The sequence below is a fragment of the Nodosilinea nodulosa PCC 7104 genome (assembly GCF_000309385.1).
In the GTDB taxonomy this organism is placed as follows: domain Bacteria; phylum Cyanobacteriota; class Cyanobacteriia; order Phormidesmidales; family Phormidesmidaceae; genus Nodosilinea; species Nodosilinea nodulosa.
On the sequence record NZ_JH976538.1, the window covers coordinates 578,258 to 633,720 of the forward strand.

Here is a 55,463-nt window from a genome sequence, read left to right on the forward strand (position 1 = left end):
AAAGCGCTGTATTTCCCGGCCATCGCCTTCCTGCGCCATGCCCGAGAACTTCACCCTTGGTGTGAGCGCCTAACGGCGGCGGGCAAAACCAAAATGGCGATTATCGGCGCTGCTATGCACAAGCTCATTCGTATCGTCTACGGCGTGTTGTCCTCAGGTCAACTCTACGATCCTGAAAAGCTGAAACCCCAAAAATCGGCCTTGGCTGTCCCTTGACGATCTCGGGCCAACACAGTATCTACGCATAATTGAGCTTGTAGAGCGTTCGATGGGGCGAAACCACCCTATAGGCGTAGGGTGGGCATTGCCCACCACCCCACTGAGTTCAACCACCCAATCAGAGAAAAACAAAACCACCGCCCACTTCTATTGGGAGTAATCTCCTCCATCCGTAGGGTGCATTCTCGGCCCACAGATCCGCGCAAAGCCCCACAGGTTCTGCTCCTGGGCCGCAATGCACCGCTCACGATAGCAGGTTTCTCGCCTGACGCAAGCGGTGCGTTCCGGCCATAGCGTAGAGCATTGCGCTCTCGCCCGGTGGGCCTGAGGCCGGGAACACACCCTACGCATAATTGAGCTTTTAAAGCGCTCGATGGGGCGAAAACGAAGCCACCACCCATTTTTATCGTGAGTAATCTCCTCCGTCCGTAGGGTGCATTCCCGGCCCACAGATCCACGCAAAGCCCCACAGACTCTGCCCCTGGGCCGCAATGCACCGCTCACGATAGCGGGCTTCTCGCCTGACGTAAGCGGTGCGTTCCGTCCACAGCAAAGGGCATTGCACCCTTGCCGAGTGGGCCTGAGGCCGGGAACACACCCTACGCATAATCGAGCTTGTAGAGCGTTCGATGGGGCGAAACCACCCTACAGCGGTCTACGGGTCTAGCCTTGGCCTGTCGCGCCGCAGCAGACTAAACACCTCCCCCTGGGCTGGGGTAATCAAAATCCCCGATGAGGGAATCGTCACCAGCTGGCTCCAGGCGGCCTGTTCCGCATAGCCCAGCACATGCAGCGTGTGAATGGTCGACCTAACCCCCTCCGGCGAACCAATCACCAGATGGCGCAATCGCTCCCGCTCCGGCAGCAGGTCAGGATTTGCAAGCAGCAGCGGGGTCGCCGCGCCCGCACGGGCCGACGACGCCAAAAATGGCAAACACAACATTGGGGTTTCCTCCAAGAAACGGATGGGTAGGAAACCCAAAACTTGGCCGCTCCCAGACATAAGCGGTTCAGAGCGGCCAGAGTAACATAGTACTCAGCCTCCCAGACAGCTAGCCCTGTCGAAGGGGTCAGCTGGTGGTGGGTGTTGACGCACCTGCCATCAGCGTCCGACCAAATTTTGGGAATCGAGCTGTACGCTGACAACTCTAATTGAGGACTGTAGCGTATTGCGAACCCCACAGCAAGTCAAAATTGCTACAGACCGCAAGTCCGTTGTGAAGCTTAACACTAGCCTGTTCCAGGCTCTGATCTAGCGGCAGAGCCTGGGCACCAGAAACGCGAACCAAGTACGAGCGATCGCGAAGCAAGTACACCCCAGCGCGAAGCAATCACAGCCCAACGCGAACCAATCACAGCCCAACGCGAAGCAATCACAGGCGATCGCGAAGCAATCACAGCCCAACGCGAAGCAATCACAGGCGATCGCGAAGCAATCACAGGGGTGGTTATGCTTCACCATCATCGACGCTTCATTCAGCACCGCCTGCTGATATTTCTTCTGTAAAGCGGCGCCAAATTTTCCGGATTGGCAGGGGCAGCGGGCACATTGCCCTGAGCAAAGGGGGAGCCTCCCCAGCCCTGCCGCCAACCCGAGTTTCTAGCCACCTTTTGTACTGCCATTAAGGAGCACTACAGCCATGCCCAATACTGACACCAGCCGCCGTTTGCGGCCCGACTACATCGACCAAGATTTGGATTCCCTACGCGGCGCGCGCACCATTGTCGGCTACACATCCGGGCGTCCCGAGACCAGCCTCGAAGGGCTCCAGAGCGACTACGCCGAGATGATTGCCGCCCAGGATGCAGAAACTGAAATCATGGTGCGCGCCAGGGCCGCCGCCGACAGAGCTCGCCTGGCCGAGTGGCAGTTCCACAACAACGTGCTAGCTATGAAAGAACTCGTGCGGGGGATCTACGGCTCCGACAGCGACGAGGCCCAGGCCGTCGGCTACAAGAAAAAGTCTGATCGCAAGCGTCCCCGGCGATCGGCAGCCTAGGGCAGCAAACTGGCCACCGCTATTTCCAAAATCAAAACTTAAAGGCTCGTAGGTGATGCTTACGGGCCTTTTCCATAGGGAAAAATCCTCGTGCTGCATCGCTAGCGATCGCGGGCCTCAGCTCCCAGGCAGGCTCAGAAACCTTACAAACCCTTTATTCAATTTGGTCCGCTGACCCCAAAATTTGGCAGGATTTCGCGCCGAAACCGCTGAAAATAATCTGCGAACACCCCTGGGTGGTCAGCCCCGTTACCTGTGAGGAGTGATGATGAAAGGTAAGTTCGCTTTGCTGTCGACGTTGGCGATGCTATCGGTGGGCGCGATCGCCGCCGATGCCGCCGACGCTCAGTTGTCTCCTACTTACTCGCCCCCAGACTACTACGTTGGTGCCGGTATTCGAGCTGGGTTTAACGACAATACCTCGTTTGTGCTCGATTCCAAAGCCAAAATTACCGACCTGGGCGGTAGAACGACGCTCTCCGTGCGCCCGGAGGTCGTATTCGATAGCAATACCGAGCTGCGGCTGCCCATTTCTGTAGACTACGTCCTCGACCAGGCGCTTTACCCCTACGCCGGGGCCGGGGTCGCCTACAACGCCGATGGCCGATCCACCATCGACCCGATGATTACCGCCGGGCTCGACTGGGGCATTACCCGCAACGTGGTGGTCGACCTCAACGGCAGCGTGCTGTTTAAGCCCGGTGACACCGACACCGAATTTACCGCCACCATCAACTACGCGTTTTAGAAACGAGTTCCCAGACGCGCCTGACGCTAAGATCCCACCGAATTCCCTGGGCATGGGGCGGGGGGATCTTAGCTGGCGATCGGTTCAGCCTTGCCTAGCTCACCGCCATTTCAGGCTCGGCGGCTTTGCGGTGCCCTTCGGAGCTGCCCAGTTGAATCAGCTCTACCTTGTAGCCGTCGGGGTCTTGCACGAAGGCAATCACCGTCGAGCCGTGCTTCATGGGGCCGGGTTCGCGCACCACCTGGCCGCCCATGGTCTTAATTTTCTCGCAGGTGCCGTAGATGTCGTCTACGCCCAGGGCAATGTGGCCATAGGCGGTGCCCAAATCGTAGGACTCTACGCCCCAGTTGTAGGTCAGCTCAATGACGGCGGTGTCAGACTCCTCGCCGTAGCCGACAAAGGCCAGGGTAAACTCGCCGCCGGGGTAGTCTTTCTTGCGGAGCAGCGTCATGCCCAGCACGTCGCAGTAAAACTTGAGAGAACGATCCAGGTCGCCGACCCGCAGCATGGTGTGTAGTAGTCGCATGGTGAGTTCGATCTCGTAGATTTCGTCAATGACCTCTACCATTATGACCATGCCTCTAGTCAATGGGGAGCGAGGGGGCGAGGGCGCGTGAGGGGCAGGGGAGCATCTGGGGTAAGCAATCTGACAGTTGCCTAAGTGTCTGATATATCCGAACTGCCGCTAACCATCTCCCCCGTCTCCCCCACTCCCCTGCCCCCCGGCTCCCGCGCTCCCCCTGCTCTCATCCCCTAATGCTCCCGCTCTATTGCGCAGCACCTCCAGGGTCTTAGACATTTCCACCGGAAACAAAATTACCGTGTTCGACGGGCTGGCTCCCAACCCATCGATGCTTTGCAGGGTGCGCAGCTCCAGGGCGATGGGGTTGGATTCCATGATCTGGGCGGCGGCGGCGAGGCTTTGGGCGGCGAGGCGATCGCCGTCTGCCTTGGTAATGGTGGCCCGTTTCTCGCGCTCCGCCGAGGCCTGGCGCGACATCATTCGCTTCAGGTCTTCGGGTAGCTCAATGTCTTGCAGGCGAATGGAGTCGATGTGCATACCCCACTCCTGCACATGGTCTTCCACAATGGTGCCAATCTGGGCCTGAATTTGCTCCCGCTCCGACAGCAGTTCATCCAGCGACAGCCCGCCCACCACATCCCGCAGCGCCGCCTGGGCATACTGCGACACCGCAAAGCGAAAATCTTGAATCGAGACCACCGCCTTCTCGGCATCGCTGACCTTGAAAAACAGGGCGCTGTCAATTTCGGCGGGCACGTTGTCTTGGGTAATCACCTTCTGGCGCGGAATGTTGATCACCAGGGTGCGGGTGTCGATAAACTGCACCGACTCTATCACCGGCACCACGTACAGCAGCCCCGGCCCTCGCACATCCTGAATTTTGCCGAGCTGCAAGATCACCCCCCGCTCCCATTCGGCGGCCACCCGCACGCCGCCGACCACCCAGCCCCAGACTACCGCCACAATCACTCCAGCCGTCAGTCCCGCAGGCCGCTGACGGGGGGATAACCCAAAGACCAGTACGGCAAACAACAGCGCCATGGGCAAGAGAAACAACACCTGCCGCACCCCTCGCCCCAGGGAGATATGGCCTTCGGTGGGTTTTGCGTAAACGCGGTTAGTCTGCTCGGGAGATGATGCTGTCATGGCGGTGCCTGCCGGGGGGATGCTAACTAAGCTAGCTAAACCCAGACGGGGTAGAGGGTTGCGTCACAATTTTGTGCGCAACCGTAATATTTGATCACCGCGTTTTTAGGGCGTGTCATCAATTCTCGCTACAATCCTTACGCCACAGGCGTTGCCACGCCCGACCCAAAAGACAGGCTAGGGGCTGTAACCGCTGATTCTTAGGCCACTGGCGTTTAATTGATAGATAACAGCCCCTAGAACAAGGTTTTGATCCTGCTGGCGGTGCAGTCTAATTCCCCGGTGCAGACTGGTTCAGGAAAGGAAAAATGCTCCAGCACCTGGGGGTGAATTTCGCCAAATTCTCCCACCGCTCGGCCATCAACTAGCACCGTCGCCGCCCGCTCTGGAATGTAGTAGGTCGCGTCGCACACCGCCAGCTCGTAGCTGACTCCCAGGGCCTTGAGCATGGTCTGCATGTAGGCTTTGGCGGTGGTAAACGAGGCGCGGGCATCGAGGCTGGCAAAGCCCCAGCACTGGCTTTCGTGAATGTCTCCCGAGGCTGTAAACCGCAGCACTTCCCCCGTCTCGTAGATGTTGATGGGCTTGGGGGCGCTGATGTTGCGGGCCAAAATATCGAGCAGCCCGGCCTGGAGGGTGGTGCGGGCGGCGCTGTAGGTGCGGCTTTTGGCGTTGCCGGTCTGTACGTAGGCGGCGGCAAACAGGTCGAGCATGTCGGGGTCGGTGAGCACAAAGCTTTTCACCTCGGTCAGCTTCATGCGCTGGGCCAGGTCGCCCACCCTGAACATGACCTGCCGCAGAGGGTCGGCCTCCCCCAGGTGAAACTTGACGGCCAGCGGCTCGGCCTGGAGGTTGGCAATGCCGATCGCAACCAGCAGATCGCCCGCAATGTCCACCTGGCTAAAGATGTCGGTGCGGTAGGTGGGCACATGCACCACATCGGTGCCGCTCACGTCTAGATCCATGCGCGAGAGCACCTTGCCCAGGCCACCTTTGGGAATGGCGGTGCCCATGATTTCGTTCAGGTACTTGGCGGAGAACGGCACCGGGCGGCGGGCCAGGGTGGGCGTGGCGATCGCGCCCTCAGCCGCCACAATCTCCACAGTTTGCACTTCGGCCCCGGTGTCTAAAAAGTTGTGGGCCAAAATGTTGGCGGTCTCTTGCACGGTCTGCGCCAAAATGCCGGTGACATCAATGAGCAAGTTGCGGCTCTGGTCAGTGACCTCCCCCGCCCCCGCCGCGTTGATAATCGGCGGCATGGAGAGCACGGTGCCGCTGGCATCGCGCAGCACCGGGGCATGGCCGTTCTCCGGCAGCGTGTGGCCGTAGGTTTTGCCGGCGGGGTGTTCCTGTAGTATCTGCCGGGCGGTCATCGGTTCGCTGCCGTGCAGGGGCATAAAGGTCAGCGCGTCTAGGGGTTCTGCGCCGTAGGTTAAGTCACCGCTGATGCGATCGAGGTCGTAGACGCCGATCGCAATTTTCTTGCGCTGGCGGCCAAAGGTCTGGGTCACTTTTTCCTGAAACTGCACCAGTACCTCCAGGCCGCCGTTTTGCAGATCGGCCCCGCGCACCACCAGGGCGGCAATGTGGGGCCGCAGGGGCAGAACTTCGGGCCGCACGGTTATCTGGCGGCCCGAGGGCATAAGCTGATCGGGCACGGAACGGGCCAGACCGTTGTAGATGTTGATGGCGCGGGTAAAGCCTTCTGCCGCCAGCAGGTCGGGCCGTTCGGCGGTTACCTCAACCTCCAGGGTTTGTTCGCCCAGGGTGGCGTCGAGGCCGTAGTCGAAGGCCTGCTGGGCGAGGCGATCGGGGTTGGTGGTGGTGAGGCGCTGGAGGTAGGGGAGGGGGAAGGTGACGGTGGGCATGGGAGGGGGTGGGGGGCGTGGGGGCGTGGGGGCGTGGGGGCGTGGGAGCGTGGGGCGTGATGGGGTGGGGTAGGTGGGGGAGTGATGGAGTTGGAGCGTGGTGGCGTGGGGGCGTGGGAGCGTGGTGGCGTGGGGAGGTTGGGGTGTGGGGCAGGTGGGGGCGTGGGGGAGTGGGGGAGGTGGGGATGGTGGGGGGTGGATTGGGGCTGGATTAGCTCGATTTTGGGGTTGAGACTATAGTTAAGGGAAATTATCTATTGCTGGCGCGGGGCTTGGCTCGCGATCGCAGAAAAAGTTTTGTTTTTGAGGGCAATTTTTCAAAATGCGGTTCCTCCGCAGCTAAACCAGCATAGCTAGACCGGCACACGTAGACTTCAGTTTTCCAGGCTATGGCAATTCCCCAAGGGCGCATCGAGTTATATTAGTTTTTGCTCAATCTTCCTGGCCCTCAGTTTGAGGCGGTGGTGTTTGACCTCAACCCACCCAGGGGGAACCTGCCGCCGCCGAGTGCGGCCCAGGGGCAGCGGGTGCCTGCTCTGTTTGACTGGCTAGAAGGCCCACTTGGCCCTGGGTTGGCCGCGCTTAGAACCTCTCTGGCTACTGTGCTAAACCCTCTGCCGCCCCTTCAGCAAACACCGACTCAGGCTTGGAGGGGCGATCGCAGGAGTCAACCGCAGCAGCTAGACCGCCTGGCACCGAGGGCTCTGGTGCTATGACCGATGGCCAGCGAGACTTTTTCATTAGCTACGCCACCCCCGATGGGGTCTGGGCCGAGTGGATCGCCTGGATTTTGGAGGAGAGCGGCTACACGGTTCACCTGCAAGCGTGGGATTTTACGGCTGGAAAAAACTTTGTGCTGGAAATGAATGAGGGGGCGACCGGGTGCGATCGCACCATTGCCGTGCTCTCCGACAACTACCTCCAGGCCAACTTTACCCAGGCCGAGTGGGCCGCCGCCTTTCGCCAAGACCCGCGATCGCGTGACAGTCGGCTGATTTCAATTCGGATAGGGGAATGCAAGCCCACAGGGCTGCTGGGCCAGATTATCTACATCGATATTGTCGGTAAGGCGGAGGAAGATGCTGAGCGATCAATTTTGGAAGGAATTGCAGCAGCCCTAAAGAAACGGGGTAAGCCTGAGAATCGACCGATGTTTCCCCAGCGCCTTTTGGCGCAGGTATCGAAACTGAGACCAGCCCTAGGTAAAGGCGGCTTTCCAGGCCGAGTTCATACAGAGAATCCGTTTTTGCCTTTAACTGGGGCAGTGGATGAGGCGGCACAGTTTTTTGACTGCGATCGCATCCTCAACCGCATTTTTGAGGTCCTCAATAGCGGCAGCAATGTGGCACTAATTGGCGATCGCAATATGGGTAAGTCGTCGCTGTTGCGTGAGGTGGCCCGTCGCGCCGAGCAGCAGCTCACCACACCTCGACAGCCCGTCATCATCAACCTGGTGATGCTATTTAGCGAAGAAGAGTTCTATGAAGAGCTGTGCGCTCAGACCGGCATTGCCGAAGACACTCGTGGCAACAATCTCAACCGCGCTCTGCGAGACAAGCGCCTGCTGCTAATTTTGGATGAGGTCGAGCGCATTGTGCAGGACGAATTTTCACGCAGGGTGCGCGACCAACTGCGCGGTCTATCGGAAGGCAAAGACGCTCCTCTGCGTCTAGTACTGGCTGCCCGTGACTCGCTTGAAAATCTATTTCCTGATAGCTATGACGATGGGATGGTATCGCCCCTACATGGAATTTGTTGGGAAGAACAAGTGCAACCCTGGTCAGCAGAGATGGTGCATCAGTTTATTGATATCCGACTAGCCTCTACCCCCATTCGCTTCAGCAACAATGAAATTACTAACATTATCTCTATCTGCGAGGGCCGACCCAAGGACCTAATGCAGCTCTGCAATGCCCTCTTTCGCGAAAAACTCTCATAACTTTTAGGACGGGCACCGCCCACCACCTCCATCATGCCTAAAGATAATTTAGCTAACTTACGCCTAGACTTATCCCCCAAACTCAACCGCCCCCTCTCACTATGGAATCCTCTCGATTATCTGCGGCTGCTGTTTTGGGTATTTTATTTTCCTCAAGCCCTGCGGTGGTATGTAAATCGATTTGGGGAGAGGGAGGTTGCTAAAGACGACATAATATGGCGTAAAAGATTGGCATTCTTTCAGGCTGACCAAGTTCAACTGAATCTCTTACTTCAGGGAATTTTTCTGGCAACAATTCCCCTAATCTTCGTTCTCCAATTAGTAGATCAGCTATTCGATTCCGTCAACTGGTTTTTATCAATATTAAGCATCACATCCTTGATGGGATTGAGTATAGTTTCTGGAATACTTTTCGAAGTGGTTTCAGTTGTCGTACTAGATGTCACACTCAGCATATCTTTTTGCATATCAGCAAGTATCTTTGTAGGAGTCGCAAAATCTGGACTTCTGGATAGATGTTTGGCAGCTTTAGGGGAGATATTCCCAGAGATTATTGCATTAGGCCTCGTGAGTGGGGTGATAACTGGGGTTCTATTTGGAATGTTTCTAGGAATTGTATCGAACTCAATGGCCGCCTTACTAGGCAATGCAGCAATAGGCTCAGCAATTGGATGCGCGGCGGCAACAATAATTATTACTGCTGCAACAATATCTATGCTGAAGAAATATATTTTGGCATTTGGATTAACGTTCTCTCTCGTTTTTGGCATTTCTATAATTTTATCGTCAATTATTTTATTCTTGAGGCCTGATGGCTGGCTTCTGGCAGGTCTATTAAAGCTTTTCGGAACTCAAAGACATATACCTGAAATTGCATCAACCACTTTAATTCCCTTGCGATGTAATTTTAGACTGTTAAAACAGAATATGTGCAATGACTGGGAGATTGTTGGTAATAATGCGAATGAATTATTGAACTATACTTTTCAATTTAGCGTGGTTGCAAGTGCCATCTATGATGGCCTAAATCGTCTTCCACATGATGAATGCTTGGTGAGTTTGGCTCGATTAACACAGTCGGTAAGTGACTGGAAGCTTATTCGATTTACTTCAGCATCCCTCAATAATACGTTTAAGTTCGAGTTTTTAGAGATACTGTTTTTTTTGTTTCCATGGATCAGGAGAAAGCTAACATCAAGATTGAACACATCTTTGCGCCTAGGTAACCCTACCCGCGCTGCTGCTGCTGGCTTTTGGTACCTTCATGAAGATCAGCCCTCCGCAGCAGCCCAAGCATTTGCAGTCATTTGTGACATTCGTCACGGCGAAGAAATGCACGGCCTTGCTAGCCTCCTCGGCCTTTTTGACGCTGCCAAAACCACTGAACAAACTGCTGCTATCGATCTGCCAGAACTTCCTCTGAATCGCACCTTGCGCCCCCAAACCTGGGAAGTGATCCGTCGCTTTTATCATGTCATTTCAGACACTAAAACTGTTTACTTTAGCACCTCTCGATCGGCTCGTGCTTTTGCCAGCAACCGGGCATTGGGCGAGCTGCAACATATCCTTGAACACGAAGCCGACCTACCTGAGGCTGAGCGGGGCCTGGTCATCAAAATTGCCAAAACCTGGCAAGCGGCCCTGCTCGAAATCACCGCCGAAGTTGGCGAAGCGGCCATCACCCAGCCTGTACAAAACCCCTACGTCATCGGCGACCCGGTAGAGGGCGATCTGTTCGTGGGCCGCGACGACATCATGCGACAGCTCCAAGAACTTTGGCTGATGGGCAACCACCTGCAATCCGTCGTCATCTACGGCCACCGCCGCATGGGCAAAACCTCAATTCTCAAAAACGTGGCCCAGGTGCTGGGCTCAGGGTTGCGGGTTTCCTACGTCAACCTGCTCAAGTCTGCCGGGGCCGATAACCTCAGCGATGTGCTGCTAGCTATTAGCGACCAGGTGGCGGCAACTCTGGCTATTCCCCCGCCCCGCGATGCTGACATGACCAACAGCCCTGCCCGCAGCTTCGAACGCTTTTTGCGCCGCGCCACCAATTCCCTGGCCGACGGCGAAGGGTTGATTATTGCCCTGGATGAATTTGAAAAAATTGAGGAGTTAATCGAAGCAGGCAAGCTAGAGGCCAGCTTCATGGCCTATCTGCGGGGGCTGGTGCAAGACAGCCCCAAAGTCGGCTTTGCCTTCGCCGGGCTGCATACCCTGCAAGAAATGTCCGCCGATTATTTTCAACCCTTCTTTGCCAGCGTGATTCCCATCAAAGTCGATTTCTTTAAGCAGACCACCGTGCAGACTCTGCTGCCCAACCCCGGCGGCGACTTCCCCCTCGACTACGACTACGAGGCACTGGATTTAATTTATGCGCTTACCGCCGGGCAGCCCTACCTGACTCAGCTTTTGGGCTTTCAGCTGGTGCGCCGCTACAACGACCAGGTGTTTGAGCAGCGGCAAAAGCGCGAGGCCAAATTCTCCGTTGCAGATGTACAGGCTGTGGTTGAGCGGCCCGAGTTTTTTGCCCAGGGCAAACCCTACTTTGCTGGCGTGTGGGCTCAGGCCAGCCACGATGCGCCAGGGCAGCACGCTTTGCTCAAAGCTCTGGCTCCCCACGCCAAGGGGCTAACGGTAAACGACCTTCAGCTCAATGCTGGGATAGATCAAACCACCTTCGCGGCTGCTGCTTTAGCGACGCTGGAAAATCACGATGTGGTGCGGGTGTACGAGGGTACTGCCAGGATAATTGTGGAGGTGTTTCGTCGCTGGGTTGTGCATCAAGCGACCTAGGGGTTTGATATGCACAAATACCCCACCCCCAGGCTCTTGATGCCAAGAGGCCGGGGGTGGGGTAGATGGGAGGGTAAAGAGTGTGAAATTCAGCGCTGAGGGCATAGCCTTAAGCCTGGCATCTCAGACTTTTTACCCCCGTCGCCGCAGCGCTTTTCAAAAGAAGAAAGTTTGGACGACGGGAGGTAAAAGGGTTGGGCCAAACCGGGCCACCAGGGCCTGACTGTGCTTACTTGCTGACCAGCTCTTTGTCGCGCTTGCCGCTGGATTCAAAGGAGGCACCATCGATGAAGGAGCGCAGCATCCAGGCCATTTCTTCGTGGTCTTCCATCAGGCCGATGAGAAAGTCGGAGGTGCCTTCGTCGTGAAACTCTTCGGAGGTTTGATCGACGTACTGGCGCAGGTTGCGAATAACTTGCTCGTGGTCTGTAACCAACCGCTGAACCATTTCCTCGGCATTAGGCAAATCGCCGGGGTGCTCTTTGATAGAAGCATTCTTTAGGAAGCCGTCGGCAGTGCCCAAGGGGTAGCCGTTCAGCATGCGCACTCGCTCGGCGATGGAGTCAATGCTAATTGTGAGAGCTTCGTAGTGCTCTTCCCACAGCTCGTGGAGGGTGCGGAACTGAGGTCCAACTACATCCCAGTGATATTTCTTTGTTTTGATCAAAAGCAGGTAGGCGTCGGCTAAGACTTTGTTGAGAATGTCGACAACGCCCTGGCGCTGCTGCTCGGTTAGGCCAATGTTAATGCTCATAAATTCAATAATCTCGTTTCTGCGTTCCGTTTCATTTAAACGCAGTGCGCTAGAAGTCTCATCTATCCGCTGTGGGAAATGGCCTGGTTGCAGTCTCTCTCCTCCGATTGTTTCTGCCAGACAAGTCCCTCGCGGGTTAGATGTAGGGGGAAGTCAATAGTAATAGTTTGGGAGAAAGACGTCTCTAGATCGATTTTCTATGGCTAGTTCATCTCCGCTGACCGGTGTGATTTTGGTAGACTGCGCGCGGGCCAACGCCACTGAAGGGCTTGCGATCGCCACCGAGCGCTGCGGCTACGGCGATGATACGGCTAAATTTCAGGCGGCGCTCAGGTCTGCCTGTAGCGAAATGAATGTGGATATCGACGGGCTTGCGGATTTGGTCGATGATGAGCCGTCCATACTGCGCGCAGAGCGCGGCATGGAGGTTGCCCCCGACAGCCCCAGCGACCTGTAGGGGTGGCCCTTTCCGGCGATCGCAAAACGACAGCCCCCAACCCTACGACCGCTCGATTTCCTTGAGCAACTCGCCAGGCTCAGATTCTGGCAGCACCCGCCGCCACTCTCGCAGGCTCACCTGGGCGAAGACCCCGGCCCGGTTGTAGGGCTCTGCGTCAATAAAGGCCTCAGCGGCAGCGCGATCGGGGGCGGTCAGAATAATCAGCATCATTTCGGGCTGACCGTCTAACCCAACGGTTGGCCCGCCGCAGTAGATCTGATTCTTGTGGGCTTCCAGGTAGCGCAGGTGGGTAGGCCGGAGCGAGAGCCGCTGCGCCTCGACATCGCTGGCCAGCACGCACTGAATGGCAAACTGCATGGTTATTCTCCTAGGGTGAGTCCTGGCACGCCAACCTCTAGGCCCACGACCCTGGCCGCTTCGACCCCGGTGGGCAGCGGCAGGGACATGCCGCCGTTGGTGGTGACGTAGAGTCGGGTGCGATCGGCCCCGGTGCGGCCAAAGGCCAGGGCCGTGCTGCCAGCGACCCCCTCGGCGGCGGTGGCGATCGTGGTCACCTCCCCCGCTGGTGAAATTGATACCACGCTGTTGTAGACGTGGGTGGTGGCGTACAGGGTGCCGTTGACATCGAAGGCAAAGTCATCGAGATTGACGTTGGTGAGCCAGCGTTCGGGGGTTCCGGCGGTGTGGTCGCCCTGGATGGGGATGCGGAGGAGCTGCTGCCGCTGGGTATTGGTGGCATACAGCATGTCGCCATAGCGCTTGATGCCGTTGACGGCGGGGAAGGGATGGTTGGCATCCGATCGCGCCAGCCGCTCGTGCTGCACCCAGATTTTGGCGGTTTGGGCGGCCACATCTACCTCCCAAATTGCCCCTTTGTAGGAGTCGGCAATCAGGTAGCGATCGCCCGTCAGGTAGGTCATGCCGTTGAGGAAGATGGCGCCCGCGATCGCCACCACGGGTTCTGCGATCCCGTCCTTGATGCGATACAGGGTGGGAATTTTGTCCTCCGCCACCCCCGCCACCAGCAGATTGCCCTGGCGATCGAACGCTAACCCCGCCGCGCTGCTGGGGATGGTGGCGTAGTCGCTGACCGCCCCCGCTGGGGTAATGCGATAGATTTTGCCTTCCTCGTAGCTGGTGACGAACAGATCGCCGCTGGCCGCCACGGCAATATTTTCTAAAAAGGTGTTGACGGGGAACTCGGCGAGGGTTTGGGCGGGGGCAACGGCGACGGGCGCCTTGGCAAAAATGGGCGGCAGCTGGTTGCTCAGCGCGGCGACCATGGCCTGGGCAATGCTGGCGCTGGAGTTCGGGTTCTGGCCGGTAATTAATTTTCCCTGCTTGCCGCCGTACTCCACGTGGTCGGCCCTGTTGGGGTGGGCGATGAAGTCAGCCCCCAGCTCCCGCAGGCGGTGCTCCAAAATGAAGGGCACCGACTGATCCAGCTGGGCCGCCACCTCTTCTGAGTAGGTGTAGGCGGTGAGAATTTTGCCGCTCACCAGGGGGGTGCCATCGGCCAGGGTGGCCCCCACCAGCCCGGCGGGGCCGTGGCAGACCGCCGCAATCAGCTTGTCGGCCTCATAAAACTCGCGCAGCAGCCGCTGCAAGTCGGGGTTGTCGGGCAGGTCAAACATGGGGCCATGGCCGCCGGGCAGAAAGATACCGTCAAAATCGGCGGACTGCACCTCGGCCAGCTTGACCGTGTGCTGGCCCGCCGCGATCGCCCCTTGCCACGCCTGCGCCTGCTCATCCGTGGGGGCGCTGCGCGGGTCAATGGGAATTGGCCCTCCTTTGGGGCTGGCGATGGTCATATCGATGCCGCTATGGAGAAATTCCATGTAGGGGACGGCGAACTCTTCGAGCCAGACCCCGGTGGGCAGGGGATCTTCGTCGCCAAAGCGATCGTGGCTGGTGGTCACAATTAAGATGTGGGTCATCGATTTTTCTCGTTATCTAGAGGGGCGTTTAGGGGCACGAGTCGCAAACAGCCAGCGGGCCAGCAGTTTGGTCAGGCGGGGCAAAATCACGTAGGTCAGCAGCACCACCTGGACGGCCACCCCCAGCAGCTTGGCCAGCAGCGGCGGCAGGCCGCTCAGTACGACCTTAACCAGGGGCGTAAAGACTAGAGAGAGCAGAAAAATCACCAGCGTCAGCACGATCGCCATCTTGTAGCGCGGTGGGGTGGGCGGCGCGGCGCGATCGCGCGGCGTAAACCAGAACTCCAGCCCCGGCAGACGCTGCACCTGGCTCTCGCTCTCGGCCATGTCGTCGGCCAGCGCCAGCCAGCGCTGCCGCACGCTCGAATTCTCCCACTGCATCAGGTGGCTGTAGGAATCAAACCGAAAGATGGTGACAAATTCAGGCTGGGCAGCACTGCTGGGCTGGATCACATTGGCTCCCAGGTAGCCCGGAAAGCCGTGGGCGGCCTGGGTAATGCCCGCCAGCCAGGTTTCAAAATCGGCTTTTCGATCGGGCTTAATTCGCCGTGAGATCATAACGGTGACGGGGCCTTCGGCATCGCTCAGGGGCGTCATAGGGCGGTCAAAAACTCAACCAGCTGCTGGGGATTGGCGGCAAAGGGGGAATGGCTGGTCGCCATGGTCATCACCGCTTTGACCGGCATGGCGGTATACATTTTCTGCTGAATAGCGTTGGGAACGGTTTGGTCCTCGGTGGTCTCGATGTAGAACCGCTTTTCCGCATACTGGTTCACGTCGGGGCTGACGGTCAGCGGGGTGCCAAAGGGGGCGATCGCCTGGGGCCGCATTTTAGCTTTAATTCGCGCCACCTCTGCATCGCTACAGTCGGCGCAAAATACCTCTTTAACCCCACCGGGGTTAATGCTGGCCACCTCCGGAGAGGTCTGTACCCAGTTGGCAAACAGTTTAGAGCTGGCGTGTTCTGGCTCCTGGGTTTTGCCGTAGAGCGACTCCCCCGCCTGCAAAAGGTAGGCGCTCACATAGACCATTGCCCGCACCCGGTCGGGAACGACCTCATTGACCTGGGAGATCACAATCCCGCCCATGCTGTGGCCGACCAGAATAACCGGCTGTCCCTGGGCCTGGACAGTCTTCACCACAGTGTCGGTGTAGCTTTGCAGAGTCACCTGGTCGATGGGGGTCTGATCGGCACCGCTGCCGGGCAGATCTGGCGCCACAACGGTGTGCCCGGCGGCACTCAGCAGGTCACTCACCCGATCCCAGCACCACCCGCCCAGCCAGGCACCGTGCACCAGTACATAGATTTCCTTTGACATCAGTTCTAACCTCCTAATAGATAATCAGAATGCTCATCCATCAGCAAAGCTCGCCAAACCCTATCACGGGCCACAGATGGTTACCTAATGGATACTAATTGCCATGGCCAGCGCCCCCGACGCCCGCTACGGTTGCCCCATTGAAGTGACGATCGCCGTCCTGGGCGGCAAATGGAAGTGCGTCATTTTGTGGTGGCTGCGGCGAGATGCCAAAACCTTTGGCGAACTGCGCCAGGTGGTGCTTGGCATTACCTCCAAGGTGCTCACCCAGCAGCTCCGCGAACTGGTAGAGGCGGGGCTTGTCGATCGGCAGTCCTACCGGGAGAAACCGCGCCGGGTTGAATACTCCCTCACCCCCTACGGAGCCACCCTGATTCCGATTACCGATTTGATGTGTGAATGGGGCAAAAACCATCTCCACAGCGCTCAATTTAGCTGGTTAAATGTCACGGCATCACGGCTCCTTCTGGTGAGCCGCGATGTCGATTTGGCCAATGCCCTCCAGACCGCCCTGGCGCCCTATCGATCGCAGGTATTCGTCGCCGCCGCCCCGGAGGCCCTGGCGCAGTTTCAGCAGCAGCAGCCAGAAATTTTGGTGATTGACGTAACCGACAGTACCGAGGAGGGCTTTGGGCTGATGCAGCATATCCGAGGGCTAGAGCAGCCGGGCGATCGCTCCATTCCAGCGATCGCCCTGATCCACCAACACAGCCTGGAGCAGCGGCAGGCCCTCCGGGCTGGTTTTCAAATTCGCATGGGCAAACCGATCGATCTGACCGAATTTATCGCCACCCTGGCCAGCCTGACCTACGGACTGTAGCAGACCTGATTGACTGATAAAAGTTCTGATGTAGGTTGGTGTTGAGCGAAGCGTTCGCGTAGCGTCTCCAGGGGAGAAAACCCAACGCCAGTAACGGTTTTGTTGGGTTACACTAACGCTAACCCAACCTACGGCAGTATAAGGGTTTCAAAGGTTTTGTCAGTCAACCAGGTAGCAGACTGGGGCACAAGTGTGACGACTATTGTCAATCGCGAGGGAGCAGGGGAGCTAGGGAGCCAAGCGAGCTGGCATAGTCGGCATAGTTCAGTTTTTGAATAGTAGGCGTATCACGACAGAAGCCAGGGCAAATTGAGGGGCAGAATAACCAACGTTTCAAAACTGTTTATAGCGCCGCAGAAATGACGACCGCTGTAGTATCAGACCCCAGACTGAGTTCACTTAGCACCTTTGATAGATATGGCAAACCCAATCCCAGATTAGGATTTCGGTGTTGTTTACCGAGAACACCGATGCTGGATCTTTGGTACAAAAACGCCGTTATCTACTGCATCGATGTTGAAACCTTTATGGACGGTAACAACGACGGCATTGGTGACTTTGAAGGACTGATCAGCCGCCTGGACTATATTGCCGGGCTGGGCATTAACTGCATCTGGCTGATGCCATTTTACCCTACGCCGAACCGAGACAACGGGTACGATATTACCGACTACTACAGCGTCGATCCAAGGCTGGGATCGCTGGGAGATTTTGCTGAATTTATTCGTCAGGCCAGCGATCGCGGCATCCGCGTCATTGTCGATCTAGTTATTAACCATACATCGATTGATCACCCCTGGTTTCAGGCGGCCTGTAAAGACAAAAATTCTAAATACAAAAACTTTTACGTGTGGTCAAAGGAAAAACCGGCCGATGCGGAAGACGGCATCGTTTTTCCCGGCTATCAAGACAGCACCTGGACCTACAACGAAGAGGCAGGAGAATACTATTTCCATCGATTTTTTAAGTATCAGGCCGACCTGAATGTCGGCAACCCTGAGGTTTGGGAGGAACTCTATAAGGTGATGGGGTTCTGGCTAGAGCTTGGTATTTCTGGCTTTCGAGTTGACGCAGTGCCATTTTTAATCGAGCTGAAGGGAATCGAGGCTCGGACTGACGTAGACGATCCGTACGATTACCTCAGGCAGATGAGAGATTTTCTCTCCTGGCGACGGGGCGATGCCATCATCCTGGCCGAGGCCAACGTGTCAATGGACATTATCCCAAAGTACTTTGGCGACGGTGACAAGATGCAGCTGCTTTTCGGCTTCCTGGTGAACCAGTACCTGATGCTGGCGATCGCCCGAGAAGAGGCAGAGCCGCTGGCAAAAGGGCTTAAGGCTCTGCCAGAAATTCCGGCCATCGGCCAATGGGCAAACTTTATTCGCAACCACGACGAGCTGTCCCTCGACAAACTCTCGGACCAGGAACAAGACGAAATCCTCCAAAAATTCCATCAAAATAAAGACGAGGTCTGGATCTACGATCGCGGCCTGCGTCGCCGTTTTCCGCCCTTAGTCGATGGCGATCGGCGGCGCGTTCAGCTCGCCTACAGTCTGATGTTTACTCTGCCGGGAACCCCCGTCTTAAACTCAGGCGAAGAGATTGGCATGGGCGACGATCTATCGCTTGAGCAACGAGCCGCCAGCCGCACGCCAATGCAGTGGTCAGCCGCCGCGAACGGTGGGTTTTCAAAGGCTCCTGCCAGCGACCTGATTCGCCCTGTGATCTCAGACGGAAAGTACGGCTATCCCGAGGTGAACGTGATCGGCCAGCGGCAAGATCCAAACTCGCTTTTGAACTGGATGGAGCGGGCCATTCGCATGCGCAAAGAATGTCCCGAGATTGGCTGGGGCGATTGGGAGCAGATTGAGACCGATAACCCCAGCGTATTTGCCCACCGCTGCTGCTGGCGAGGGGGAGAGTTTGTGGCCGTTCACAACTTTTCAAAAGAGGCGTGCAGCGTTTGTTTGCGGCTAGACAGCCGCAGCGAGCAGAAGCAGTGGTTCGATCTGCTGGCCGATCGCGCCTACGAACCGATCGCGGCGCCCGATACCAAAATTGATCTTGAAAGCTACGGCTATCGCTGGTTTCGCGTCGGCGGAGAGCGCCTTTAAAGGCCTTTAAAGGCCTTTTAAAGACGAGGTGGTCGGTGGATTAGAACCTCGTTGACGGCAACTGCAAAAAACAATGTGTTATGGCCTTGATTGACTACTGCACGACCACGTGGCGCTGGGTGAGGCGATCGAGCTGCTTCACCAGCAGGCTGAGGAAGAGGCCCACATCGGTGACTACCCCGGTGGACTCTAGCGAGCCGCGATCGGCCAGCTTGGTTACCACGGCGGGGTTGATGTCTACGCAGACCATCTTTACCCCGGCGGGGGTCATATTGCCGACGCCGATCGCGTGCAGCATCGTCGACAGCATCAGAATCAGGTCGCAGCCTTCGATCAGGCGGGCGTAGTCGGCCTGGGCTTCGAGCAGGTCCATTTTGGTGTCGGGCAGGGGGCCGTCATCGCGAATGGAGCCAGCCAGGGAGAAGGGCACGTCGTTTTTGACGCACTCGTAGAGCACGCCGCGCGTCAGCACGCCCTGGTCAACGGCGTTGGCGATGCTGCCGCAGCGGCGGATGCTGTTGATCGCCCGCAGGTGGTGGCGGTGGCCGCCCCGCACCGAGGTGCCCTGCTTCATGTCAACGCCCAGGGAGGTGCCGAGCATGGCCTGCTCGATGTCGTGAACCGCGATCGCATTGCCCCCCAGCAGCGCCTGCACATAGCCCTCGCGAATCAGCCGCGACAGGTGGTCGCCGCCGCCGGTATGAATCACCACCGGGCCAGCCACCACAGCCACCTTGCCGCCCTGGTCGCGCAGGCGGCGCAGATCCCACGCCACCTGCTCCACAATTAGCTCCACCCGGCGCTCGCTGGAGACCCCAGAGCCCATAAAGCTAAACTCTTCGGTGGCGGCGGCAGCGCGGCTGCGGTCCTTGGTGCTGCGCACGCTGCGAATGCCGTCGTAGCCGACAATTACCTGGTCGCCCACGGCCAGGTCGCGCAGCAGCTTGCAGGTGGCCACGGGTTCAGATTCGGAGACCACAATCACGCCGTCCATGCGCTGGCCCTGCACCCGCACCCACTCGCCCCGCACCCGCACCTCGGTGGGGTAAATCGTCGAGCTGTAGAAGTCGTCGGGGGCCACCCCGGCCTGGGTAATAGTGACCAGATGGGCATCCTGCTGCTCGGCGGGCAGCGCCACCGCGCCCAGGTCAATCAGCTGAGCCATGATCTCATCCATGATTTCCTGGCTGGGGGCCGACACCCGAATGTCTGCCGAAGAGGTGCTCTGGCGCTGCTCGCCCAGGTCAAAGTTGAGCACCTGGAAGCTGCCGCCCCCCTCCATTACCAGATCCAGCGCCCGGCTGACCAGGCCGGAGTCGAGCAGGTGGCCGGTCATGGTGACGGTGCGCGACAGCAGGCCAGTTTTGGCGGGCTCGGGGTGCAGCGGCTCGGTCACCCGCAGGGTCAGGCACTTGGCCGCCCCCCCGGCTTTGAGGAACTCGGTCAACGGCGTTTCGACCACCTCAAAACCCGCCTCGGCCAGCCGCGCCTTGAGCTCGTCGCTGGCCTTATTCATAATCACAAGGCTGTCAATATTGACCGAGTTGCAGGCAAAGTTAATCGCGTCGGCCTCTTCAATGGCAATGCGCTTTTCGGGAGGTACCCGCAGCTCAATCAGCCGATTCGAGTAGGCGTCAAAGGCGGGCGGGTAGTAGAGCAGATAGCCGTTGGTCAGCGGGCAAAAGCAGGTGTCTAGGTGGTAAAAGCGCTCGTCCATCAGGTGCAGCGACAGCACTTCGATGTTCAGCCACTCGGCCACCAGGCCGTGGGAATCTAGCTCGGTGCGGAAGCCGTAGCCCGCCCACAGCCAGCGCCCCTCGCGATCGAGCAGGGCGTCCCCGGCCCCCTCAAAGGGTAGTTCGGGGGGCAGGGTAAACACCTGGTGCCCCTGGGCCTCAAACCACTCCTTAAAGAAAGGCTCTTCGCCCTGGCGCTCGGGGTGCAGAAAGCGGCTCAGCACCACCTGGTTGCCCAAAATCAGCCCGGCGTTGGCGGTAAACACCATATCGGGCCAGCCCTGCTGGGGCTTGACCAGGTCGACATCGGCGCGATCGGCAATGATTTGGTAGAGGTTTTGCCACTGCTCCTGGGCCGTCTCCAGCGACGAGCGGTGAATGTTGCCCTCCATCCAGGGGTTGATCACATAGTCCACCTCGTAGTGGTGGGGAGCGCACATGAGAAATCGAATGGAGGAGGTCATAGGAGAATGCCGACTTTAGAGGGACTAGAACAAAAAAGAGACTAAAACAGCCGGGGCAGCTAAGGGGACTTTGGCCAGAGACTATCCCCGCTGAATCAGGAATCATCTCGGAGGGGCGCACTGGTTGCTCGTCAGGGCGAGGATGATCTTGGCGAAACCTGCCCTAGGGCAGCCTCGCCCATCGCCTCGGAGGCCGCTGACATAAAACAGCGCTGAGGGCCAACTGTATATTTTAGGCCCTCAGCGCCGTCAGGTGATTCAGTTGTCAGGAGTTCTGGAGATTACCGGCAGGGGTAGTTTTTGCTACGGTTCGGCGGGCAAGTCGGTAAAAAAGTGGGCATCCGTGAGCCGATTGCTGGTGATGATGGCGCTGGTCAGGGTGCCGTGGCGCAGGCGCAGGGAGGCGGCTTGCCGGGCGTCGTCGATCGCGGCGAGGGGCTCCATTGCGCTGTCGACCGCACTACCGCCAGAAACCGCCGTCGGGGCCGATACCCTGGTGGGCACCAGAGCCGCCTGGGTCACAAGATCTGCGGCCTTGGCCGGATTGCCCGCTGAGTCAAACCCCACCGCCAGCATAAACGCCGCCAGGCCCATCAGCAGCGCCAGGCGCAGGTCCAGCACCTGAAGCACCGCCAGGGCGATCGCCTGTAGAGTGGCCCAAAGGGCCGGGGACGAGTTGGAATCCTGAGGCAAGGTAAAGCTCCTATGGCGCAGCGAGTGAAACAGCTGACCCTATGCCCAGATTCGCCAGCGTCGTTCGCCGCATCCTCAAGGATTCCACTGAGGCGCTGCACTCTGCGGCAGAAACGGCTCAATAGATTTACTTAGGGTTGTTATCCACATAACGTCACAGAGTTACAAATTGTCAAGCCCTGCCGGGTGCGATCGCAGGCCGCTGCAAAGGGGCTAGGCCAAACAGCCCAGGGGCGGGCGGGTTTCTTTGAATTAATCTATGGGTCCTGGCCACTAACACCAGTCTGTACCCTGCCCGGCGACAGGCTTGGCCAGGGCGTGATTTGGCTAAATTGGCTCCAGCCAGAGGGAGAAAATCCAGTTGCCGTCGCTCAGCTCTGACCAGTTGCCGGAGGTGCGCCCGGTGACGGTGACAATGGAACCATTGGGCACGGTTCTGACGAGGCTAAACTCGGTGCCGGGGCCGTTAAACACCGGGGTCGATTCGCCGTCGGTCACCACGCGCATCTGGCGGCTGCCCCCGGGGGGTGGGGTGGTGGGGTCGGGGCTGGGGTTGGGGGATGGCGAGGGCAGGGGGGTGGGGGTAGTCGCCCGGTAGAGCGCCTGCCAGGTGGCGGCATCGACGGTGCCGGTGACCGGCAGCCCGTTGACCCGCTGAAACTCGCGCACGGCGGCCTGGGTGGTGGCGTCGTAGATGCCGGTAACGATGAAGTTAGAGGGCAAGAAACCGGCCTGGCGCAGCAGCCGCTGGAGTTCCATCACGTCGGCATTGGGGGTGGGGCCGGGCGGGGTAATCGGCGGCCGGGTAATATTTTCGATCGGGCCGCTGTAGCGAAGGTACTTGCTGTCGACCCAGTTGCCGTTGAGGAGCTGCGCCCAGCCCACGTTGAACCGCCCCGTCAGCGGTATCTGGCTGCCGTTGAGATACTGGGCCACCACCCCATAATTGATGCCGGGGCCGTTGCGCACGTTGAGGGCAAACCCCTGGGGCGTCACCACCGTCGCCAGATTGCGGTTGTCGACGGGGGGCGGGGCCGTGCCTACTGGGTAGGTACTGACCAAATTGCCCGCCACCCAGGTGGCATCGACCAGCTGCACCCAGCCGTTGCGGCGCACCCCAGACACCTGGAGAGCCGTGCCCCGCGCCACCCGGCGGTAGACGCCGTTGCGGGTGCTTGGCCCCCAGCGCACGTTGAGGGCGTAGCCCTCGGGGGTGGCCACGTAGATGGTGTTGCCAAAGCGATCGCTGGCGGCCAGGGCCGGTGCCCCAAAGCTGTTGCCCAGCACGATCGCCCCCGCCGCGATCGCCAGAGACCGCCGCCCCAGGGCGATCGCGGCACCGTCAGAGACCCTGGGGTCTGTCACCGCAGGGAAAGCCACCAGGGTCTCTGGGCTAGATTTAGCCTCTAGGCTGGTTTCCCAGACCAACCACAGCAGGTTTTGGGCCACGCTATCCATAGGTCAGTGGCGGAAAGATTGGGCAAAACTACCCTAATCATATCGGTTTTTGCTGAATACCTGAGGATTATTACAGAAAATGCCGGGATGCTGGGATCGATGGCCCCAGGCATAGCCGTTCCGGCGAAGCTAGCCCGATCCAGCCAGACCATCCCCCAGCCTTCCTGCAACAGCTTCCGGTCATAGCTCCCTCCAGCAGATAATAGGACTCTAGAGGCTGTCATCAATTGGTTGCTGATGGCCCAAGCATCAACAGTTACAGCCCCTAGCCTGTTGCTTGGGTCGGGCGTGGCAATGCTGGTGGAATCAGGGTTTTAGCCAGAACTGATGGCAGGCTCTAGGCCGCCGCCAGAGTCGGCACAATTAGCAGAGTGAGCCCGTAGCGGCCCACCACCGTCACCCAGCTAGACGGAGCCAGGGCAATGCCCGCATCGATCACGCCTTCGTAGACCCGCGCGGGCCAGGTGGTGCCCTGGTAATACACCCGCCCCTCCCTCTGGGCGGTAATTGGACGTTCTACCCGCGCGGTTTTGGGGGTATCAAACAGTTCCAGAGTGTGGGTCAGATTCATCGCTATCCTCCCAATGGTTTCGTAGGGTGTGTTTTGTGCTTACTCGTAAGTGCTGTTCGGGCGCAGCGTGTGACAGCCCAATCGGTGTAGCGGTACTCCAGGGCGGTGCTCCGATCAACCCTTTTGGCGAAAAGGGTTGGCCTATGGTTTCGCGTCCCGGCTCTAACGGGTGTTCTGAGCCAGGGCCGCTCTAAACCAGTAATGATGGACGATAGAGGGTAAAAGAACGGCCTGGCGTCATCCCTATGACAGATGCTGAAGCGTTTGCTGCCGCAGGCCTGTGAGGGGCTGCTGCCGCTACCCTGGTCAGCTTTTCCGAGTCGGAATATTGGTATTATTCACTAAAATAAATAGGCGTTTTAGCCGAGATTCATCTACTGAGGGGTATGCATTCCGTGGTTGCATGGGTATAGTTATGGTATAAACAACTAAAAAGTCGCGTTTCTCAATGACCTACCCAGCGCTTTTGGCCAATCCCAAAGACTACGGTCTGCTCACCGATCTCTACCAGCTCACGATGACGAGCTGCTACATGGGCGAAGGCCTGGCCGATCGCCGGGCTAGCTTTGAGCTGTTTACCCGCCGTCTGCCCAGCGGCTACGGCTACCTGATCGCCATGGGGCTGGCCCAGGCGATCGACTACCTGGCCAACCTGCGGTTCTCAGAGCGCCACCTGGATGCCCTGCGGCAGACGGGACTGTTTGACCACGCCCCCGACGAGTTTTGGCAGCGGTTGGGGGATGGGGCCTTTACCGGCGACCTGTGGGCGGTGCCGGAGGGTACGGCGGTGTTTGCCAATCAGCCGCTGCTGCGAGTAGAAGCGCCCCTGTGGCAGGCCCAAATTGCTGAGACCTACCTGCTCAACACGCTCAACTACCAAACCCTGGTGGCTACCCGCGCGGCCCGCCTGCGGGACGTGGCCGGGCCAGCGGCTACTCTGCTGGAGTTTGGCACTCGCCGGGCCTTTAGCCCCCAGGGTGCGCTGTGGGCGGCGCGGGCGGCCCTGGCGGCGGGGCTAGATGGCACCTCCAACGTGCTGGCGGCGGTGGAGCTGGGGCGTAAACCGGCGGGCACCATGGCCCACGCCCTGGTGATGGTCTTTGCCGCCCTGGAGGGCAGCGAAGACGACGCCTTTGAAGCCTTTCAGCGCTATTTTCCGGGGGCGGCGCTGCTGATCGACACCTACGACACGGTGGCGGCAGCGGCGCGGCTGGCCGACCAGGGCAGGCCCGTGGCCGCTGTGCGGCTCGATTCGGGGGATCTGGTGGAGCTGTCGAAGGCGGTGCGATCGCGCCTGCCCGACACCAAAATCTTTGCCAGCGGCGATTTGGACGAGTACGAAATCGCTCGGCTGCAGCGGGCGGGGGCAGAAATCGATGGCTACGGCCTGGGCACCAAACTGGTCACGGGCGACCCGGTCAACGGCGTGTACAAACTGGTCGATATCGACGGCGTGGCGGTGATGAAAGAGTCGAGCAGCAAGGCCACCCTGCCCGGGCGCAAGCAAATTTTTCGCCGCTATGAGGGCGGGCAGGCGGCGGGCGATCGCCTCGGCCTGGTGGATGACACCGCCGCCCCCGACGAGCAGCCGCTCCTGCAGCTGGTGGTGAAGCAGGGCCAGGTGGTGCAGGATGTAGAATCACTGGATGCGATCGCGGCCCGCACTGCCGCCGCCGTGGCCAGCCTGCCCATGGCCGTGCGGCAGCTGGAAAATCCGGCCCCCTACGGAGTGGAGATCTCCGAGGCGCTGGCCGCTCTGACCGCCCGCACCCGCCGCCACCCGGCTAGCCTCCGCTGAAGACAGCCCTATGACCTCAAGCGATCGTCCTCGTCCTATGGATCACCCTGCGGCTCTCCACATTGCCCTGTTTGGCACCAGCGCCGACCCGCCCCACCAGGGGCACAGCGCCATTCTGGCCTGGCTGGCCACCCAGTTTGACCACGTTGCCGTGTGGACGGCAAACAACCCCTTTAAAGCTCACCAGAGCGATCTAGGCGATCGCTTTCGCATGCTGGAGCTGATGATCGACGAGCTAAAAACGCCCCCCCAGCGGGTGCAGGTGCACCCCGAGCTGAGCCACATGCGCACCGTCGTCACCCTGGAGCGGGCGCGGCAGATCTGGCCCCAGGCTCACTTTTCCTTAGTAATTGGGGCCGATTTGGTCGAGCAGCTGCCCACCTGGCACCGGGCCGAAGATATCTTCGCGGCGGCGAGCATTCTGGTGATTCCGCGCCCCGGCTACGAGCTCACCGAGGCGAGCCTGGCCAACCTGCGGCAGCGCACGCGGGTCAGCGTGGCGGCCATGCCTGCGATCGACGTCTCCTCCTCCCGCTACCGCCACTGTGACGATGCCCCCGCCCTCGCCCCCGAACTCACCCCCGCCGTGCAGGCCTACATTGCCCAACACCATCTCTACCCATGTCCGCAAAACTCCACCGAACCTCTGACCACCCCCTAAGCCCGGTGCCCCTGGCCGACTTTAAGGTGGGGGTCGACAACGTGATTTTTTCCGTCGATACCCAGCAAAACCGGCTGCTGGTGCTGGTGGTGATGCGCCCCGACGCCCCCTTCGCGGGCTACTGGAGCCTGCCCGGCACCCTGGTGCGCCAGGGCGAATCGCTGGAAGATGCCGCCTACCGGGTGCTGGCCGAAAAAATTCGCGTCAACACCCTCTACCTGGAGCAGCTCTACACCTTTGGCGGCCCCGATCGCGATCCCCGCGAGTCGCCTGTGGCCTTTGACGTGCGCTACCTGTCGGTCAGCCACTTTGCCCTGGTGCGCTTCGAAGACGCCGAGCTAATTGCCGACGGCGTCAGCGGCATTGCCTGGTACCCCCTGGCCCAGGTGCCCCAGCTGGCCTTCGACCACAACGAAATTCTTACCTACGGCTACCGCCGCCTGCGCAACAAGCTGGAGTACAGCCCGATTGCCTTCGACGTGCTGCCCGAGGTGTTTACCCTGGGCGATCTCTATCAGCTCTACGTCACCGTGCTGGGGGAGGGCTTTTCCGACTATTCCAACTTCCGCGCCCGCCTGCTCAAGCTGGGCTTTTTGCAGGATACCGGCCAGAAAACCTCGCGCGGGGCCGGGCGTCCCGCCAGCCTGTACCGCTTCGATGCCGCCGCCTTTGAACCCTGTAAAGACAAACCGATGGTGTTTATTTGAGGGAGATTTAAGGGAGATGGGAGGTAGGGGGATGGGGAAGATGGGGAGATAGGGAGATGGGGGAGATGGGGGAGATGGGGGAGATGGGGGAGATGGGGGAGATGGGGGAGATGGGGGAGATGGGGGAGATGGGGAAGATGGGGAGGCGGTAGAAACTTAGCATATGGGGATTAGGGGATGAAAGCCAGGGCACCTCAAAACCGAACGATCGATCTCACGGCTGAAGAGCGCGCTGTGTTTTTGCAGCGGTTGCTTAGCCTGGACTGTGAGACAACCCCTGGCGAAATTCTCAACCGAACAATTTGCCAGGATGTATTCGGGGCGCTGCCTTACTTACCCAAAAACTTTGTGGACCTGCTGATTGTCGATCCGCCCTACAACCTCACCAAAGCCTTTAATGGCAGGACGTTTAGGCAGCGCGATCGCACCGCCTACGCCGCCTGGCTAGAGCGCTGGATAGCCCAGCTTAAGCCCCTGCTCAAGCCCAGTGCCTCCGCCTACTTTTGCGCCGACTGGGCCACCTCAACGGCGATGTATCCGGTGCTAGAACAACATTTCACTGTCAGATCTAGAATCACCTGGGAGCGCGAAAAGGGCCGGGGTGCCCAGGCCAACTGGAAGAACGCCAGCGAAGATATCTGGTTTTGCACCGTGGCTGACCACTACACCTTTAATGTGGACGCCGTGAAGCTAAAGCGCCAGGTGATGGCCCCCTATCGCACCGCCGCTGGGCAGCCCAAGGACTGGGACGATGCCGGGGCCGAAAAGTACCGTCTCACCCATCCCTCTAACCTCTGGACCGACATTACTGTGCCCTTCTGGTCGATGCCCGAAAACACCGACCACCCTACCCAAAAACCGGAGAAACTCATCGCCAAGCTTATTTTGGCTAGCTCCAACCGCAACGATGTGGTGTTCGATCCCTTTTTGGGCAGCGGCACGACTTCGGTGGTGGCCAAAAAATTAGGGCGGCAGTACATCGGCATTGAGCAGGAGCCTGACTACTGCTGTCTGGCCGAGAAACGTTTAGCTTTGGCAGATATTGACCCCGCTATTCAGGGATACTCCGATGGTGTCTTTTGGGAACGCAACACCCTGGCCGCCCAGCGCAGCCACCCGCAGAAATCTGTCATCTCGGGAGCTTGACGGCCCCTCACAAGCGCCCCGCTGGCGGAGCAACGGGAACCGCCGCCCCCGCCCCTGACCGTAAACGTTTTGGTTGACTACTGCTTTTTAGCCAATTAATTCCTATGAAAATTGCGATCGCCCAGCTTAACCCCACCATTGGCGACCTGGCCCACAACGCCCAGCAGGTGCTCGACGCGGCCCACCAGGCCGACCGCCTGGGGGCGCAGGTGCTGGTCACCACCGAGCTTGTGCTGTGCGGCTACCCGCCCCGCGACCTGCTGCTGCGGCCCGGCTTCATTCAGGCCATGGCCCAAACCCTAGATCGCCTCGCCCAAGACTTGCCGCCGCACCTGGCCGTGCTGGTGGGCTATGCCGCCGCCAATCCCAAAGCCCGCTACTCCGGCGAAAAACCGCTCTTCAACAGCACCGCTCTGCTCCAGGGTGGGACGGTGCAGCAGGTGTTTCACAAACAGCTGCTGCCCACCTACGACGTGTTCGACGAAGACCGCTACTTTGCCCCCGGCCACGGACCGAGCAGTTTCATCCTGCCCTGCGGCGACTGGGGCATTCGCGTGGGCGTCACCATCTGCGAAGACCTGTGGAACGACGAAGAGTTTTGGGGCGGTCGCAGCTATCCCCGCAACCCGATCGCCGATCTGGCCCGGGAGGGGGTCGACCTGGTGATCAACCTCTCCGCCTCGCCCTACACGGTGAACAAAGTCCAGCTGCGGGCGGCGATGCTGACCCACAGCGCCGCCCGGTTTCGCTGCCCCATTCTCTACGTCAACCAGGTGGGGGCCAACGACGATCTCATCTTTGACGGCGCCAGTATGGCCTTCAACCGCCAGGGCGACCTGGTGGCCCGCCTGCCCGCCTTTCAGGCCGGGCTGGCGGTGGTGGAGTACGACCCCATCCTGCGCGACCTGGCCCCTGGCCCCCTGGCCTCCCTACCCGACGACGAAAACGAGGCCCTGTGGTCGGCCCTGGTGCTGGGGGTGCGTGACTACACCCACAAGTGCGGTTTTACCCGGGCGGTGATTGGCCTCAGCGGCGGCGTTGACTCGGCCCTGGTGGCCGCGATCGCCGCCGCCGCCCTCGGCCCCGACCATGTGCTGGGCGTGCTCATGCCCTCCCCCTACAGCTCAGACCACTCCCTCAGCGATGCCCTGGCCCTGGCCCAAACCCTGGGCATTGATCACCAAACCCTGGCCATTGGCCCGCTGATGGCCGACTACGACCAGGTGCTTGCCTCCCTGTTCGCGGGTACGAGTTCCGGCGTCGCTGAAGAGAATATCCAGTCGCGCATTCGCGGCAACCTGCTGATGGCGATTTCAAACAAATTTGGCCACCTGCTGCTGTCTACCGGCAACAAGTCAGAGATGGCGGTGGGCTACTGCACCCTCTACGGCGACATGAACGGCGGCCTGGCGGTGATTGCCGATTTGCCCAAAACGCGGGTCTATGCCCTCTGCCGGTGGCTCAACCAGCAGGTCGGCCACGCTGGCAACGGCGCGATCGCCCCCGCCGCCCTGGGCGAACTGGCCGATCGCGCCCGCAACCTCCCCGAGGGCCTGATTCCCCAGCACATTCTCGATAAGCCCCCCAGCGCCGAACTCAAGCCCGGCCAGGTCGATCAGGACTCGCTGCCCCCCTACGAGGTGCTCGACGACATTCTCGATCGCCTGGTGCAGCGCCACGAGTCGGTGGCCGAGATGGTTGCCGCGGGCCACGATGCCGCCGTGGTCGATAAGGTGCTGCGGCTGGTGGCGCGGGCCGAGTTCAAGCGGCGGCAGGCCCCGCCCGTGCTCAAGGTCACCGATCGCGCCTTTGGCATGGGCTGGCGCATGCCCATTGCCAACCGCTGGACCAGCGAGGTCAAAGCCGCTGCCCAGCCGATCGCCTCTGAGCCGCTTTTGCAAACCTAGATTGCCTATGGTTAGGATTGCAGGATTTTCGTGGGGCGGGGGCAAAAGCCGGGGGCGATTCGCGACGCGACCCGTTCCGGAATCGCGCTAGGCTGAAAGGGTGCCGTTACCCGGGTTTCCATGCCTACGCCAGAGTCTGCCGCCCCGTCTGCCGCCTTCTCCGCCAGTGCCACCAGAGGTTTCGACCCCCAGCATCCCCCCAGCCCCCAGCTGATCGATGCCTGCGTCCACTGCGGGTTTTGCCTCACCACCTGCCCCAGCTACCGGGTGCTGGGCACCGAGATGGACTCACCCCGGGGCCGCATCTATTTAATGGATGCGATCAATACTGGCGAAGCGCCCTTGTCGGCCACCTCGGCCCAGCACTTCGACTCGTGCCTGGGCTGTTTGGCCTGCACCACCGCCTGCCCCTCGGGGGTGCAGTACGACCAGCTGATTGCGGCGGTGCGGCCCCAGGTCGAGCGCAACCACCAGCGATCGCTGCCGGAGCGGCTGGTGCGATCGCTGATCTTCAGCCTGTTCCCCTACCCCACCCGGCTGCGGGCGGTGGCGGGGCCGCTGTACCTATACCAAAAGCTGGGCATCTCTAAGCTGGTGCAAAAAACCGGGCTGCTGGCCAAACTCTCCCCCAGCCTGGCGGCCATGGAGTCGCTGCTGCCCCCCATCACCGCCGAGAGCTTCCAGGATGACCTGCCCGAACTCGTCCCCGCCGTTGGCCCCAGGCGCTATCGGGTGGGCATGGTGCTGGGCTGCGTGCAGCGGGTGTTTTTCTCCGATGTGAATGCCGCCACGGCGCGGGTGCTCGCCGCCAACGGCTGCGAGGTGGTAATTCCCCACGGGCAGGGGTGCTGCTCGGCCCTGCCCGCCCACCAGGGGCAAACGGCCCAGGCCCAGGGGCTGGCCCGCCGCATGATCGACTGCTTTGAGGCCGCCAATGTCGATTTTGTGGTGATCAACGCGGCGGGCTGCGGCCACACCCTGAAGGAGTACCACCACATTTTGCAGGATGACCCGGAGTACCGCGATCGCGCCAAAGCCTTTGTCGCCAAGGTCCGCGACGTACAGGAATTTCTCGCCCAGGTGGGCCTGACCACGCCCCTGCACCCCATCACCGAGGGCGCGTTACCCATCGTCTACCAGGACGCCTGCCACCTGCTCCACGGCCAAAAAATCAGCCTTCAGCCCAGGCAGCTGCTGCGCCAAATCCCCGGCGTTACCCTGCGGGAGCCCATCGATGCGGCCCTGTGCTGCGGCAGCGCCGGAGTTTACAACATGCTGCACCCCGAGGTCGCCACCGAGCTGGGCCAGATGAAGGTCAAGAATCTGCTGAATACCGGCGCCACGCTGGTGGCTTCCCCCAACCCCGGCTGCTCGCTGCAAATTCAGCAGCACATGGCTGGGCAAGCGCAAACCATTCCCCTATTTCACCCGATCGAGCTGCTCGATTGCTCCATTCGCGGGGTGCCGTTGCCCCTGGCGAAGACTGTTTGACTGGGCAGGGGTATCCTAAAGCTTTAGGCCCAATCAGGCCCTTCCCTTCATTTTTCTACCGCAATGACTCCCGTTCACAATCGCCGCCTTCAGCTTAAAACCCAGCTGCTCCAGCAGATCGAAACCCTAGAACCCGAGGATGCCATTCTGCCCGCCGAGCACCCCGCGATCGATCAAATTATCTGTGAATTAGAAGCCCTAAACCCCATCGACCGCCCCCTGCGGCCCGAGCACTGGCCCATGCTGCTGGGCTCCTGGGCTCTGGTCTACGCCTCGCGGGGCACAGTGGTTACCCGCCGCCTGGGCCGCCAGCTTCCCCTGCCGGTGGGCATTAAGCGAGTTTGGCAGCGATTGACTGACCCCACAGCTGTGGGTGCTGGAATTGGCACCGAAAATGGCGCGGTGCTCTCGCTGCCGCTTTTGGGTGAACTGACCGCCACCATCCAGGGCACTTGGCAGCCCTTCGAAGAAGGCGAAAGCGCCCGCGTCAGCTTCGGTGCTATCAGCGTGCAGGCGACTCGCCTGCTGGGCATTACCGGGCTCAACCTGCCCCAGGTTACGGTGCCAATACTCGAGTTTCTTCGCCAGGAGGCTCTGTGGATTACCTCATACCTGGATGAAGATCTGCGGTTTGGGCGCGGGGCCACGGGCAATTTGTTCGTGTTTCGGCGGTAGCGGCAATTTTCTTTGCGTTCTACAGCCGCCGTAGCAGGCTGGGGCCGTGGGTGTCGGTGCCGCAGGTGGTCAGCAAACCAAAGTCTTGGGCCAGCTGCTTTACCGTCGGCGTGTGGCGGGGGCAGGGGGTCCAGTCTTCGGGGTTGGCGTAGGCGTAGTAGGTTTCAGCGCCGTCAATACCGAGGGCGGCGGCAACGGGAATTAGCGTCTTGGCCGACACCCGGTAGCGGGCCGGGTGCGCCAGCACGGCAATGCCCCCAGCAGCCTGGATGGCAGGGATGACCGCCGCCGCCAGCTTGGCGTCGCCCCGAGGCGCATAGCCCCGCAGGTAAGGCTCGATCGCATCGTGGCCGGGCGCAAAGCCGTAGCCCAAAATGTGTACTTCGGTTTCGGCCAAAATGGCGGTGATCTCTACGCCGGTAAACAACCGGGGTACCGCGCTGCCCTTGCCCCCCGGGCGACTGCGCAGGGAGGTGGGGTTGCGCCACTGCCAGTCTTCTAGCCAGGCTTTGGCCTGGTGGTAGCCCCTGACCGTGTGGTGATCGGTAATGGCAAAGGCGCTGAGGCCAATGTCGACCACCTGCTCCATTAGTCCGGCGGGGGTGAGCTTGCCGTCGGAGCAGGCGGTGTGCATGTGAAAGTTGTAGGTATAGGGGCAGCTGGTGGCATCAATGGCGGCAAAAATTTCTCTCAGCATTTCAGCCTCCCCGGTGCGAGGGCGCTGACTGAGGATGCTGAAATGCTGTATGGCAACCATGAATTTTGACGAGGAGTGCTGCTTTTTACCAAACGTTCTTTATTAAATATATAACTTTGAACCGTTGGCTGAGGAAAAAGTTGTGCTTTGAAAGGCTAATAGAGACAATTTCGCCGTTTAATTTGGTTTTGAGTCTGGGTCAAAGATCCTGAGGAGCGTTCGATCGCAACCATAAAGCTATCTTTACACTATCGAAAATAGCCCTGGCAAAGTGTTCGTTGCTGACCAATTGCTAGATACTGTGGGAAAATTTTGCCTACGGTAACGGTTTCCCCAGCATTTGACCCATGACCTGCGATCGCACCTCTGCTTCAGCCTCCGATCAGAATGCCCATCTGAGGGCCGACCATTGGCAGCAGGCTCCAGATCTGGGGGCTGATATCGCGGTGCGGGCGACGCAGTATTTGGGCATGTTGCGAGATTTGGCCGTGCAGCCCAGCTGGGTTAGCCTCGACCACATTGCCGACCCGCCGGGGGAGGCGCTGACATGGATTGGGCACCACATTCACCAGGTCAACCGGCAGCTGAACCGTATTTTGAGCGACCTGCTGACCTGTTTTGAGCTGGCCCAGCAGCCCAGGGTGCAGATTTTTGCCGCCCCCATTGCGCCCCAGGCGGGGGTAGACGGATTTTGCAGCACGACCCCGAAGATCGCCTTTTCCACCACCCTGATGGTTGATCCGGGCCGGATTGTGCCCGCTGACTGGCCCAGGCTGGTGGCCCACGAGCTGGCCCATAGCGTGGCCGGGGCTAACGGCCACGAGGCAGAATTTAGCCGCGCGATCGCCCACCTGTGCCTGGCCCAAGACCTGCCGGTGCCGCCCCCCCACCTCAGTGCCGAGGCGCTGAGCCACTGGCCTCCCTGCCGCCGCAACCCCCGGCCCGAGCAGTTTTGGCTGGGGCAAATGGCCTGGCAGCGGTAGCGATCGCCTCCCCTGGTGGGGCTACTCGGCTTACCCCATTGAATGGGAGAATACCCATGACCCGCCCTACAGGATTTTTGCAGACTATGAAACGCCTACTGGCCATGCTGGCACTCGTTCTGATGTTTTGGAGTTCAGGCTTGGCCACCGCCGCAGCCGCCATCCCCGACGATGTGCAAAAGCTGCTCGACACTAAAAAGTGCCAGGTGTGCATTCTCAACGAGGCCGACCTCAGCCACGCCGACCTGAACGGAGCCAACCTTAAAATTGCCGTCCTCACTGGAGCCAACCTGGTTGGTGCTGACCTGGGCCATGCCAACCTCATGCTCACCGAAATGGAAGGGGCCAACCTCAGCGGTGCCAGCCTGACTGGCGCTCAGATGAATGGGGCCAACCTGCCCAACGCCAACCTCTCGGGGGCTGATCTCTCCAATGTCGAAATGACCCAGGCCAACCTGTCCGACGCCAATCTGTCCGACGCCGACCTCAGCGGAGCGGTAATGCTCAGCGTTATTCTGGGCAGCGCCAATCTGAACGGGGCCAACCTCAAAGGCGCCAACCTGCGCGGCGTCAACCGCAGTATGGTGCTGTTTTGCAACACCACCATGCCCGACGGCAGTATCGAAAACCGCGACTGCTAGGGGCTGTCATCCCCTAGCGGCAGAGGGCCTAAACGCCAACTGCTGCGGCCCTCAGCCTGGCTTTTGAGTCGGGTGCGGCAAGGCTTTGGCCAGCAGGGTTTTGGCCAAAATTGACGGCACGTCCTCAGGACGTGCGCGGCGGCGGCCCGCTAGGGATTCTCCTTACCGTAGGCCTGCCAGGCCAGATCGACCAGCCCGTTGACAATGGCTGCCGCCACCACGGCGCTACCCTTGCGGCCTTTAATGCTGACGTGGGGCACCATGGTATCTTGCAGGCGGTCTTTAATGACGGCGGTGTCGACAAACCCGGCTGGGGTGGCCACCACTAGAGCCGGGCGCACCTTCTCGGCATCAATTAAATCCACCAGGGTAGTCAGAGCTGCTTCGGAAGCACCGATCACAAAAATGCCTTCGGGGTAGCGCTGGGCCAGGGTTTCCACGCCCCAAGAGGCCTGGCTTTTGCCCTTTTGAGGCCGAGTCAGGGCATCCATGCTGCAATACACCGGGTTGGCGAAGGTTTGCTGAATGCCGGGGGTAATGCCCACCTGCACCATGGGCACATCCACAATAATGGTGGTGCGGGCCGCCAGGGCTGCGGCCCCAGACTGTAGCGCCTGGTCAGAAAAATGAATCTGGTCTTTAAAGTCGAAGTCGGCGGTGGCGTAAATTACCCGGCGCACGATTTCGTACTCCGACGGCGAAAAACTGTGGTCGCCAATTTCGGAGTCAATAACTCGCAGGCTGTGGGCATCGGTCACATGCCATTCCATAAAAGCTGGGAAGATGGGGTCAGATTGCTGGGCTAAGTGTAGCCAGGTCTGGGGAGCAGCGCAATGGGTTAGGGGGGAATGGGGGAGGTGGGGAGGGGGGGAATGTGGGGAGGGTGGGGAGGGTGGGGAGGGTGGGGAGGGTGGGGAATTCAAAATTCAAAAGGCAAAGTTCAAAGGCATCCCCTCATCCCCCCATCCCCTCATCCCCCCATTTCCCCATCCCCTCATCCCCTCACGCCGCCCCTGTGAGGATAGTGCGGATAGCCTCGACCAGGCGCTCTACCTGGGGCTGCTCAATCCAGTAGTGGGTGACGGCGCGCAGGGTGCGATCGCCGTAGCCGCCCATATACAGCCCGTAGTCGGTGCGCAGTGCTTTAATCAGTTCCTCAGGGGCGATCGCGACTTCCGGTGCCAGGTCAAAAAACACCATGTTGGTTTCTACGACGCTGGGATCGATGGCAATGCCGGGAATGGTGGCTAGCCCCTGGGCCAGGGTCTGGGCGTTGTCGTGATCGATTTGCAAGCGCTGGCTCATGGTTTTGAGGGCAATAATGCCCGCCGCCGCCAGCACCCCGGCCTGGCGCATGCCGCCGCCGAGCAGCTTGCGGTGGCGGCGGGCCTGGTGAATAAACGCCTCGCTGCCCACCAGCACGGAGCCGACCGGGGCGCACAGCCCCTTGCTCAGGCAGACGCTGACCGAGTCAACATGGGCTGTGATCATAGTTGGGTCGAGCCGCAGGGCGGTGGCGGCGTTGAACAGCCGCGCCCCGTCCAGATGAACGGCAAGGTCGTGTTGCTTCGCCAACGCGCCAATGGATTCAAAGTAGCTGGGTTCGATCGCCGCGCCGTTGTTGCCGCCGGAGCTGTTCTCCAGCAGAATCAGGCGGCTGTGGGGCAGATGGGGGTTGTCAACGCGGAGGGAAGCTTTAATCCGATCCACATCCATACGGCCCCGGCTGTCGGTGGGCAGCGGGCGAGTGGTAATGCTGCCCAGCACGGCAATGCCGCCCGCCTCCCAGCAAAAAGTGTGGGCATCTTCGCCAAGAATGGCTTCGTCGCCGCGCTGGGCATGGGTGAGAGCGGCGATCAAATTGCCCTGGGTGCCGCTGGTGACAAACAGCCCGGCTGCTTTACCCAGCAGGCTGGCGGCTAAGGACTCCAGTTCATTGACGGTGGGGTCTTCGCCGTAGACATCATCGCCCACCTCGGCAGTGGCCATGGCCTCGACCATGGCGGGGGTGGGCCAGGTGACGGTGTCGGAGCGAAAGTCAGCGGAGGGGTGGATAGTGGCCATAGCGGGGGAATGGGCTAGAGGATGGAGAGGTTCAGGCAGGATGGCAACGAGTTATGGCAATTCTGACGACGAAAATATCCGAGGAGGTTGATTCCTTTCAAGGGGCAGGCGCTGCGCCCTTACCTGGAGGTAGCTTCGTTTCCAGAATTGTCCTTGGCAGCCAACATCATGTGGATTAAACCATCAATCATCCGTTCTTGCTGTAGCGGCAGAATATCGCTGCCGTGCAGGACATTTTGAATGATCAGATAGTGCAGTAAAGAACCGACAAAAATCCGTGCGGAGACCTCCGCATCGGGCAAATTTAGCTGAGCTTGAGAGGCCAGGTACAGGGTGAGCTGTTCTAGCAAAGGCTTTTCGACGGTGCGAATGAAGGTTTTGGCCAACTCTGGAAATTTCTCAGACTCGGCAATCATCAATCGCATCAAGGCTTGCAGCGATTTATTGTCAGCAAAGTCGGTGAGCGCTGAGTTTGCAATCTGGCGGAGCACCCGATCGGGAGGCGTTTGCAGGTCAAGATCCGCACGCAAATTGAAGATGATCTGATTGGTGTTTTGGGTGAGCCATTGAATCAGCGCGATAAATAGCCCTTCCTTGTCGTGAAAGTAGGTGTACAAGGTGGATTTAGAGACCCCTGCCACCGTGGCAATCCGATCCATGCTGGCCGCTGAATAGCCATTGGTCGTAAAGACCTCCAGGGCACCCGCCAGGATCATCCCGGCCTTATTCGTCGGGTCGCCGCTGGATGGGTGAAAGGGCCTGGGCTGATCTGAAGCATTCACGCTGGGGAGCTCCGCAAAGGTTGTTTGCAGCATAACAAGGCTGCCTAACTCTGGCCTATCACCGGACTTTACTAAACCGTTTAGTTGACAATACCGAACGGTTTAGTATGATTGCTGATAGAGCTTTTCTTTTTGCTGGGAGAGTGTTCATGAATTTAGGTGCTCTGAGCCATCGGGCCGGACTGGCCAATTCGTCTCGTCGGTGGCCGTTACTGGCTGGTGTTGTGGTCTTGGGGTTGGGAGGAGGCGCAGCCTGGAAGATCTGGCAGGGGCAGGTTGCCCAGCAGGCTGAGGTCGAAACGGTGCCCCCGGCGATCGCAACGGTGACGGCTCTGGGGCGGCTAGAACCCGAGGGCGAAACGATTGACCTAATCGCGCCGACGGCTTCCCAGGAAAGCCGGGTAGATCAGCTGCTGGTTAAGGAGGGCGATCGCGTGGAGGCCGGACAGGCGATCGCCATTTTGGACAACCGCGATCGCCTCCAGGCGGCACTTCAGCAGGCTAAAGAGCAGGTGCAGATTGCTCGCACCCAGCTGGCTCAGGTCAAGGCCGGAGCCAAATCGGGAGAAATTGCCGCCCAGCGGGCCGAAATCGCTCGACTAGAAGCGGCTCAGGCGGGGGATGTCAGCGGCCAGCGGGCGGCGGTCGCGCGCCTGGAAGCCGAAGTCGAAAATGCCCGTGTGGAGTACGAGCGCTACGCATCGCTGTATCAGCGGGGCGGGGTTTCAGCCTCGGAGCGCGATGCCAGGCAGCTCACCTACACCACGGCCCAGCGCCAGCTTCAAGAGGCCCAGGCCTCCCTGGATCGGATTCAGACCACCAGCCGTAGGCAGATTGAGCAGGCCCGCGCCACGCTGGATCAAATCGCCGAGGTGCGGCCTGTGGATGTGGCGGCGGCGGCAGCCGAGGTGGAGTCCGCGATCGCCGCCGTAGCCGAAGCCGAGGCCAATCTGGCCCAGGCGACAGTGCGATCGCCCCAGGCTGGGCAAATTCTCAAAATTCACACCCGCCCCGGCGAAAAAATTGCCGACGAAGGCATCGCCACCCTGGGTCAGACCCAGCAAATGCAGGTGGTGGCCGAAGTCTACCAGAGCGACATCAATCAGGTGGCGGTGGGCCAACCCGCCGAGATTACCTCCACCGTATTTCCTGAAGCCATCCAGGGCACCGTCGATCGCATTGGCCTCCAGGTACAGCAGCAGCAGGTGGTCAACGAAGACCCCGCCGCCAACATCGATGCCAAGGTGATTGAGGTGTTCATCGACCTGGATCAGGCCGCCAGTCAAACGGTGGCGGGGCTCACGAATCTACAGGTCACTGCCACGATTGAAACCAAATAATTCTCGCTCAATCGCCAGTTCAAAATCTCTCCTTCAAAGACGCTGTGCGTTAGTGGAACCAGTCCGGATAACTAACAAAGGTCAAAGTTTCCCTTTTAGAGACGCCACACGTCCAAAATCCAAAATCGCCAACCCAAAATCGGTTCAGGAGCCACCGCCATGCTTGGCCTGATCAAAACCCTCAAAACGCTGGGCGATCGCACCCCCCTCGGCCTGAAACAGCTCAACCATGACCGCATGCGGCTGCTGACCGCGATCGCGGGCATCACCTTCGCCGACATTTTAATCTTTATGCAGCTGGGGTTTGCCGATGCCCTCTACAAAAGCAATACCCAGTATCCCCGCGCTCTGCAATCGGATCTAGTCATTATCAGCACCCAGGCAAAGAACTTTGGGCAGCTGCGCACCTTTGCCCGACGGCGATTTTTACAGGCTCAGGACATACCTGGTGTCGCCTCTGCGGAGCCCCTGTACCTGGGTTCTGTCAATTGGCGCAATCCCCAGACTCGCAAACAAACCTCGATGCTGTTGATTGGCCAAAACCCCAGTCAGCCTGCCTTTAACCTGCCCGATGTGAACGCGAAGCTCGATGCCATTCAGCTGCCCGACCGTGTCTTATTCGACCAGGCCTCGCGGGGCAGTTATGACGAGATGATTGAGCAATTTAAACAGGGTGAGCGGGTGACCAGCGAAATAGGCTTGCGCACCGTAGAAGTGGCTGGGCTGTTCGAAGTGGGCGCGTCCTTTTCCGAAGATGGCGCGTTGATCACCAGCGACCAGAACTTTTTGCGGCTGTTTCCCAAGCGAGAGGCTGGAGCCGTCAGCCTGGGACTGATTAACCTGGAGCCGGGAGCCGACCCCGAACAGGTCAGAGCGGAGCTAGCCGCCCGCCTGCCCGACGATGTGCAGGTGTTGACCAAAGATGGCTATGTCGATTTTGAACTCAACGACATCCAGTCTGAGTCGCCGATTGGCTTTGTGTTTGGCCTGGGGTCGGCGATGGGGTTCATTGTTGGTGTGGTGATTGTCTACCAGGTGCTTTCGACGGATGTAAACAGTCACCTGGGCGAGTACGCCACTTTCCGGGCCATGGGCTTCCGTAACTCCTACCTGCTGGGCATTGTGGTTGAGGAGGCGATCGTGCTGTCGGTGCTGGGGTTTGTACCCGGTTTGGTGATTGCCCTGGGAGCCTATCAACTGACGGCGGCGGCCACGGCGCTGCCCCTGGCTATGCCCGTGAGCCGAGCCATTACGGTGCTGGCGTTGACCTTTGTTATGTGTGGGGCTTCGGGGGCGATCGCCACGCGCCGTCTTCAGGCCGCCGACCCGGCAGATATTTTCTAAATTTTGGATTTTAGATTGGCAATTTTGGATTGCCGCAGGCCGCAGAGCCTATGTAAATCAATGAATTTAATGCTGGTGGGCAGTGCCCACCCTACGGCTCAAAACTGCCCACCCTACAGCTGGATCCGCTGTTTAAAATTCAAGATTCAAAACGCCCTCTCCTAATCCTGTAGCCATGACTCAAAACCATTCCATTGTTGTTCATCAGCTCAACCACTCCTTTGGCTCTGGCAACCTGCAAAAGCAGGTGTTGTTCGACATCAACCTGGAGATTTCGGCGGGGGAGATTGTGATTATGACCGGGCCATCGGGTTCGGGCAAAACCACCCTGCTGACTCTGATTGGCGGCCTGCGATCGGCGCAGACGGGCAGCCTCAAGGTGGTGGGCCATGAGATCACCGGGGCCAGCGAAAATGACCTGGTCAAGGCCCGGCGCAACAATGGCTATATTTTTCAGGCCCACAATTTACACGGCAGTTTGACTGCTTTAGAAAATGTGCAGATGGGGCTAGAGGTACAAGGCAATTTAGCCAAGCCCGAACGCCATCGCCGCGCTGCTGAGATGCTGGCCCAGGTCGGGTTAGAAGAAAGGGTAAATTACTACCCGGCGGATCTGTCGGGGGGCCAAAAGCAGCGGGTGGCGATCGCCCGCGCCCTGGTCAGCCGCCCTAAAATTGTGCTGGCCGATGAGCCCACCGCCGCCCTCGATAAAAAATCGGGCCGCGACGTGGTCGATATCATGCACGATCTGGCCAAGCAGCAGGGATGCACTATCCTACTGGTAACCCACGACAACCGCATTCTCGACATTGCCGATCGCATTGTGTATATGGAAGATGGACGCCTCTTGAAGCAGCCAGAACTGGCGGCGATCGCCCAGTAGTCCAGGTTGCCAGCGGCCCGATTGTTTCCGACCAGTTACGTTTTTTTGGAGCCAGCCCCAGGTTTTTCTATGGCCATTAAATTTTGGACAACCCGCCGATTGAAATACATGGCCCTGCTGCTGGGGGCCGCTCTATTGCAGTCTCTCTGGCTGGCCCTGCCGGGCTGGAGCACCGACCGAATCTTGATCAACTATGGCCCCCTGGAGCGATCCGTTGCCGTCGCCGATTTAGAAACCTACGCCCGCACCGGCAAACTCAGCAACGAGCTAAAAGGGTTTAGCCGCTACTTTAGCCCCAAGCAGCTCGAGCAGTTTCGCGAAGGGCTGACCCTCAGCGCCGATATCGATGTGGTGACGGTTTCCCAGTTTCTCTACACGCCGCAGGGTGAAGCCATCCTCCAGAGCTTGGGTGAGGTGGTGCAGACGGCGGGGCGGCTAAACGGGGCGCGAGCCATTCGCGGGGCGCTGATCTTAGCGGCGGCTGACACCGACGGCGGCTTTAACCTGCTCAACATCCTCAAGCATTTCCCTACGGTGGAGGCAAGGGTTGATTTGCAGCAGCTTTCCTCCATTGCCCAGCAGGTGGTGAGCACCATTAACCAAACTCAGCAGGCGGTGGCCCAAATTCGTCAGCAGGCCGCTGCCGCTCCAGGGCCAGAGGGCGGGGTCGCAGCGGCGGGAAACCCCGCCGCCCCAGGACCTTACCGCTGGCAAAAGCGGGTGCTCGATCAGCTCACCCTGCCCACCGATCTCTATTTACCTGAGGGGCTAGCCGAAGGGCAGAAGGCGCCGCTAGTGGTTATTTCCCACGGCTTGGGGGGCGATCGCACCTCCTTTGCCTACCTGGCCGAGCATTTGGCCTCCCACGGTTTGGCGGTGGCGGTGGTAGAGCACCCCGGCAGCAACGCCGATCAGATTGAGGCCCTGCTGGCGGGTCAATCTAACGACGTCATTGAGCCAGAGGAGATGGTGCGTCGGGCCACCTCAATTCAGGAGGTGCTAGATGAGTTGGAAACCGCCGCCCAGGATCCGGCTATCGGCAGTCGCGTCGATTTAGAGCGCACTGGCATTTTTGGGCAGTCTTTTGGGGCGTACACGAGCCTGGCCCTGGCGGGGGCTACCGTTGACCTAACCACCCTGGGGCAGAACTGCCCGCCGCAGCTCTCCAGCCAGCTCGATCTGTCGCTGCTGTTGCAGTGCTCGGTGCTGAAGCTGCCCCAGCCGCTGCCAACATTGCAGGACAGGCGCATCCAGGCGGCGATCGCGGTCAACCCCCTTGACAGCGCCGTCTTTGGCCAGGCCGGTATGGCCAACATCGCGGTGCCGCTGATGATCGTCTCCGGCAGCGCCGATACGGTGACACCAGCGATCGCCGAGCAAATTCGCCCCTTTACCTGGCTCAAGACGGCGGAGCGCTATCTGCTGCTGATCGAAAACGGCACCCACTTTTCCACCATTGCCGAGCAGCCCAATGGCGAGGAGGGCGCCGTGCCCGTGCCCGCCGAGGCGATCGGCCCCAGCCCCAGGACGGCGCAGGGCTATGTCAAAGCCATGGGCGTCGCTTTCTTTAAGGTCTATCTGGCCGGGGAAGACGGCTATCGCCAGTATCTCGATCAGAGCTACGTGGCAGGGCTCAGCCAGCCCGCCCTGCCCCTCTACCTGGTGCGCGATCTGACCCTGGAGAACTAGCCGATGCGCGGCCTCCAGTGCATCGGCTCTGGCTGGGGGCAGCGATGTCCCCCTAGGGCCGCAGCTCATCGATGACGCGCCCGGGGCTGACAAACGACATGCCCTGCTGGGAGGCGGTGCTAATCATCACCGCCTCGACCACCGGATCGCTGACCGGGGCCTTGGCCTGCCACTGGACGATGAAGTTAGCCCCCGCCCCGCCGGCTACATTCGTGCGATCGACCACGACTTCGGTGGACGCCAGGGGGCCAAGCTGAATCGGCTGATCCAGGTAGCTGAAGACGCGATCGCCCCCGGAGTTGTAGTAATCCACCGTATCGATGACGATGGGCTGGCTGCGATCGGTATTGCGCAGGCTGAGGGTTGCCGTGAGCTGGAAGGCCCGCTCCTGGTCGGAGTCGAAAATTTCGGAGTAGACCGGCACGTAGAGCGTTTGCCCCTGGGCTGGAGCATCGAGTTCAGCGGTCAGCACCGTAACGCCAGGGCGATCGCCAAACCGCTGCTGAGCTGAGAGGCGGGCAGCGGGGCTATGGGCCGGAGACTGGGCAGCACAGGCCGACAGCGCGCCCAGCAACACCCCCGTCAGCACCACCTTAAGACTTGCCATCCGACCACCTTTGAGTAATGGGTCAAGCTAACTCTACCGCCGGGGCGGAGGGTTGGGAAAGATTGACCAAAACCAGCCAAATTGCCCACCCGTTTTGCTGGCTGGATTTGGCCGCAGCCAGCCCCGGGGCTTTAGCTGCGAAAGAGGCGGGTGTAGAGGGTTTCGTGCTGCATCGTGGCCAGGGCTGCGCCCCAGCTGCTGAGGGCCAGCTCGTCGAGGGTTTGGACGGCGAGACCGCGATCGCAGGTTTCCTCCAGCACCGGGTACAGCCCCAGCAGCGTCTGCTGCCCCACCGTCTGCCCCAGGGGGATGAGCTTCACGGCGCTGGTAATCAGGTTGGCCGCCCAGCTGTGCAGATAGCCCAGTACCACCGATCGCCGGTCGATCTCCCAGCGGGCGGCCACCAGGGCAAAGGCAACGGCAAAATTGCAGGGGCTGCCCGCCGCGCTAAACCAGGGCTTGAGATCGGGGTGCAGGTGGGCGGCCATGCGCACCAGTGCCCGCCCCGTGGCCCAGCTCTGCTGGCGGGTTTCCTCGCTGTCGCGCAGGGCAGACAGCTGCTGGTTGAAGCCAGCCAGCCATGCTAATTCAGGAACTCCACCGGGGCTGCCCAACCCCGCCTGCTTGGCCCTGTGGTGAACCAGCCCCACCGCCGCTCCATCGATGGCCACCAGCCCGTAGGCTAGCTCCTGCTCAAGCCATGCGGTCAGCGCGGCCGGGGTCGTCACAGTGCTCTGCTCCACCAGCGTCTCCAGCCCTTCGGAGTAGCTGTAGGCCCCCACCGGCAGGGCGGGGCTGGTCAGCTGCAGCAGCCGCAGCAGCGCCTGGGCGCTAGTTGTGGTCATGGGTGTGACCGTGAATGTGGCCGTGGATATGGCCGTGCCCCCCGGTGCGATAGGCCCCGGCCTCGGGTTCAAAGGGCAGGGTGGCCGGGGTTAGGGTTAACCCGCCCAGCTGAACCAGCATCGCTTCGAGCACCGGATCGGGCTCCAGCCGCAGGCTGTCGGCGGCGAGCTGGAGCGACACGTGGCGATTGCCCAGGTGGTAGGCCGCCCGCAGGAGATCAAAGCCGGAGGCTGCGGTGACCACCACCACGGGTTCGGGCTTAGCCACCACGCGAATGAGGACGGCGGACTCTCCGCCGCGATCGCCCTCCCCGTCGCCCCCCAGCAGATCGCCGCCGCGCAGCACCGTGCCCCGCGCCAGGTTGAGGTAGAGGGGGGTGCCATCGTCGGCGGTAAAGCGGTGCCGCGACTTGGCGCGATCGCCCGCCGTCAGCGACAGGGTTGCCGCCACCGCAGCGGCGTCATCGGGGGGCAGTACGCGGGTAAACGTCAGCACAGCGGCACAGAAAATCGGACAGAAAACCGAACAAAAAACCGAGTAGAAAACCGATCGGGGGCCAGGCGGCTTATTCGTTTTACCATAGCTGGCAGATATGCCGTTCAATAACATACGGATAAACCAGATAAACTCGCTAAAGCGCTCTGCGGTCATCTCCGGTCTTGCCCCTGCTCCTTGCCAGGCGCTTTAGCCTAGCGCCTGGCCGATCTACCCCTGCTACCCCCACCTATGTCTGACATTGCTCTCAAAAGTGCGCTGATCTTGCTGCTAATCCTGGCAAATGGGGTATTTTCGGGGTCAGAAATTGCCCTGGTGTCCGCCCGTAAGGCCCGCCTAGAGCACCAGGCCCGACAGGGCAACGCCAAGGCGCGGCTGGCCCTCAAGCTGGCCAACAACCCCAACGACTTTCTCTCCACGGTGCAGATTGGCATCACCCTGATTGGCATTCTCAGCGGCGCTCTGGGCGGGGCCACCGTAGCCGACAGTCTGCGCCAGGGGCTAGAGCGGGTGCCTGCCCTGGCTCCCTACAGCAATGTGCTCAGCCTGGCAGTGGTGGTCGGGCTGATCACCTATTTGTCTCTGGTGGTGGGCGAACTGGTGCCCAAGCGCATTGCCCTCAGCTACCCAGAGGCGATCGCCCGCCAGGTGGCGCGGCCCATGCAGCGGCTCTCGCGGCTGGCGACCCCGCTGGTGATCCTGCTGGGGGCTTCCAGTAGTTTTCTGGTCAACCTCATGGGCCTCAAAGAACGGCCCGAAGCCGCCATTACCGAAGAAGAACTGCGCCTGCTGATCGACCAGGGCACTGAGGCTGGCACCTTTGAGGTAGCCGAGCAGGAGATGATGGGGCGGGTTCTACAGCTGGGCGATCGCCCGATTCGCTCGATCATGACCCCGCGCACCGACATTGAGTGGCTGAATGTAGACGCCTCCTTTGCCGAGCACAGCGAGCTGGTCATGCAGAGCGCCCACTCCCACTTTCCGGTCTGCAACAACAGCATTGACGACTGCGTCGGGGTGGTCTCCCTGAAGGCGCTGCTGCCCAACTACCTGAGCCAGAACAGCGAACCCGTCACCCTGCTCAGCCTGCTGCAACCGCCCCTGTTCGTAGCCGAGAGTACCTACGTGCTCAAGGTGCTAGAGCTGTTTAAGTCGTCGGGCACCCACTTTGCCATGGTGCTCGACGAGTACGGCGGCGTCGAAGGGCTCGTCACCCTCAACGATGTGGTAGAAGCCATCGTTGGCGACCTGCCCTCGCTGGAAGATGCGGATGACCCGATGATGATGCAGCGTGACGACGGCTCCTGGCTGCTCGACGGCCTGCTGCCCGTAGACGACCTCAAAGACCTGCTCAACCGCGAGCAGCTCACCGAAGACGAGGACAATTACCACACCCTGGCGGGCTTTATCATCCGGCACATGGGGCGCATTCCCAGCACTGGCGACTTTTTTGAGTGGGAAGGGCTGCGGTTCGAGGTGGTGGATATGGATGGCAGGCGGGTGGATAAGGTGCTGCTGGAGAATTTGCCGCCAGTGAGGGGAGATGGGGGGTAGGGGAGAGCGGGAGATAGAGGGATGGGGAGATGGGGAGATGAGGAGAGGGAGGGGATGGGGGGATGGGGGGAAATAAGATACTCCAAGGGAGGGGCGCAGGAGCTGTGTTCTGAAACCGTTATCCCATTTGTGGCGAGACTCTGCCTAGGTGAAGCAACTACATCCAGGCGTTAAGCAATTAGCGGGCGTGCCTCATGATCCCGATTGACTGGCAACAGTCCTGAAGTAGGTTGGTGTTGAGCGAAGCGTTCGCGTAGCGTCTCCAGGGGAGAAAACCCAACAGCGCTGAAGTACTGCAACAAAACTGTCGTTGGAACACAGCCCATGATTGAACTAATACCGGGTCTACCCAATCACATCTTGGCTATGACAGCCCACGGTCAGGTCACCGGAGAGGACTACGAAACGGTTCTGATTCCAGCCGTAGAGGCCAGGCTGAAGCAGCATGAAAAAATCCGCCTGCTGTACCAGCTTGGCGCCGACTTCACCGCCTTCAACATAGAAGCCATGTGGGACGACGCCAAGGTGGGGCTACAGCACCTAACCGCTTGGGAAAAAATCGCCGTAGTGACCGACCAAGACTGGATTCGCGCTGCCACGAAAGTCTTTGGTTTTGCGCTGCCCTGTCCAGTGAAGGTGTTTACCAATGCGCAATTGGCCGAAGCCAAGATTTGGATTCAGCAGTAGCCTTTTCGAGCAGCAGCAGGCATCACATTTCCAGTCCCTTCTTGCTCTGCTTGAGCTGTTTGTAGAGGGCCTTAATTTGGCTATAGGCTTCGTCGGGTGAGAGCTTGCCGCCGGTTTGCAGTCCCGATATGTAGCTGATTCGGTGGGCAAACTCTTGGAGATTGGCGTTGAAGGTAAGGTGCTGAGGCGAAAACTCCCCGTAGTAGCTACTGCGGGGAGTGAGAAAATTATCTACTTCGCGGCGATTGTTAGAAGAATTAAATTGGGTCATAGGTCACCCCTTGTCTTTATTATTAAGCTGATTATAACCTTCCCTTAACCATTGCAAATTCTAACAAACTCTCCAGAGAATGTAATACTCCGCCGGGCAGAGCTATCGATAGATGCTGGCTAGATCAGCCCTCAGCAAACTCTCTAGTAAACTGCGGCTTCAGTTTCTGGACTATGGCCGATCGCAGGAGTCCGTGGGGCTAGGGGGGCAGGGGGCTTGATGCCGTCCAGCAGCACTAGGCGGTGGCGCTGAGGGCTGTCTCGGGGTGTAGTCTTTGGCCCCGGTCAGCGGCCCAGGTGTGCAGGTCGCTAAGGGCGCGATCGCGGTACTGACCGTAGCGCTCTTTCTTGCCCCGCACCCGCGTCGGCAGCGGCGGCAAAATGCCAAAGTTCGGCGGCATCGGCTGAAAGTGCTTGGGTTCCGCCGAAGTGATGAAGTCCACTAGCGCCCCCAGCATCATGGTTGGCGGCAGCGTTAGCAGATCGTAGCCCAGCGCTAGCCGCGCCGCGTTCGTCCCCGCCAACCAGCCCCCGGCCACCGCCGCCGTGTAGCCCTCGGTGCCCACCAGCTGCCCCGCTGCCAGCAGGGTCGGGCGCGCCTTGAACTGTAGGGTGTTGTGCAGCAGCTCGGGCGAGTTCAAAAACGTGTTGCGGTGCATCACCCCCATGCGCACAAACTCGGCATTTTCTAAACCAGGAATCAGCCGAAACACCCTTGCCTGTTCGCCCCAGCGCAGGTTGGTCTGAAAGCCCACCATATTCCACAGCTGGCCGCCCTTATCCTCTTGCCGCAGCTGCACCACGGCGTAGGGCTTTTTGCCCTTGTTCTCCGGAGCTTTGAAATCGCCTAGGCGAGCGTCAAACAGGCCCACGGGCTTGAGCGGGCCGTAGCGCATGGTGTCTTCGCCACGGCGGGCCATCTCTTCGATCGGCAGGCAGGCCTCGAAGAATTTGGCGGTTTCGCGCTCAAAGTCTTTGAGTTCGGCCTGTTCGGCGTTGCACAGCTCGGTCCAAAAATGCAGGTACTGCTCCCGGTTCATGGGGCAGTTGAGGTAGGCCGCCTCGCCGCGATCGTAGCGCGACGCCATAAACGCCACCGACTGATCGATGCTCTCGCCCACCACAATCGGGCTGGCGGCATCGAAAAAACTCATGTAGCCCTGGCCAGTAAAGCGCTCTAAATCCACCGATAGAGCATCGCTGGTCAGGGGGCCAGTGGTCAGCACCACAATGCCGTCGGCGGGAATGCTGGTCACCTCGTCGCGGCGCAGCTCGATCAGGGGGTGGCGCTCCAGGGTTGCGGTTAGATCCTGGCTGAAAACGCCGCGATCGACCGCCAGGGCACCGCCAGCGGGTACCTGGTGCTGGTCGGCTTTGCCTATGACCACTGAACCTAACTGGCGCAGCTCTTCGTGGAGCAGGCCCGAGGCGCGATCGCTCGACATTGCCCCAAAGGAGTTGCTGCACACCAGCTCGGCCACATGCTCACTGTGGTGAGCAGGGGATGTTTTGTGGGGACGCATTTCGTGCAGCACCACGGGCACCCCGGCCTGGGCAACCTGCCAGGCGGCCTCGGTACCGGCCAGCCCGCCGCCAATCACGTGAATGGGGTCTGGGGTTTGCACTGCGTATCCCTCAAAACTCGCTTTTCTAGGATAGCGGCTTCTAGCTGGTTAAACAGCCGCGCAGAGAGTTGGGTCGGCTCAACCGCGCACCCTACAAGCCCCATGCCAAAAGGATTAAAGCGATCCGCCAAAAACGGGAAGGCCGCCCGCTCAGCCTTAGCGGCCCGGTTTCCAAAACGCTTCAATTGCTGATAAATTCACGCTTACACAAATCTGAACGCTTTTATGGAATGGACCCCCGACGCCGACGCCCGTTTAAAGGAGATTCCCTTCTTTGTGCGCCCTGCTGCCCGCAAAAAAATTGAGAAATTTGCCCAGGATCAGGGCCTGAGCCTGATTACCGTCGAGGTTTACGAAGCCGCTAAGAAGCAGTTTGGCTAAGGCTGGTGGCCAGGCAGCTTCAGAGTCGCAGGCAGGACGCCCGCGCCGAGCGCCCCAGGCACACCTGAACCTGGGCTGTGGCTGTGGGCTAACCACTGCGCATCAGTGGCTAGGTAACTATGCTGATTGGCCTTGGATTGTGTTACGTTACAAGACGCATTGGTTCTGGTGAAATTAGCCGCCAGAGGCAACCGGGAAAGAGCAGTGCAACTCTGCCGCTGTCCCGCAACTGTAAGCCGATTTGCGATTTTAGATTTGCGATTTTGGATCGATAGCTGCCCAAAATCTAAGGTCCAAAATTCAAAATTGAGTGAGCCAGAATGCCCGCCGATGACTGGTCAGTGTTCCACAAATCTGCGAGGTGTATATGACGGCTGTTTTGTTTTTTGAGGTTCTGGCGCGATCGGCTATTATCAATAGCCCTTGAAACCCAGCGCTAGAAGGATCTTCCAATTTGCTGATGCCGTCCCTGGCTGCGTCGATTTAGTACCGCTTGTTTAATTCGGCAGATTAGCTTTTCTACGCCACTGAAGCTTTAGTAGAAAAGCAGAATGCGCTGCGCCCAATGCCGAGTTCCTGGCCAAGCGTCGGATTGCCTGTAAAGCCGGAGATCAGCAGTGTTTTTGCTGCTTCGAAATAAACTTACAGCAGTTCTCGGATGGGTGAGGTACAGATTTAGATCTGAGATTTTTGCGTGACAAGGGCTTCAGGGATTGTGCTGTACCTCATGGATTAAGAAAGGCTGTATGCCAAATACGCTGTGCCAGCATTTCCCCTTGCAGTAGCCCGTTAAATACATCCATTCAGGCTTAGATTAATCGTCCAGTTAGGGCTTTAGAGGCCTCATATAAACCATGCATAAAAAATCCGATTTTGTTTTAGCTCCCTACATGAAAAGTGATGACCGACGGGCCACGTTTCAAATTCTCAACACCGTCCTCCCTTACGTTGGGCTATGGTTTTTAGCGGTCAAGGCGGCTTCAATTTCGCTGTGGCTGCTGCCGCCAATCATTATTTTGATGGTGCTGTTCCTGCTGCGCTGCTTCTCGCTTATGCACGACTGCGGGCACTACTCTCTGTTTCGCTCTAAAACAGTCAACAGGGTGATGGGCTTTTTGCTGGGGTCGATCAACGCGATGCCCCAGTACGCCTGGTCACGGGATCATGCTTACCACCACAAAACCAATGGCGATTGGGAACGGTATCGTGGCATAGCCGATTTTCTTTCAGTGGAGGAGTTTGATCAGCTCAGCGCCGCTGACCAAAAACTCTACGGTTTTATCCGCCAGCCGCTGATGACTCTACCGGGGGGATTTTTCTATCTGGCGATTAAGCCTAGATTGGCCCTGGTTCTGGGCATTTACGATTTTGTCGTCTATGGAATAGCCTGTTTGAAGCGTGACGGTGCTGCGGGTTTGGGCGCTATTATCTCTTCCCACCGCTCTAAACACTGGCAAACGGCGGGAGAATTTTGGGATTTGCTCTTTAATAATATTTTTGTTGTTTCTAGCTGGCTGCTGCTGAGCCGACTAATCGGGCCGGTTCTCTTCTTTGGGTTGTACTCAGCTATTTTGGCGATCGCAGGCGCTATTTTTATCTGCATCTTCTTTGTGCAGCACAATTTTGAAGGCTCCTACGCCCACAAAACCGCCGATTGGGACTACGTTCGTGGGGCGATTGAGGGCAGCAGCTATCTAAAGCTGCCCGCCGTGCTGCGCTGGTTTACCGCCGACATCAGCTATCACAATATTCACCACCTCTCGGAGCGAATTCCTAACTACAATCTTGCGGCCTGCCATCGCGCCAACAGCCACCTGCTCAAAACCGTAAAAACCCTCCGACTGAGCGATATGCCGGGCTGTGCCAGATTCATTTTGTGGGACGCAGACTCCAACAGCCTGGTGCCCATTCCGACCAGGCGCAGCCAGCTATCGGTACCTCAGCTCTAAAACGCCGGTTCAGTATTCGCGACTCCCCGTTCCAGTGCTCTGGATTGAAATGCTCGTTGGAGGCTCTGCCTATTAAAACCCCCATGGGGAAGCGATCGCCTCCCCATGGGGGTTTTAGTTACCAAGATTAGGCGATGGCTCTGGCTTAGAACCCGGCGTCCGAGTCAGTCCAGGTTTCGCAGGGTTCAAGGCTACAGCTGGACATCACCACCTGAATCACAAAGTTGCCCTCGTAGGGGGCCACCACCACCGGCGCAGCATCGACCAGGGTGTCTGAGGCCACCAGTTCGCCCGACACTGCATCGTAAAGAAATAAATCTAGATCGCCACAGTCACTGTCGCAGCTGGCAAAAACCGATTCGTTCGCCATCAGGTATCCGTCGTAGGACATGGTGTCGCCACTGGCCAGCCAGTCTACCCTCGATTGGGCCTGGGCGATGGTGGCTGTGGCCGCCACTGCGATCGCTCCCAGGGCGACCGTTGCCGTCATTTTCACCCCAAACTTAGCCATCGTTCACTACTCCAAGTATGTAAGGTTGTGGTCTAGGCAAGACGCTGTGACCTTGCCATCGACCATAGCCTTAACCTGCCCATGTCTGTAGCGTATAAAACATAGGTTTAGGAAAACTCTACGGATGCTTCAACCGGAAATTACGGAATCTGCACCAGGACCCAATCGCGCACTTGCCCCAGGCGAGGGGTTCCTGGGGGAAGGCCTTGGGCATCGACTGGGGTGATCCAAGCGTAGCTGCCCGAGGCCAGGGTGCGCCAGTCATTCGTGGCGATGCCCGGATGGGGGGTGTAGAAGGTCAGCAGCACTGAATCTTCGTCGCCCGCGCCGACGGAGTTAAAGACGGCATTGACCGGGTTGCTGGCCACAATGGGCTGTAGGGGTGGGGTGACCATGGCGGTTTTAACATCGGGGTTGTAGTTGCCCCACAGCCCGGTGGCGTAGAGCAGCGCGATCGCCCCCCACGGCCCCAGCAGCCACCCTGCTTGCCAGAGGGTCGGGCTGAGGCGGGCCGCCGCTCGCTGGCGATCGCGGCTGTAGGCCCACAGCGGTACCCACCAGCCCAGCCCCGCCGCGATCGCCACCAGGGCGTAGCGCCAGGCTCCCTCCAGCGGTATCCACTGGGGTCTCAGCAGGGCCACTAGCCCCGCCACCATCAGCACTGTACCCACGGCGGACAGGGTGAGGGTCAGGCCCCTGATCAGCCCCTGGCGGGCTCTGAACCGGGAGGTGTAGGCTTTCCCCAGGGTGGTGAGGGTGAGGGCGGCCAGCAGCGCCCCAAAGGGCAGCAGCTGGAGCGGGTAGTACCAGGTGCGGGTTTTAAACAGCGTGAGCAGGACAAAGAGCGCGATCGGATACCCCAGCCAAAGCCACTTGCGGCGATAGGGGGACTGCCACCCCATCCACACCCCCGGCAGGGCCAGGAGCGGCCAGGGAAAGGCGTTGAGGGGAATGTTCCAAAAGTAGTAGAGCGGCCCGACGCCGTGGAAGTCCTCTTCGGCCAGGTTGACAAGATGGCTAAAGTTGCCCTGAATCGGCAGCCAGCCGTAGCGGTCGACGCTGAGGGCTAGCCAGGCGATCGCAGGCACCATACCCACCCCCAGCCCCAGGTACAGGGCCGGGTTGAGCAGGTGGCGGTGGCGGCGGTGATCCATCACCAGGTACGGCCCCAGGGCCAGCATCACCGGAATTACCATGACGCTTTTGAGCATAAAGCCCAGCCCCACGGTGATGCCCGCCAGCAGCCCCCAGCCCAGGCGACGGCGAGGCTGGTCTTCGGCCTGGAGCAAGGCCCAGATACCTAGCAGTTCCAGGGCGGTGAGGGGCACGTCCTGAATTGCCAGCCGCGAGGCCTGCATCCAAATCGGGGTGGCGGCTAGAATCGCCGCGCCCCAAAACCCTATTTTTGGCGTCAGACATCGCCGCCCGATGCCGTAGGTGAGCAGAACGGCGGCCCAGCAGGCGATCGCCCCCGGCAGCCGCGCTGACCCCTCGCTCACCCCAAACAGCTTGTAGGCGGCGGCGATCAGCCACTGAAGGCCCATCATCCGATCGTAGACGGGGGCGCCCCACCACTGCTGGGTTACCCAATCGCCGGTTTCTACGATCCACCGAGCCTGCTGGGCGTACCAGCCCTCGTCGTGGGGCATCAGGCTTTGCAGGGGGCTGCGCAGCAGCAGCAGCAGACCCACCCACAGGCTCAGGGCCAGGTAAGGGGCCAGGGTAGCCCCCTCTAATCCCACTGCGGCAAGGGGCTTGGCGATTGGCCTAGGAAGCGACATCATGGCATTTGAGAGGCTGCATAGGGACCAGGGACCCGGCCATTTTATCCCCCTACTATAGACAGAATTGAGCCAGGCAGAATTGAGCCACGTTTGTTGGCCGGTCTCTGCTTCTAGGGCCGCACGATAAAAGGATTGTCGATGCGGGGCGATCGCAGCTGCAGCACCAGGGCCTGGTACACCGCCGCGCACACATCGGCGCGGCTGGCCACCCGGTTGGGCTGGAGCTGGGCGATGTCGGGCACGTTGACCACCAGGTTGAGCTGGGTGGCTTTGGCGATCGCGCTCACGGCGTAGTCGGGAATGGTGGCGCGATCGCGGTAGCTCTCCAGCAGCCTCAGGTTGCCGGGCTGGTTGGGCAATAGCGATAGCCCCGAGATGAGAGCCACCCACACCTGGGATCGGAGTAGGGGGTTTTCTGGCCCGAAGGTCTGGTCCGGGAAGCCCGAGAGAAACCCGCCCCGGTAGGCGGTCTGAATGGCGCTGTCAGCCCAGTGGCCCGCTGGCACATCGCGAAACAGCTGGGCAGGCCTGCGGGGGGCGGGGGCAAAGGCGCGGCTGACCAGGGCCGCAAACTGGGCGCGGCTCATGGGCTGGGCCGGGTTAAAGTGGCCCGATTCGTCGCCCTGCACCAGACCCAGATTCAGCAGACCCTGGATAAAGTCCAGCGCCCAGTGGGTTTGAATGTCGGGGAAGGAGCCTTGGGCCATGGTAGGGGGTGGGGTAGCGACGGTATTGAGCGGCGGGGCCTTTCCCTGGGCCACCAGTCCCTGGTAGATCAGCACCGCCACCTCGGCGCGGGTGATCGTTGACCGGGGCCGCAGCTGGGCCGCATCGGGATGGTTGATCACCAGCTTTGCCTGGGTGGCGCTGGCCAGGGCATCGATGGCGTAGCTGGGAATTTGGGCGCGATCGCGGTAGACCCCCAACAGGCTGGCCGGGGCCGACGGCAGCGCCAGGCCCGTGGCCACCGCGACCATAGCCTGCACCCGCACCATACCCTGGCTCGGGCGAAAGGTATGGTCGGGGTAGCCGCCCAAAAAGCCCTGGCGCTGGGCTTGGTCGATGGCGCTGGCGGCCCAGTGGCTGGGGGGCACATCCACAAAAGCTACCGCCTCGCGCACCGGGGCAATACTGCGGTAGCTGGCCGCTACCAGGGCGGCAAACTGAGCCCGATTGATGGCTTCATCGGGGCGATAGGTGCCGTCGGGGTAGCCCTTGACCAGGCCGCGATCGGCCAGCGATTCAACATAGGCCGTGGCCCAGTGATTGCCCAAATCGCTAAAGCGGCTGGGAGGAGATGCCGCCGGAGCTGGGGGGGCGGTGCCGTTGGTCAGGTCAGGGGGCAGAGGTGCAGGGGTGTCAAGGGGTTGATTTGGCGATGATCCCCCGTTCTGGTCCTCACGTTGAGACGTTGCCCCACCGCCAGCCCCATGGAGCAGCATCGGCGGCACCGCAGCGGGGTCGGGCTGCTGGCTGGCCCCTAGGGTGACGGTGCCGACCAAGGCCTGGGGCACCACATCGTTGCCCACCAGCAGCAGACTCTGGCGGCTGTCGTTGCGCAGGTCGCCCTGGCGGTTGTAGCGCAAAATGTTGGCCGCCGGGTCGTCGGGCTGGCCCAGATCGGGGCGGCTGGAGTCTTGCACCACCAGGCCAAAGGTTTGGTTTTGCACCAGCCGATTTTGCCGCAGCACCGGGCTGGTGGCCCCGGCTGCCCTCACCCCGACCTGGTTGTTGGAGCACTGGCAGCCGCGAATCAGCGGGGCGGCGGTCTGGTCTAGGTCAATGCCGGTGCCGCAGCGCTCTAGGCTACAGTCTCGGGCCTCGCCCCTGGCCTGTTCGGTAAAGCTGAGGCCGCGATCGCTACAGTCCTCGACCTGATTTTTGATCAGGAGGGGCCGGGCGGCTCCGGCCACCTGCATCCCTACCGCACACTGGCTGAGGCGGCAGGCCCTGACTAAAGCCGCCCCCGAGTTAGTTAAAATGCCGATGCCCTGGGGGTTGTGCACGGTCACCCCCCGCAGCTGGCTCTGGCCCTGAATGATCAGCGCCACCGACCTGCCGCCCGGCCCGGCTCCCGCTCCGGCAATGACAATCCCCTGGCCCTGGGTGGCCTCCTGCCCCGCAATCATCACCCCGTCGGGCACGGTGATGGGAAACCGCTCCCCGGTGGCGGCACTGTAGGTGCCGGGGGCCAGCTTGATCAGCGTATTGCCCTGGGCGGCTCCCAGCGCCGCCGTCAGGGTTTTGTGGGGCAGGTGGGGGCGGCCCGAGGGTTCGTCTACCCCCCGGCTGGGGTCCACGTCCAGGGTTTTAGCAATGGTGTCCAACGGAAAAATATCCTCACGACGACATGCATGACGGCGGTGGGTTCAGGGCAG

51 protein-coding genes, 1 pseudogene and 1 riboswitch are annotated in these 55,463 nt (G+C 60.0%); of the genes and pseudogenes, 26 read left to right on the top strand and 26 right to left on the bottom strand.

Features of this window, described 5'->3' with window-relative positions; translation table 11 throughout:
• Positions 1-216, top strand: a pseudogene (locus LEPTO7104_RS0130860) (IS110 family transposase); the annotation flags it as partial.
• Between the two features lie 658 nt (positions 217-874).
• On the opposite strand, the gene LEPTO7104_RS0130865 reads toward LEPTO7104_RS0130860, so the two are convergent.
• Positions 875-1,162: a hypothetical protein gene (locus LEPTO7104_RS0130865; protein ID WP_017302431.1), complete on the bottom strand. Its 288-nt coding sequence runs from the start codon at positions 1,160-1,162 to the stop codon at positions 875-877.
• A 697-nt stretch (positions 1,163-1,859) separates the two neighbouring features.
• Here LEPTO7104_RS0130865 and LEPTO7104_RS0130870 point away from each other — a divergent pair.
• Both LEPTO7104_RS0130870 and LEPTO7104_RS0130875 read left to right on the top strand, forming a co-directional pair.
• Complete coding sequence (locus LEPTO7104_RS0130870) at positions 1,860-2,219, top strand: hypothetical protein (RefSeq protein ID WP_017302432.1); 360 nt, start codon at positions 1,860-1,862, stop codon at positions 2,217-2,219.
• Between the two features lie 268 nt (positions 2,220-2,487).
• Positions 2,488-2,967 (top strand): hypothetical protein, encoded by a 480-nt coding sequence (locus tag LEPTO7104_RS0130875; RefSeq protein ID WP_155524021.1) that lies wholly within the window; start codon positions 2,488-2,490, stop codon positions 2,965-2,967.
• Between the two features lie 94 nt (positions 2,968-3,061).
• On the opposite strand, the gene gloA is transcribed toward LEPTO7104_RS0130875, so the two are convergent.
• The 3 genes from gloA to pheT form a co-directional block, all read right to left on the bottom strand.
• Entirely contained in the window at positions 3,062-3,493 is a 432-nt protein-coding gene (gloA, locus tag LEPTO7104_RS0130880) for a lactoylglutathione lyase (RefSeq protein ID WP_040698237.1), read from the bottom strand.
• 159 nt (positions 3,494-3,652) lie between these two features.
• Positions 3,653-4,636 (bottom strand): SPFH domain-containing protein, encoded by a 984-nt coding sequence (locus LEPTO7104_RS0130885; protein ID WP_017302435.1) that lies wholly within the window; start codon positions 4,634-4,636, stop codon positions 3,653-3,655.
• A 236-nt stretch (positions 4,637-4,872) separates the two neighbouring features.
• Positions 4,873-6,504 (bottom strand): phenylalanine--tRNA ligase subunit beta, encoded by a 1,632-nt coding sequence (pheT, locus tag LEPTO7104_RS0130890; RefSeq protein ID WP_017302436.1) that lies wholly within the window; start codon positions 6,502-6,504, stop codon positions 4,873-4,875.
• A 428-nt stretch (positions 6,505-6,932) separates the two neighbouring features.
• Here pheT and LEPTO7104_RS40855 point away from each other — a divergent pair, with 428 nt between their 5' ends.
• Both LEPTO7104_RS40855 and LEPTO7104_RS37695 read left to right on the top strand, forming a co-directional pair.
• Positions 6,933-7,220, top strand: coding sequence for a hypothetical protein (locus LEPTO7104_RS40855; protein WP_155524022.1), 288 nt, complete (start codon positions 6,933-6,935; stop codon positions 7,218-7,220).
• On the top strand, positions 7,217-8,443 hold the full coding sequence (locus LEPTO7104_RS37695; protein ID WP_017302437.1) for a TIR domain-containing protein: 1,227 nt from the start codon (positions 7,217-7,219) through the stop codon (positions 8,441-8,443). The genes LEPTO7104_RS40855 and LEPTO7104_RS37695 overlap by 4 nt, the downstream gene beginning before the upstream one ends.
• Positions 8,444-8,769: 326 nt before the next feature.
• Here LEPTO7104_RS37695 and LEPTO7104_RS41405 read toward each other — a convergent pair whose 3' ends face one another.
• Positions 8,770-9,213, bottom strand: a complete 444-nt coding sequence (locus LEPTO7104_RS41405) for a hypothetical protein (RefSeq protein WP_196358211.1) — start codon at positions 9,211-9,213, stop codon at positions 8,770-8,772.
• A 661-nt stretch (positions 9,214-9,874) separates the two neighbouring features.
• On the opposite strand from LEPTO7104_RS41405, the gene LEPTO7104_RS41410 reads away from it, so the two are divergent.
• Positions 9,875-11,239, top strand: coding sequence for an AAA family ATPase (locus LEPTO7104_RS41410; protein ID WP_196358212.1), 1,365 nt, complete (start codon positions 9,875-9,877; stop codon positions 11,237-11,239).
• Between the two features lie 229 nt (positions 11,240-11,468).
• Here LEPTO7104_RS41410 and LEPTO7104_RS0130910 read toward each other — a convergent pair whose 3' ends face one another.
• Positions 11,469-11,993 (bottom strand): Dps family protein, encoded by a 525-nt coding sequence (locus tag LEPTO7104_RS0130910; RefSeq protein WP_017302439.1) that lies wholly within the window; start codon positions 11,991-11,993, stop codon positions 11,469-11,471.
• Between the two features lie 199 nt (positions 11,994-12,192).
• Between LEPTO7104_RS0130910 and LEPTO7104_RS0130915 the strand changes: the two genes are divergently transcribed.
• Positions 12,193-12,450 carry a hypothetical protein gene (locus LEPTO7104_RS0130915; RefSeq protein WP_017302440.1) on the top strand — a complete coding sequence of 86 codons (258 nt, stop codon included), beginning with the start codon at positions 12,193-12,195 and terminating at the stop codon, positions 12,448-12,450.
• A 42-nt stretch (positions 12,451-12,492) separates the two neighbouring features.
• Here the strand turns inward: LEPTO7104_RS0130915 and LEPTO7104_RS0130920 are convergent, their stop codons facing one another.
• From LEPTO7104_RS0130920 to LEPTO7104_RS0130935, 4 genes are read right to left on the bottom strand one after another with little or no spacing between them, the layout of a single operon-like run.
• Positions 12,493-12,810, bottom strand: a complete 318-nt coding sequence (locus LEPTO7104_RS0130920; RefSeq protein WP_017302441.1) for a YciI family protein — start codon at positions 12,808-12,810, stop codon at positions 12,493-12,495.
• Positions 12,811-12,812: 2 nt separating this feature from the next.
• The gene (locus LEPTO7104_RS43415) at positions 12,813-14,390 is read right to left on the bottom strand and encodes a DJ-1/PfpI family protein (RefSeq protein WP_017302442.1); all 1,578 of its coding nucleotides are present in this window, start codon (positions 14,388-14,390) and stop codon (positions 12,813-12,815) included.
• 12 nt (positions 14,391-14,402) lie between these two features.
• Positions 14,403-14,987, bottom strand: coding sequence for an antibiotic biosynthesis monooxygenase (locus tag LEPTO7104_RS0130930; RefSeq protein WP_017302443.1), 585 nt, complete (start codon positions 14,985-14,987; stop codon positions 14,403-14,405).
• Entirely contained in the window at positions 14,984-15,709 is a 726-nt protein-coding gene (locus LEPTO7104_RS0130935; RefSeq protein WP_017302444.1) for an alpha/beta fold hydrolase, read from the bottom strand. Before LEPTO7104_RS0130935 ends, LEPTO7104_RS0130930 begins: the two co-directional genes overlap by 4 nt.
• Before the next feature lie 103 nt (positions 15,710-15,812).
• Between LEPTO7104_RS0130935 and LEPTO7104_RS43420 the strand changes: the two genes are divergently transcribed.
• Positions 15,813-16,529, top strand: a complete 717-nt coding sequence (locus LEPTO7104_RS43420; protein WP_017302445.1) for a winged helix-turn-helix transcriptional regulator — start codon at positions 15,813-15,815, stop codon at positions 16,527-16,529.
• Positions 16,530-16,999: 470 nt separating this feature from the next.
• The gene (locus LEPTO7104_RS0130945) at positions 17,000-18,646 is read left to right on the top strand and encodes an alpha-amylase family protein (RefSeq protein ID WP_017302446.1); all 1,647 of its coding nucleotides are present in this window, start codon (positions 17,000-17,002) and stop codon (positions 18,644-18,646) included.
• Between the two features lie 94 nt (positions 18,647-18,740).
• Here LEPTO7104_RS0130945 and argZ read toward each other — a convergent pair whose 3' ends face one another.
• The 4 genes from argZ to LEPTO7104_RS36395 all read right to left on the bottom strand — a co-directional run bounded on the left by argZ (position 18,741) and on the right by LEPTO7104_RS36395 (position 23,568).
• Positions 18,741-20,846: a bifunctional arginine dihydrolase/ornithine cyclodeaminase gene (argZ, locus tag LEPTO7104_RS0130950; RefSeq protein ID WP_017302447.1), complete on the bottom strand. Its 2,106-nt coding sequence runs from the start codon at positions 20,844-20,846 to the stop codon at positions 18,741-18,743.
• A gap of 303 nt (positions 20,847-21,149) precedes the next feature.
• Positions 21,150-21,539: a hypothetical protein gene (locus LEPTO7104_RS0130955; RefSeq protein WP_017302448.1), complete on the bottom strand. Its 390-nt coding sequence runs from the start codon at positions 21,537-21,539 to the stop codon at positions 21,150-21,152.
• Positions 21,540-21,866: 327 nt separating this feature from the next.
• Positions 21,867-22,997 (bottom strand): peptidoglycan-binding protein, encoded by a 1,131-nt coding sequence (locus LEPTO7104_RS0130960; protein WP_026073233.1) that lies wholly within the window; start codon positions 22,995-22,997, stop codon positions 21,867-21,869.
• Between the two features lie 337 nt (positions 22,998-23,334).
• Positions 23,335-23,568: an NfeD family protein gene (locus tag LEPTO7104_RS36395; RefSeq protein ID WP_017302449.1), complete on the bottom strand. Its 234-nt coding sequence runs from the start codon at positions 23,566-23,568 to the stop codon at positions 23,335-23,337.
• A 448-nt stretch (positions 23,569-24,016) separates the two neighbouring features.
• Here LEPTO7104_RS36395 and LEPTO7104_RS0130970 point away from each other — a divergent pair, with 448 nt between their 5' ends.
• The 7 genes from LEPTO7104_RS0130970 (at position 24,017) to LEPTO7104_RS0131005 (ending at position 31,953) form a co-directional block, all read left to right on the top strand.
• Positions 24,017-25,366: a nicotinate phosphoribosyltransferase gene (locus tag LEPTO7104_RS0130970; RefSeq protein WP_017302450.1), complete on the top strand. Its 1,350-nt coding sequence runs from the start codon at positions 24,017-24,019 to the stop codon at positions 25,364-25,366.
• A gap of 37 nt (positions 25,367-25,403) precedes the next feature.
• On the top strand, positions 25,404-26,027 hold the full coding sequence (locus LEPTO7104_RS36400; protein ID WP_017302451.1) for a nicotinate-nucleotide adenylyltransferase: 624 nt from the start codon (positions 25,404-25,406) through the stop codon (positions 26,025-26,027).
• Entirely contained in the window at positions 25,988-26,734 is a 747-nt protein-coding gene (locus LEPTO7104_RS0130980) for an NUDIX hydrolase (protein ID WP_026073234.1), read from the top strand. Before LEPTO7104_RS36400 ends, LEPTO7104_RS0130980 begins: the two co-directional genes overlap by 40 nt.
• A gap of 177 nt (positions 26,735-26,911) precedes the next feature.
• Entirely contained in the window at positions 26,912-27,880 is a 969-nt protein-coding gene (locus LEPTO7104_RS36405; protein WP_017302454.1) for a DNA-methyltransferase, read from the top strand.
• 104 nt (positions 27,881-27,984) lie between these two features.
• Complete coding sequence (locus tag LEPTO7104_RS0130995; protein ID WP_017302455.1) at positions 27,985-29,787, top strand: NAD+ synthase; 1,803 nt, start codon at positions 27,985-27,987, stop codon at positions 29,785-29,787.
• 120 nt (positions 29,788-29,907) lie between these two features.
• On the top strand, positions 29,908-31,278 hold the full coding sequence (locus LEPTO7104_RS0131000) for a (Fe-S)-binding protein (protein WP_017302456.1): 1,371 nt from the start codon (positions 29,908-29,910) through the stop codon (positions 31,276-31,278).
• A 63-nt stretch (positions 31,279-31,341) separates the two neighbouring features.
• Positions 31,342-31,953 (top strand): PAP/fibrillin family protein, encoded by a 612-nt coding sequence (locus tag LEPTO7104_RS0131005; RefSeq protein WP_017302457.1) that lies wholly within the window; start codon positions 31,342-31,344, stop codon positions 31,951-31,953.
• 19 nt (positions 31,954-31,972) lie between these two features.
• On the opposite strand, the gene LEPTO7104_RS0131010 is transcribed toward LEPTO7104_RS0131005, so the two are convergent.
• Positions 31,973-32,710, bottom strand: coding sequence for a PHP domain-containing protein (locus tag LEPTO7104_RS0131010; protein WP_017302458.1), 738 nt, complete (start codon positions 32,708-32,710; stop codon positions 31,973-31,975).
• 287 nt (positions 32,711-32,997) lie between these two features.
• Here LEPTO7104_RS0131010 and LEPTO7104_RS36410 point away from each other — a divergent pair, with 287 nt between their 5' ends.
• Both LEPTO7104_RS36410 and LEPTO7104_RS0131020 read left to right on the top strand, forming a co-directional pair.
• Entirely contained in the window at positions 32,998-33,633 is a 636-nt protein-coding gene (locus LEPTO7104_RS36410) for a hypothetical protein (RefSeq protein ID WP_017302459.1), read from the top strand.
• 56 nt (positions 33,634-33,689) lie between these two features.
• The gene (locus LEPTO7104_RS0131020) at positions 33,690-34,274 is read left to right on the top strand and encodes a pentapeptide repeat-containing protein (RefSeq protein WP_225887127.1); all 585 of its coding nucleotides are present in this window, start codon (positions 33,690-33,692) and stop codon (positions 34,272-34,274) included.
• 149 nt (positions 34,275-34,423) lie between these two features.
• On the opposite strand, the gene LEPTO7104_RS0131025 is transcribed toward LEPTO7104_RS0131020, so the two are convergent.
• The 3 genes from LEPTO7104_RS0131025 to LEPTO7104_RS0131035 form a co-directional block, all read right to left on the bottom strand.
• Positions 34,424-35,044, bottom strand: a complete 621-nt coding sequence (locus LEPTO7104_RS0131025) for a precorrin-8X methylmutase (protein WP_017302461.1) — start codon at positions 35,042-35,044, stop codon at positions 34,424-34,426.
• Between the two features lie 232 nt (positions 35,045-35,276).
• The gene (gene ltaE / locus LEPTO7104_RS0131030; protein WP_017302462.1) at positions 35,277-36,338 is read right to left on the bottom strand and encodes a low-specificity L-threonine aldolase; all 1,062 of its coding nucleotides are present in this window, start codon (positions 36,336-36,338) and stop codon (positions 35,277-35,279) included.
• Between the two features lie 119 nt (positions 36,339-36,457).
• Positions 36,458-37,153: a TetR/AcrR family transcriptional regulator gene (locus LEPTO7104_RS0131035; protein WP_017302463.1), complete on the bottom strand. Its 696-nt coding sequence runs from the start codon at positions 37,151-37,153 to the stop codon at positions 36,458-36,460.
• Between the two features lie 116 nt (positions 37,154-37,269).
• On the opposite strand from LEPTO7104_RS0131035, the gene LEPTO7104_RS0131040 reads away from it, so the two are divergent.
• The 4 genes from LEPTO7104_RS0131040 (at position 37,270) to LEPTO7104_RS0131055 (ending at position 42,376) form a co-directional block, all read left to right on the top strand.
• The gene (locus LEPTO7104_RS0131040; RefSeq protein ID WP_026073236.1) at positions 37,270-38,460 is read left to right on the top strand and encodes an HlyD family efflux transporter periplasmic adaptor subunit; all 1,191 of its coding nucleotides are present in this window, start codon (positions 37,270-37,272) and stop codon (positions 38,458-38,460) included.
• A 159-nt stretch (positions 38,461-38,619) separates the two neighbouring features.
• On the top strand, positions 38,620-39,804 hold the full coding sequence (devC, locus tag LEPTO7104_RS0131045; protein WP_017302465.1) for an ABC transporter permease DevC: 1,185 nt from the start codon (positions 38,620-38,622) through the stop codon (positions 39,802-39,804).
• A 175-nt stretch (positions 39,805-39,979) separates the two neighbouring features.
• Complete coding sequence (locus LEPTO7104_RS0131050; protein WP_017302466.1) at positions 39,980-40,687, top strand: DevA family ABC transporter ATP-binding protein; 708 nt, start codon at positions 39,980-39,982, stop codon at positions 40,685-40,687.
• A 69-nt stretch (positions 40,688-40,756) separates the two neighbouring features.
• The gene (locus tag LEPTO7104_RS0131055; RefSeq protein ID WP_083887227.1) at positions 40,757-42,376 is read left to right on the top strand and encodes an alpha/beta hydrolase; all 1,620 of its coding nucleotides are present in this window, start codon (positions 40,757-40,759) and stop codon (positions 42,374-42,376) included.
• A 52-nt stretch (positions 42,377-42,428) separates the two neighbouring features.
• On the opposite strand, the gene LEPTO7104_RS36415 is transcribed toward LEPTO7104_RS0131055, so the two are convergent.
• From LEPTO7104_RS36415 to ureE, 3 genes are all read right to left on the bottom strand, one after another.
• A complete protein-coding gene (locus tag LEPTO7104_RS36415) occupies positions 42,429-42,983 on the bottom strand; it encodes a DUF3124 domain-containing protein (protein ID WP_017302468.1) in 555 nt (184 codons plus the stop codon).
• A 131-nt stretch (positions 42,984-43,114) separates the two neighbouring features.
• The gene (locus LEPTO7104_RS0131065; RefSeq protein WP_017302469.1) at positions 43,115-43,828 is read right to left on the bottom strand and encodes an urease accessory protein UreF; all 714 of its coding nucleotides are present in this window, start codon (positions 43,826-43,828) and stop codon (positions 43,115-43,117) included.
• Positions 43,815-44,324, bottom strand: coding sequence for an urease accessory protein UreE (gene ureE, locus LEPTO7104_RS0131070; RefSeq protein WP_026073239.1), 510 nt, complete (start codon positions 44,322-44,324; stop codon positions 43,815-43,817). The genes LEPTO7104_RS0131065 and ureE overlap by 14 nt, the downstream gene beginning before the upstream one ends.
• A 231-nt stretch (positions 44,325-44,555) precedes the next feature.
• Between ureE and LEPTO7104_RS0131075 the strand changes: the two genes are divergently transcribed.
• Together LEPTO7104_RS0131075 and LEPTO7104_RS0131080 are read left to right on the top strand one after the other, a co-directional pair.
• Entirely contained in the window at positions 44,556-45,878 is a 1,323-nt protein-coding gene (locus LEPTO7104_RS0131075) for a hemolysin family protein (RefSeq protein ID WP_017302471.1), read from the top strand.
• 324 nt (positions 45,879-46,202) lie between these two features.
• Positions 46,203-46,565 (top strand): SpoIIAA family protein, encoded by a 363-nt coding sequence (locus LEPTO7104_RS0131080; protein ID WP_026073240.1) that lies wholly within the window; start codon positions 46,203-46,205, stop codon positions 46,563-46,565.
• A gap of 22 nt (positions 46,566-46,587) precedes the next feature.
• Here LEPTO7104_RS0131080 and LEPTO7104_RS0131085 read toward each other — a convergent pair whose 3' ends face one another.
• Together LEPTO7104_RS0131085 and trmFO are read right to left on the bottom strand one after the other, a co-directional pair.
• Positions 46,588-46,836 carry a DUF7219 family protein gene (locus tag LEPTO7104_RS0131085; RefSeq protein WP_017302473.1) on the bottom strand — a complete coding sequence of 83 codons (249 nt, stop codon included), beginning with the start codon at positions 46,834-46,836 and terminating at the stop codon, positions 46,588-46,590.
• Between the two features lie 235 nt (positions 46,837-47,071).
• Positions 47,072-48,460 carry an FADH(2)-oxidizing methylenetetrahydrofolate--tRNA-(uracil(54)-C(5))-methyltransferase TrmFO gene (trmFO, locus tag LEPTO7104_RS0131090; RefSeq protein ID WP_017302474.1) on the bottom strand — a complete coding sequence of 463 codons (1,389 nt, stop codon included), beginning with the start codon at positions 48,458-48,460 and terminating at the stop codon, positions 47,072-47,074.
• Positions 48,461-48,685: 225 nt separating this feature from the next.
• Between trmFO and LEPTO7104_RS0131095 the strand changes: the two genes are divergently transcribed.
• Positions 48,686-48,841, top strand: a complete 156-nt coding sequence (locus LEPTO7104_RS0131095; RefSeq protein WP_017302475.1) for a PCP reductase family protein — start codon at positions 48,686-48,688, stop codon at positions 48,839-48,841.
• 143 nt (positions 48,842-48,984) lie between these two features.
• Positions 48,985-49,187, top strand: a riboswitch (cobalamin riboswitch).
• A gap of 508 nt (positions 49,188-49,695) precedes the next feature.
• On the top strand, positions 49,696-50,790 hold the full coding sequence (locus LEPTO7104_RS0131100) for a fatty acid desaturase (protein WP_017302476.1): 1,095 nt from the start codon (positions 49,696-49,698) through the stop codon (positions 50,788-50,790).
• 145 nt (positions 50,791-50,935) lie between these two features.
• Here LEPTO7104_RS0131100 and LEPTO7104_RS0131105 read toward each other — a convergent pair whose 3' ends face one another.
• From LEPTO7104_RS0131105 to LEPTO7104_RS0131115, 3 genes are all read right to left on the bottom strand, one after another.
• Positions 50,936-51,301, bottom strand: a complete 366-nt coding sequence (locus tag LEPTO7104_RS0131105) for a hypothetical protein (RefSeq protein WP_017302477.1) — start codon at positions 51,299-51,301, stop codon at positions 50,936-50,938.
• A gap of 140 nt (positions 51,302-51,441) precedes the next feature.
• The gene (locus LEPTO7104_RS0131110) at positions 51,442-53,085 is read right to left on the bottom strand and encodes an ArnT family glycosyltransferase (RefSeq protein WP_155524023.1); all 1,644 of its coding nucleotides are present in this window, start codon (positions 53,083-53,085) and stop codon (positions 51,442-51,444) included.
• A 110-nt stretch (positions 53,086-53,195) separates the two neighbouring features.
• Positions 53,196-55,412 (bottom strand): S-layer homology domain-containing protein, encoded by a 2,217-nt coding sequence (locus LEPTO7104_RS0131115; protein ID WP_017302479.1) that lies wholly within the window; start codon positions 55,410-55,412, stop codon positions 53,196-53,198.
• Positions 55,413-55,463 lie beyond the last annotated feature (51 nt).

Excerpts from the sequence above, each read along its gene's own strand:
- LEPTO7104_RS0130865 (WP_017302431.1), bottom strand. The coding sequence starts at position 1,162 with ATGTTGTGTTTGCCATTTTTGGCGTCGTCGGCCCGTGCGGGCGCGGCG.
- LEPTO7104_RS0130870 (WP_017302432.1), top strand. The coding sequence starts at position 1,860 with ATGCCCAATACTGACACCAGCCGCCGTTTGCGGCCCGACTACATCGAC.
- LEPTO7104_RS0130875 (WP_155524021.1), top strand. The coding sequence starts at position 2,488 with ATGAAAGGTAAGTTCGCTTTGCTGTCGACGTTGGCGATGCTATCGGTG.
- gloA (WP_040698237.1), bottom strand. The coding sequence starts at position 3,493 with ATGCGACTACTACACACCATGCTGCGGGTCGGCGACCTGGATCGTTCT.
- LEPTO7104_RS0130885 (WP_017302435.1), bottom strand. The coding sequence starts at position 4,636 with ATGACAGCATCATCTCCCGAGCAGACTAACCGCGTTTACGCAAAACCC.
- pheT (WP_017302436.1), bottom strand. The coding sequence starts at position 6,504 with ATGCCCACCGTCACCTTCCCCCTCCCCTACCTCCAGCGCCTCACCACC.
- LEPTO7104_RS37695 (WP_017302437.1), top strand. The coding sequence starts at position 7,217 with ATGACCGATGGCCAGCGAGACTTTTTCATTAGCTACGCCACCCCCGAT.
- LEPTO7104_RS41405 (WP_196358211.1), bottom strand. The coding sequence starts at position 9,213 with ATGCCAAAAACGAGAGAGAACGTTAATCCAAATGCCAAAATATATTTC.
- LEPTO7104_RS0130910 (WP_017302439.1), bottom strand. The coding sequence starts at position 11,993 with ATGAGCATTAACATTGGCCTAACCGAGCAGCAGCGCCAGGGCGTTGTC.
- LEPTO7104_RS0130915 (WP_017302440.1), top strand. The coding sequence starts at position 12,193 with ATGGCTAGTTCATCTCCGCTGACCGGTGTGATTTTGGTAGACTGCGCG.
- LEPTO7104_RS0130920 (WP_017302441.1), bottom strand. The coding sequence starts at position 12,810 with ATGCAGTTTGCCATTCAGTGCGTGCTGGCCAGCGATGTCGAGGCGCAG.
- LEPTO7104_RS43415 (WP_017302442.1), bottom strand. The coding sequence starts at position 14,390 with ATGACCCACATCTTAATTGTGACCACCAGCCACGATCGCTTTGGCGAC.
- LEPTO7104_RS0130930 (WP_017302443.1), bottom strand. The coding sequence starts at position 14,987 with ATGACGCCCCTGAGCGATGCCGAAGGCCCCGTCACCGTTATGATCTCA.
- LEPTO7104_RS0130935 (WP_017302444.1), bottom strand. The coding sequence starts at position 15,709 with ATGTCAAAGGAAATCTATGTACTGGTGCACGGTGCCTGGCTGGGCGGG.
- LEPTO7104_RS43420 (WP_017302445.1), top strand. The coding sequence starts at position 15,813 with ATGGCCAGCGCCCCCGACGCCCGCTACGGTTGCCCCATTGAAGTGACG.
- LEPTO7104_RS0130945 (WP_017302446.1), top strand. The coding sequence starts at position 17,000 with ATGCTGGATCTTTGGTACAAAAACGCCGTTATCTACTGCATCGATGTT.
- argZ (WP_017302447.1), bottom strand. The coding sequence starts at position 20,846 with ATGACCTCCTCCATTCGATTTCTCATGTGCGCTCCCCACCACTACGAG.
- LEPTO7104_RS0130960 (WP_026073233.1), bottom strand. The coding sequence starts at position 22,997 with ATGGATAGCGTGGCCCAAAACCTGCTGTGGTTGGTCTGGGAAACCAGC.
- LEPTO7104_RS36395 (WP_017302449.1), bottom strand. The coding sequence starts at position 23,568 with ATGAATCTGACCCACACTCTGGAACTGTTTGATACCCCCAAAACCGCG.
- LEPTO7104_RS0130970 (WP_017302450.1), top strand. The coding sequence starts at position 24,017 with ATGACCTACCCAGCGCTTTTGGCCAATCCCAAAGACTACGGTCTGCTC.
- LEPTO7104_RS36400 (WP_017302451.1), top strand. The coding sequence starts at position 25,404 with ATGGATCACCCTGCGGCTCTCCACATTGCCCTGTTTGGCACCAGCGCC.
- LEPTO7104_RS0130980 (WP_026073234.1), top strand. The coding sequence starts at position 25,988 with ATGTCCGCAAAACTCCACCGAACCTCTGACCACCCCCTAAGCCCGGTG.
- LEPTO7104_RS36405 (WP_017302454.1), top strand. The coding sequence starts at position 26,912 with ATGAAAGCCAGGGCACCTCAAAACCGAACGATCGATCTCACGGCTGAA.
- LEPTO7104_RS0130995 (WP_017302455.1), top strand. The coding sequence starts at position 27,985 with ATGAAAATTGCGATCGCCCAGCTTAACCCCACCATTGGCGACCTGGCC.
- LEPTO7104_RS0131000 (WP_017302456.1), top strand. The coding sequence starts at position 29,908 with ATGCCTACGCCAGAGTCTGCCGCCCCGTCTGCCGCCTTCTCCGCCAGT.
- LEPTO7104_RS0131005 (WP_017302457.1), top strand. The coding sequence starts at position 31,342 with ATGACTCCCGTTCACAATCGCCGCCTTCAGCTTAAAACCCAGCTGCTC.
- LEPTO7104_RS0131010 (WP_017302458.1), bottom strand. The coding sequence starts at position 32,710 with ATGGTTGCCATACAGCATTTCAGCATCCTCAGTCAGCGCCCTCGCACC.
- LEPTO7104_RS36410 (WP_017302459.1), top strand. The coding sequence starts at position 32,998 with ATGACCTGCGATCGCACCTCTGCTTCAGCCTCCGATCAGAATGCCCAT.
- LEPTO7104_RS0131020 (WP_225887127.1), top strand. The coding sequence starts at position 33,690 with ATGACCCGCCCTACAGGATTTTTGCAGACTATGAAACGCCTACTGGCC.
- LEPTO7104_RS0131025 (WP_017302461.1), bottom strand. The coding sequence starts at position 35,044 with ATGGAATGGCATGTGACCGATGCCCACAGCCTGCGAGTTATTGACTCC.
- ltaE (WP_017302462.1), bottom strand. The coding sequence starts at position 36,338 with ATGGCCACTATCCACCCCTCCGCTGACTTTCGCTCCGACACCGTCACC.
- LEPTO7104_RS0131035 (WP_017302463.1), bottom strand. The coding sequence starts at position 37,153 with ATGCTGCAAACAACCTTTGCGGAGCTCCCCAGCGTGAATGCTTCAGAT.
- LEPTO7104_RS0131040 (WP_026073236.1), top strand. The coding sequence starts at position 37,270 with ATGAATTTAGGTGCTCTGAGCCATCGGGCCGGACTGGCCAATTCGTCT.
- devC (WP_017302465.1), top strand. The coding sequence starts at position 38,620 with ATGCTTGGCCTGATCAAAACCCTCAAAACGCTGGGCGATCGCACCCCC.
- LEPTO7104_RS0131050 (WP_017302466.1), top strand. The coding sequence starts at position 39,980 with ATGACTCAAAACCATTCCATTGTTGTTCATCAGCTCAACCACTCCTTT.
- LEPTO7104_RS0131055 (WP_083887227.1), top strand. The coding sequence starts at position 40,757 with ATGGCCATTAAATTTTGGACAACCCGCCGATTGAAATACATGGCCCTG.
- LEPTO7104_RS36415 (WP_017302468.1), bottom strand. The coding sequence starts at position 42,983 with ATGGCAAGTCTTAAGGTGGTGCTGACGGGGGTGTTGCTGGGCGCGCTG.
- LEPTO7104_RS0131065 (WP_017302469.1), bottom strand. The coding sequence starts at position 43,828 with ATGACCACAACTAGCGCCCAGGCGCTGCTGCGGCTGCTGCAGCTGACC.
- LEPTO7104_RS0131075 (WP_017302471.1), top strand. The coding sequence starts at position 44,556 with ATGTCTGACATTGCTCTCAAAAGTGCGCTGATCTTGCTGCTAATCCTG.
- LEPTO7104_RS0131080 (WP_026073240.1), top strand. The coding sequence starts at position 46,203 with ATGATTGAACTAATACCGGGTCTACCCAATCACATCTTGGCTATGACA.
- LEPTO7104_RS0131085 (WP_017302473.1), bottom strand. The coding sequence starts at position 46,836 with ATGACCCAATTTAATTCTTCTAACAATCGCCGCGAAGTAGATAATTTT.
- LEPTO7104_RS0131095 (WP_017302475.1), top strand. The coding sequence starts at position 48,686 with ATGGAATGGACCCCCGACGCCGACGCCCGTTTAAAGGAGATTCCCTTC.
- LEPTO7104_RS0131100 (WP_017302476.1), top strand. The coding sequence starts at position 49,696 with ATGCATAAAAAATCCGATTTTGTTTTAGCTCCCTACATGAAAAGTGAT.
- LEPTO7104_RS0131105 (WP_017302477.1), bottom strand. The coding sequence starts at position 51,301 with ATGGCTAAGTTTGGGGTGAAAATGACGGCAACGGTCGCCCTGGGAGCG.
- LEPTO7104_RS0131110 (WP_155524023.1), bottom strand. The coding sequence starts at position 53,085 with ATGATGTCGCTTCCTAGGCCAATCGCCAAGCCCCTTGCCGCAGTGGGA.